The sequence below is a fragment of the Asanoa iriomotensis genome, from assembly GCF_016862515.1.
GTDB lineage: Bacteria > Actinomycetota > Actinomycetes > Mycobacteriales > Micromonosporaceae > Asanoa > Asanoa iriomotensis.
In genome coordinates this window covers 1-56,306 of the sequence record NZ_BONC01000015.1, presented here as the reverse complement: position 1 = coordinate 56,306, position 56,306 = coordinate 1, and the positions used below count along the sequence as shown (strand labels likewise).

55 protein-coding genes are annotated in these 56,306 nt (G+C 71.7%); 26 read left to right on the top strand and 29 right to left on the bottom strand.

Annotated features, from left to right (window positions below; genetic code table 11):
• Genes Air01nite_RS13125 through Air01nite_RS13100 form a run of 6 tightly spaced genes read left to right on the top strand, consistent with a single transcriptional unit; the run spans position 1 to position 5,549 of the window.
• A complete protein-coding gene (locus Air01nite_RS13125; RefSeq protein WP_239090684.1) occupies positions 1 to 693 on the top strand; it encodes a DUF1684 domain-containing protein in 693 nt (230 codons plus the stop codon).
• A gap of 37 nt (positions 694 to 730) precedes the next feature.
• A complete protein-coding gene (locus Air01nite_RS13120; RefSeq protein WP_203702353.1) occupies positions 731 to 2,242 on the top strand; it encodes an ABC transporter substrate-binding protein in 1,512 nt (503 codons plus the stop codon).
• Complete coding sequence (locus Air01nite_RS13115) at positions 2,239 to 3,198, top strand: ABC transporter permease (protein ID WP_203702351.1); 960 nt, start codon at positions 2,239 to 2,241, stop codon at positions 3,196 to 3,198. Before Air01nite_RS13120 ends, Air01nite_RS13115 begins: the two co-directional genes overlap by 4 nt.
• Positions 3,195 to 4,007: an ABC transporter permease gene (locus tag Air01nite_RS13110; protein WP_203702349.1), complete on the top strand. Its 813-nt coding sequence runs from the start codon at positions 3,195 to 3,197 to the stop codon at positions 4,005 to 4,007. The genes Air01nite_RS13115 and Air01nite_RS13110 overlap by 4 nt, the downstream gene beginning before the upstream one ends.
• On the top strand, positions 4,004 to 4,825 hold the full coding sequence (locus Air01nite_RS13105; RefSeq protein ID WP_203702347.1) for an ATP-binding cassette domain-containing protein: 822 nt from the start codon (positions 4,004 to 4,006) through the stop codon (positions 4,823 to 4,825). Before Air01nite_RS13110 ends, Air01nite_RS13105 begins: the two co-directional genes overlap by 4 nt.
• Positions 4,806 to 5,549, top strand: a complete 744-nt coding sequence (locus tag Air01nite_RS13100; protein ID WP_203702345.1) for an ABC transporter ATP-binding protein — start codon at positions 4,806 to 4,808, stop codon at positions 5,547 to 5,549. Before Air01nite_RS13105 ends, Air01nite_RS13100 begins: the two co-directional genes overlap by 20 nt.
• A 139-nt stretch (positions 5,550 to 5,688) precedes the next feature.
• Here the strand turns inward: Air01nite_RS13100 and Air01nite_RS13095 are convergent, their stop codons facing one another.
• The 3 genes from Air01nite_RS13095 to Air01nite_RS13085 form a co-directional block, all read right to left on the bottom strand.
• A complete protein-coding gene (locus Air01nite_RS13095; protein ID WP_203702343.1) occupies positions 5,689 to 6,936 on the bottom strand; it encodes a hypothetical protein in 1,248 nt (415 codons plus the stop codon).
• A gap of 386 nt (positions 6,937 to 7,322) precedes the next feature.
• Positions 7,323 to 8,063: a metallophosphoesterase gene (locus tag Air01nite_RS13090; RefSeq protein ID WP_203702341.1), complete on the bottom strand. Its 741-nt coding sequence runs from the start codon at positions 8,061 to 8,063 to the stop codon at positions 7,323 to 7,325.
• A 59-nt stretch (positions 8,064 to 8,122) separates the two neighbouring features.
• On the bottom strand, positions 8,123 to 9,571 hold the full coding sequence (locus Air01nite_RS13085) for a glycosyltransferase family 39 protein (protein WP_203702339.1): 1,449 nt from the start codon (positions 9,569 to 9,571) through the stop codon (positions 8,123 to 8,125).
• Between the two features lie 78 nt (positions 9,572 to 9,649).
• Here Air01nite_RS13085 and Air01nite_RS13080 point away from each other — a divergent pair, with 78 nt between their 5' ends.
• The gene (locus Air01nite_RS13080) at positions 9,650 to 11,086 is read left to right on the top strand and encodes a serine/threonine-protein kinase (RefSeq protein ID WP_203702337.1); all 1,437 of its coding nucleotides are present in this window, start codon (positions 9,650 to 9,652) and stop codon (positions 11,084 to 11,086) included.
• A 297-nt stretch (positions 11,087 to 11,383) separates the two neighbouring features.
• Here Air01nite_RS13080 and Air01nite_RS13075 read toward each other — a convergent pair whose 3' ends face one another.
• The 5 genes from Air01nite_RS13075 to Air01nite_RS13055 all read right to left on the bottom strand — a co-directional run bounded on the left by Air01nite_RS13075 (position 11,384) and on the right by Air01nite_RS13055 (position 17,053).
• Positions 11,384 to 12,895, bottom strand: coding sequence for a hypothetical protein (locus Air01nite_RS13075; RefSeq protein ID WP_203702335.1), 1,512 nt, complete (start codon positions 12,893 to 12,895; stop codon positions 11,384 to 11,386).
• Positions 12,896 to 12,958: 63 nt separating this feature from the next.
• Positions 12,959 to 14,515 carry a hypothetical protein gene (locus tag Air01nite_RS13070; protein WP_203702334.1) on the bottom strand — a complete coding sequence of 519 codons (1,557 nt, stop codon included), beginning with the start codon at positions 14,513 to 14,515 and terminating at the stop codon, positions 12,959 to 12,961.
• A gap of 100 nt (positions 14,516 to 14,615) precedes the next feature.
• Positions 14,616 to 15,641, bottom strand: a complete 1,026-nt coding sequence (locus Air01nite_RS13065) for a D-2-hydroxyacid dehydrogenase (RefSeq protein ID WP_239090683.1) — start codon at positions 15,639 to 15,641, stop codon at positions 14,616 to 14,618.
• Positions 15,642 to 15,708: 67 nt separating this feature from the next.
• Positions 15,709 to 16,557 (bottom strand): hypothetical protein, encoded by an 849-nt coding sequence (locus tag Air01nite_RS13060; protein ID WP_203702333.1) that lies wholly within the window; start codon positions 16,555 to 16,557, stop codon positions 15,709 to 15,711.
• Complete coding sequence (locus tag Air01nite_RS13055; protein ID WP_203702332.1) at positions 16,550 to 17,053, bottom strand: sigma-70 family RNA polymerase sigma factor; 504 nt, start codon at positions 17,051 to 17,053, stop codon at positions 16,550 to 16,552. The genes Air01nite_RS13060 and Air01nite_RS13055 overlap by 8 nt, the downstream gene beginning before the upstream one ends.
• Positions 17,054 to 17,137: 84 nt before the next feature.
• On the opposite strand from Air01nite_RS13055, the gene Air01nite_RS13050 reads away from it, so the two are divergent.
• The 3 genes from Air01nite_RS13050 (at position 17,138) to Air01nite_RS13040 (ending at position 19,146) form a co-directional block, all read left to right on the top strand.
• The gene (locus tag Air01nite_RS13050; RefSeq protein WP_203702331.1) at positions 17,138 to 18,301 is read left to right on the top strand and encodes a monooxygenase; all 1,164 of its coding nucleotides are present in this window, start codon (positions 17,138 to 17,140) and stop codon (positions 18,299 to 18,301) included.
• 37 nt (positions 18,302 to 18,338) lie between these two features.
• Positions 18,339 to 18,779, top strand: coding sequence for a nitroreductase family deazaflavin-dependent oxidoreductase (locus Air01nite_RS13045; RefSeq protein ID WP_203702330.1), 441 nt, complete (start codon positions 18,339 to 18,341; stop codon positions 18,777 to 18,779).
• A 64-nt stretch (positions 18,780 to 18,843) separates the two neighbouring features.
• Positions 18,844 to 19,146, top strand: a complete 303-nt coding sequence (locus Air01nite_RS13040; protein ID WP_203702329.1) for a hypothetical protein — start codon at positions 18,844 to 18,846, stop codon at positions 19,144 to 19,146.
• 43 nt (positions 19,147 to 19,189) lie between these two features.
• On the opposite strand, the gene Air01nite_RS13035 is transcribed toward Air01nite_RS13040, so the two are convergent.
• Positions 19,190 to 20,647: a long-chain-fatty-acid--CoA ligase gene (locus Air01nite_RS13035; RefSeq protein ID WP_203702328.1), complete on the bottom strand. Its 1,458-nt coding sequence runs from the start codon at positions 20,645 to 20,647 to the stop codon at positions 19,190 to 19,192.
• 157 nt (positions 20,648 to 20,804) lie between these two features.
• Between Air01nite_RS13035 and Air01nite_RS13030 the strand changes: the two genes are divergently transcribed.
• Genes Air01nite_RS13030 through Air01nite_RS13015 form a run of 4 tightly spaced genes read left to right on the top strand, consistent with a single transcriptional unit; the run spans position 20,805 to position 24,362 of the window.
• The gene (locus tag Air01nite_RS13030) at positions 20,805 to 21,359 is read left to right on the top strand and encodes an RNA polymerase sigma factor (RefSeq protein WP_239090682.1); all 555 of its coding nucleotides are present in this window, start codon (positions 20,805 to 20,807) and stop codon (positions 21,357 to 21,359) included.
• Positions 21,356 to 21,883 (top strand): hypothetical protein, encoded by a 528-nt coding sequence (locus Air01nite_RS13025; protein ID WP_203702325.1) that lies wholly within the window; start codon positions 21,356 to 21,358, stop codon positions 21,881 to 21,883. Before Air01nite_RS13030 ends, Air01nite_RS13025 begins: the two co-directional genes overlap by 4 nt.
• Entirely contained in the window at positions 21,880 to 22,260 is a 381-nt protein-coding gene (locus Air01nite_RS13020) for a hypothetical protein (RefSeq protein ID WP_203702323.1), read from the top strand. Before Air01nite_RS13025 ends, Air01nite_RS13020 begins: the two co-directional genes overlap by 4 nt.
• Positions 22,260 to 24,362, top strand: coding sequence for a bifunctional polysaccharide deacetylase/glycosyltransferase family 2 protein (locus tag Air01nite_RS13015; RefSeq protein ID WP_203702321.1), 2,103 nt, complete (start codon positions 22,260 to 22,262; stop codon positions 24,360 to 24,362). Before Air01nite_RS13020 ends, Air01nite_RS13015 begins: the two co-directional genes overlap by 1 nt.
• Here Air01nite_RS13015 and Air01nite_RS13010 read toward each other — a convergent pair.
• Entirely contained in the window at positions 24,340 to 25,308 is a 969-nt protein-coding gene (locus tag Air01nite_RS13010) for a phosphotransferase (RefSeq protein WP_239090681.1), read from the bottom strand. The two genes, Air01nite_RS13015 and Air01nite_RS13010, sit on opposite strands and share 23 nt — an antisense overlap.
• 43 nt (positions 25,309 to 25,351) lie before the next feature.
• Positions 25,352 to 25,951 carry an iron transporter gene (locus tag Air01nite_RS13005; protein WP_203702320.1) on the bottom strand — a complete coding sequence of 200 codons (600 nt, stop codon included), beginning with the start codon at positions 25,949 to 25,951 and terminating at the stop codon, positions 25,352 to 25,354.
• A 71-nt stretch (positions 25,952 to 26,022) separates the two neighbouring features.
• On the opposite strand from Air01nite_RS13005, the gene Air01nite_RS13000 reads away from it, so the two are divergent.
• Positions 26,023 to 26,661, top strand: a complete 639-nt coding sequence (locus Air01nite_RS13000) for an NADPH-dependent F420 reductase (protein WP_203702318.1) — start codon at positions 26,023 to 26,025, stop codon at positions 26,659 to 26,661.
• Positions 26,662 to 26,683: 22 nt separating this feature from the next.
• Here the strand turns inward: Air01nite_RS13000 and Air01nite_RS12995 are convergent, their stop codons facing one another.
• Complete coding sequence (locus tag Air01nite_RS12995) at positions 26,684 to 28,051, bottom strand: glycosyl hydrolase family 18 protein (protein WP_203702316.1); 1,368 nt, start codon at positions 28,049 to 28,051, stop codon at positions 26,684 to 26,686.
• A gap of 166 nt (positions 28,052 to 28,217) precedes the next feature.
• On the opposite strand from Air01nite_RS12995, the gene Air01nite_RS12990 reads away from it, so the two are divergent.
• Together Air01nite_RS12990 and Air01nite_RS12985 are read left to right on the top strand one after the other, a co-directional pair.
• Positions 28,218 to 29,207, top strand: a complete 990-nt coding sequence (locus Air01nite_RS12990; protein ID WP_203702314.1) for an NADPH:quinone reductase — start codon at positions 28,218 to 28,220, stop codon at positions 29,205 to 29,207.
• Positions 29,208 to 29,220: 13 nt separating this feature from the next.
• Positions 29,221 to 30,423: a DNA polymerase domain-containing protein gene (locus tag Air01nite_RS12985; protein ID WP_203702312.1), complete on the top strand. Its 1,203-nt coding sequence runs from the start codon at positions 29,221 to 29,223 to the stop codon at positions 30,421 to 30,423.
• Here Air01nite_RS12985 and Air01nite_RS12980 read toward each other — a convergent pair.
• The 3 genes from Air01nite_RS12980 to Air01nite_RS12970 are packed head-to-tail and all read right to left on the bottom strand — an operon-like array spanning position 30,412 to position 33,036.
• Positions 30,412 to 31,143, bottom strand: coding sequence for an enoyl-CoA hydratase/isomerase family protein (locus Air01nite_RS12980; protein ID WP_203702310.1), 732 nt, complete (start codon positions 31,141 to 31,143; stop codon positions 30,412 to 30,414). The two genes, Air01nite_RS12985 and Air01nite_RS12980, sit on opposite strands and share 12 nt — an antisense overlap.
• A 7-nt stretch (positions 31,144 to 31,150) precedes the next feature.
• Positions 31,151 to 31,771: a hypothetical protein gene (locus Air01nite_RS12975; RefSeq protein ID WP_203702308.1), complete on the bottom strand. Its 621-nt coding sequence runs from the start codon at positions 31,769 to 31,771 to the stop codon at positions 31,151 to 31,153.
• Entirely contained in the window at positions 31,768 to 33,036 is a 1,269-nt protein-coding gene (locus tag Air01nite_RS12970; RefSeq protein WP_203702306.1) for a GTPase domain-containing protein, read from the bottom strand. The genes Air01nite_RS12975 and Air01nite_RS12970 overlap by 4 nt, the downstream gene beginning before the upstream one ends.
• 270 nt (positions 33,037 to 33,306) lie before the next feature.
• Between Air01nite_RS12970 and Air01nite_RS12965 the strand changes: the two genes are divergently transcribed.
• Both Air01nite_RS12965 and Air01nite_RS12960 read left to right on the top strand, forming a co-directional pair.
• Positions 33,307 to 36,087: an AfsR/SARP family transcriptional regulator gene (locus tag Air01nite_RS12965; protein ID WP_203702304.1), complete on the top strand. Its 2,781-nt coding sequence runs from the start codon at positions 33,307 to 33,309 to the stop codon at positions 36,085 to 36,087.
• A 42-nt stretch (positions 36,088 to 36,129) separates the two neighbouring features.
• A complete protein-coding gene (locus tag Air01nite_RS12960) occupies positions 36,130 to 36,522 on the top strand; it encodes a PPC domain-containing DNA-binding protein (protein ID WP_203702302.1) in 393 nt (130 codons plus the stop codon).
• Here Air01nite_RS12960 and Air01nite_RS12955 read toward each other — a convergent pair.
• The 6 genes from Air01nite_RS12955 to arfB all read right to left on the bottom strand — a co-directional run bounded on the left by Air01nite_RS12955 (position 36,514) and on the right by arfB (position 41,836).
• Complete coding sequence (locus Air01nite_RS12955; RefSeq protein ID WP_203702300.1) at positions 36,514 to 36,942, bottom strand: S26 family signal peptidase; 429 nt, start codon at positions 36,940 to 36,942, stop codon at positions 36,514 to 36,516. The two genes, Air01nite_RS12960 and Air01nite_RS12955, sit on opposite strands and share 9 nt — an antisense overlap.
• Positions 36,939 to 38,684: an ABC transporter ATP-binding protein gene (locus tag Air01nite_RS12950; protein ID WP_239090680.1), complete on the bottom strand. Its 1,746-nt coding sequence runs from the start codon at positions 38,682 to 38,684 to the stop codon at positions 36,939 to 36,941. Before Air01nite_RS12950 ends, Air01nite_RS12955 begins: the two co-directional genes overlap by 4 nt.
• 111 nt (positions 38,685 to 38,795) lie before the next feature.
• Positions 38,796 to 39,326: a TlpA family protein disulfide reductase gene (locus tag Air01nite_RS12945; protein ID WP_203702299.1), complete on the bottom strand. Its 531-nt coding sequence runs from the start codon at positions 39,324 to 39,326 to the stop codon at positions 38,796 to 38,798.
• A gap of 2 nt (positions 39,327 to 39,328) precedes the next feature.
• Positions 39,329 to 39,937: a MauE/DoxX family redox-associated membrane protein gene (locus Air01nite_RS12940; RefSeq protein ID WP_203702297.1), complete on the bottom strand. Its 609-nt coding sequence runs from the start codon at positions 39,935 to 39,937 to the stop codon at positions 39,329 to 39,331.
• 398 nt (positions 39,938 to 40,335) lie between these two features.
• Entirely contained in the window at positions 40,336 to 41,385 is a 1,050-nt protein-coding gene (locus tag Air01nite_RS12935; RefSeq protein WP_203702296.1) for an ROK family protein, read from the bottom strand.
• Between the two features lie 25 nt (positions 41,386 to 41,410).
• Positions 41,411 to 41,836 carry an alternative ribosome rescue aminoacyl-tRNA hydrolase ArfB gene (arfB, locus tag Air01nite_RS12930; RefSeq protein ID WP_203702294.1) on the bottom strand — a complete coding sequence of 142 codons (426 nt, stop codon included), beginning with the start codon at positions 41,834 to 41,836 and terminating at the stop codon, positions 41,411 to 41,413.
• Between the two features lie 53 nt (positions 41,837 to 41,889).
• Between arfB and Air01nite_RS12925 the strand changes: the two genes are divergently transcribed.
• Complete coding sequence (locus Air01nite_RS12925) at positions 41,890 to 42,360, top strand: MarR family winged helix-turn-helix transcriptional regulator (RefSeq protein ID WP_203702293.1); 471 nt, start codon at positions 41,890 to 41,892, stop codon at positions 42,358 to 42,360.
• Positions 42,357 to 43,601: an MFS transporter gene (locus tag Air01nite_RS12920; RefSeq protein ID WP_203702291.1), complete on the top strand. Its 1,245-nt coding sequence runs from the start codon at positions 42,357 to 42,359 to the stop codon at positions 43,599 to 43,601. The genes Air01nite_RS12925 and Air01nite_RS12920 overlap by 4 nt, the downstream gene beginning before the upstream one ends.
• Here Air01nite_RS12920 and Air01nite_RS12915 read toward each other — a convergent pair.
• On the bottom strand, positions 43,537 to 44,574 hold the full coding sequence (locus Air01nite_RS12915) for a Kae1-like domain-containing protein (RefSeq protein ID WP_203702290.1): 1,038 nt from the start codon (positions 44,572 to 44,574) through the stop codon (positions 43,537 to 43,539). The two genes, Air01nite_RS12920 and Air01nite_RS12915, sit on opposite strands and share 65 nt — an antisense overlap.
• Positions 44,575 to 44,687: 113 nt before the next feature.
• Between Air01nite_RS12915 and Air01nite_RS12910 the strand changes: the two genes are divergently transcribed.
• Positions 44,688 to 45,941 (top strand): M48 family metallopeptidase, encoded by a 1,254-nt coding sequence (locus tag Air01nite_RS12910; RefSeq protein WP_203702289.1) that lies wholly within the window; start codon positions 44,688 to 44,690, stop codon positions 45,939 to 45,941.
• Between the two features lie 2 nt (positions 45,942 to 45,943).
• Here Air01nite_RS12910 and Air01nite_RS12905 read toward each other — a convergent pair whose 3' ends face one another.
• The 6 genes from Air01nite_RS12905 to Air01nite_RS12880 all read right to left on the bottom strand — a co-directional run bounded on the left by Air01nite_RS12905 (position 45,944) and on the right by Air01nite_RS12880 (position 49,203).
• Positions 45,944 to 46,150 (bottom strand): hypothetical protein, encoded by a 207-nt coding sequence (locus Air01nite_RS12905; RefSeq protein ID WP_203702287.1) that lies wholly within the window; start codon positions 46,148 to 46,150, stop codon positions 45,944 to 45,946.
• 63 nt (positions 46,151 to 46,213) lie between these two features.
• Entirely contained in the window at positions 46,214 to 47,392 is a 1,179-nt protein-coding gene (locus Air01nite_RS12900) for an RNA polymerase sigma factor (protein ID WP_203702285.1), read from the bottom strand.
• On the bottom strand, positions 47,389 to 47,799 hold the full coding sequence (locus tag Air01nite_RS12895; RefSeq protein ID WP_203702284.1) for a YciI family protein: 411 nt from the start codon (positions 47,797 to 47,799) through the stop codon (positions 47,389 to 47,391). The genes Air01nite_RS12900 and Air01nite_RS12895 overlap by 4 nt, the downstream gene beginning before the upstream one ends.
• A gap of 53 nt (positions 47,800 to 47,852) precedes the next feature.
• The gene (locus Air01nite_RS12890; protein ID WP_239090679.1) at positions 47,853 to 48,641 is read right to left on the bottom strand and encodes a class I SAM-dependent methyltransferase; all 789 of its coding nucleotides are present in this window, start codon (positions 48,639 to 48,641) and stop codon (positions 47,853 to 47,855) included.
• A 64-nt stretch (positions 48,642 to 48,705) separates the two neighbouring features.
• Positions 48,706 to 48,978, bottom strand: a complete 273-nt coding sequence (locus Air01nite_RS12885) for a hypothetical protein (protein ID WP_203702282.1) — start codon at positions 48,976 to 48,978, stop codon at positions 48,706 to 48,708.
• Between the two features lie 9 nt (positions 48,979 to 48,987).
• Positions 48,988 to 49,203 (bottom strand): hypothetical protein, encoded by a 216-nt coding sequence (locus Air01nite_RS12880; protein WP_203702281.1) that lies wholly within the window; start codon positions 49,201 to 49,203, stop codon positions 48,988 to 48,990.
• 518 nt (positions 49,204 to 49,721) lie between these two features.
• Here Air01nite_RS12880 and Air01nite_RS12870 point away from each other — a divergent pair.
• A complete protein-coding gene (locus Air01nite_RS12870) occupies positions 49,722 to 50,600 on the top strand; it encodes a helix-turn-helix domain-containing protein (RefSeq protein ID WP_203702280.1) in 879 nt (292 codons plus the stop codon).
• A gap of 45 nt (positions 50,601 to 50,645) precedes the next feature.
• Positions 50,646 to 50,903 (top strand): hypothetical protein, encoded by a 258-nt coding sequence (locus Air01nite_RS12865; RefSeq protein ID WP_239090678.1) that lies wholly within the window; start codon positions 50,646 to 50,648, stop codon positions 50,901 to 50,903.
• A 19-nt stretch (positions 50,904 to 50,922) separates the two neighbouring features.
• Here the strand turns inward: Air01nite_RS12865 and Air01nite_RS12860 are convergent, their stop codons facing one another.
• Complete coding sequence (locus Air01nite_RS12860; protein ID WP_203702278.1) at positions 50,923 to 54,342, bottom strand: 3-keto-alpha-glucoside-1,2-lyase-like domain-containing protein; 3,420 nt, start codon at positions 54,340 to 54,342, stop codon at positions 50,923 to 50,925.
• Positions 54,343 to 54,569: 227 nt separating this feature from the next.
• Between Air01nite_RS12860 and Air01nite_RS12855 the strand changes: the two genes are divergently transcribed.
• Both Air01nite_RS12855 and Air01nite_RS12850 read left to right on the top strand, forming a co-directional pair.
• Positions 54,570 to 55,391 carry a S1 family peptidase gene (locus Air01nite_RS12855; protein WP_203702276.1) on the top strand — a complete coding sequence of 274 codons (822 nt, stop codon included), beginning with the start codon at positions 54,570 to 54,572 and terminating at the stop codon, positions 55,389 to 55,391.
• Positions 55,392 to 55,437: 46 nt separating this feature from the next.
• Positions 55,438 to 56,292, top strand: a complete 855-nt coding sequence (locus Air01nite_RS12850) for an SDR family oxidoreductase (protein WP_203702275.1) — start codon at positions 55,438 to 55,440, stop codon at positions 56,290 to 56,292.
• Positions 56,293 to 56,306 lie beyond the last annotated feature (14 nt).

Genomic DNA, 56,306 nt, shown 5'->3' with positions numbered 1-56,306 from the left:
GTGCCCACGCTCCACGCCCCCACCGCGGCGGTCGACCGCGCCCGTGCCGGCTGGCCGGCGTGGCGCGACGCCCGGATCGCGCGGGTCACCGGGCCCGAGGGCAACCTCGCGCTCGTCGAGACCATCTGGGGCGCCCGCGTCGAGGACCACCCCGGCAGCGTGCCGATCCAGCGGCGCGACCTGGTCACCGGCGGGGTCGAGCACGGTGTGCGGCGCTTCGACGCCGACTCGCCGGCCAACCGGCACTTCGCGGGCATCGACGCCTACCCGTTCGACCCGGCCTGGGTCGTCGAGGCGCGGTTCGTGCCCCAGGATCTGCCGCGACAGGTCGCGTTCGAGCACCTGCGTGACAACGGCCTGACCCGGGACCTCGCCGTGCCCGGCGACATCCTCTTCACGCTCGACGGCGTCGACTACGCCCTCGACGCGTTCGACGACGACGGGACGCTGCTGCTGGTCTTCGGCGACGAGACCAACGGCGTCACCTCGTACGGCGCGGGCCGGTTCCTGATCGTGCCGCGCGCTCCCGGCGCCGACCGGGTCGTGCTCGACTTCAACCAGGCCTACGTGCCGCCGTGCGGTTTCTCCGGGCAATACAACTGTCCCATGCCGCCGCGGCAGAACCGCTTCCGCCGGCCGGTCACCGCCGGCGAGAAGCTGCCACTTTTCCGCGGCGGCTTCCAGGCGCACTGAACCCCCCATTTCTTTTTTGCATGCCGGAGACAAACACGTGAAGAAGCAACGAATCGCGCTGCTCGGCGCCGCCCTCGCGACCGCTGTGGCCTTGGCGGCCTGCGGCTCGGCCGGCGGTGGCGCCGCCACTGCCGGCGCGTCCGCCGACCCCAATGCCGTCGTCCAGGTCGGCTCCCTCTACGAACCGCAGAACCTCGACAACACCGCCGGCGGCGGTCAGGGCATCACCGAGGCGTTCAACGGCAACGTCTACGAAGGGCTGTTCCGGCTGACCGACGACGGCAAGGTCGAGCCGCTGCTGGCCGCCGCGCACACGGTCAGCCCCGACGGCCTCGTGTATACGTTCACCCTTCGCGATGGTGTGACCTTTCACTCGGGGAAGCAACTCACCTCCGCCGACGTGAAATACAGCATCGAGAAGGTGCTCGCTCCCGACTCCAAGTCGGCGCGCAAGAGCAGCTTCCCGGAGATCAAGCAGATCGCCACGCCGGACCCGAAGACCGTCACGATCACCCTGGCCACCCGGTCGATCTCGTTCGTCTACAACCTGAGCTACGTCTGGATCGTCAACGACCAGGCCGGCAACCTGCAGGCCAAGGAGGACGGCACCGGCCCCTACAAGCTCGACAGCTGGAAGCGCGGCTCGTCACTGTCGCTGACGAAGAGCCCCTCCTACTGGGGCACGCCGGCCACCAACGGCGGCGTGGTGTTCCACTATTTCACTGACGGCAGTGCCCTCGACAACGCACTGCTGACCAACGCCGTCGACGTCGTCACCAGCGAGCAGAACCCGGACGCGCTGGCACAGTTCACCGACAACCCGGCCTACAAGGTCAACGACGGGAAGTCGACCACCAAGCTGCTCCTCGCGTTCAACGACCGGGTCGCGCCGTTCAACGACGTGAAGGTGCGCAAGGCGGTCAGCGCCGCCATCGACGACAAGAAGCTGCTGCAGTCGATCTGGGGCGACCACGGCACGCTGATCGGCTCGATGGTGCCGCCGAGCGACCCGTGGCACACCGACCTGACCGGCGTCAACGCGTACAACGTGGACGAAGCCCGGAAGCTGTTGGCCGACGCCGGGCACGCCGGCGGGTTCTCGTTCACATTGGACACGCCCAACTACGACCCGCACCCCACCGTCGCGGCGTTCGTCAAGTCGGAGCTGGCCAAGGTCGGCATCACGGTCAACATCAACGTGATCACGCCCGACCAGTGGTACACGAAGGTCTACCAGAACAAGGACTTCACGGCGACGCTGCAGGAGCACGTCAACGACCGCGACGTCGTCTGGTACGGCGACCCGTCCTTCTACTGGGGTTACGACAACCCGCAGGTCACCGACTGGATCAAGCAGGCCGAGCAGGCGTCCTCGGAGGCCGACCAGACCGAGCTGCTCAAGAAGGCCGACCGCCAGATCGCCGAGGACGCCGCGAGCGACTGGCTCTACCTCTACCCGCAGATCGTGGTCGCGTCGACAAAGCTGTCCGGCTACCCGGTCAACGGGCTCAACTCGCAGTTCTTCGCATACGGCATCAGCAAGGGATGACCCGCTATCTGGTGCGGCGGGCGGCGCTGCTGGTCGGCACGCTCTTCCTGGCCAGCATCGTGCTGTTCGTGCTGCTGCGGCTGTTGCCCGGCGACCCGGCCAACGCGCTGCTGTCCGTCGGCGCGACGCCCGACCAGGTCGCCGCCGCCCGCCACCAGATCGGCACCGACCGGCCGCTGCCGGCACAGTTCGGGCACTGGCTGTCCCAGCTCGCCACCCTCCACTTCGGCACGTCGTTCGTCAGCTCGCTGCCGGTCGGCCCGGAGATCGTCAGCCGCCTGGCGGTCACGGTGCCGCTGACGCTGGCCGCGTTCGTGCTCGCGGTGGTGGTGGCGGTGCCGGTCGGGTTCGTCGCCGCGCACCGGTCACACACCTGGTACGGCGGGCTCGTCGGGGTCGTGTCGCAGCTCGGCATCGCCGTACCCGCGTTCTGGCTGGGTCTGCTATTGGTCTGGCTGTTCGCGCTGCGGCTGCGTGTCCTCCCGGCCGGCGGGTTCCCCCCGGCCGGGTGGTCCGCCTTCGGTGACGCTCTCACCGCCCTGGTGCTCCCGGTGGTCACCGTCGCTGTCGTGATGGCCGCGTCGCTGATCCGGTACGTGCGGTCGGCGACCCTCGACGTGCTGGGCAGCGACCACATCCGGACCGCGCGGGCGCTCGGCTCGTCGTTCGTGGGCGCGATGTGGCGGCACGGCGTACGCAACGCGGCCGTGCCGGTGGTCTCGGTGCTCGGCATCGAACTGGCCACCACGTTCCTGGGCGCGGTGGTCATCGAGAGCGTGTTCGCGCTGCCCGGGCTCGGCAGCCTGCTGGTCCGCGGCATCGCGCAGCACGACTACCCGGTGATCCAGGGTGTGCTGTTCGTCAGCACGTTCGCGGTGCTGGTCGTCGGCTTCCTGGCGGACGTGGCGCAGCGGCTGATCGACCCACGCCTGCGCGGCGCGGTGGCCCGGCGATGAGACGCCGAGCCTTCCTCGTCACGGGCATCGTGCTGGTGGCCGTCGTGCTGGCGGTCGCGCTGCTGTCGCTGTTCTGGACGCCGTTCCCGGCCGCGGACACCACGGGCGGCCGGCTCGAAGGCCCCGGCGCCCACCACCTCCTCGGCACCGACAAGCTCGGCCGCGACCTGCTCACCAGGCTGATGATCGGCGCCCGGATCGCGGTCGCCGTGGGCGCCGGCGCGGTGGCACTCGGCGCGCTGCTGGGCGGCGCGGCCGGATTGCTCGCCGCGTTCGCCAACCGCTGGCTCGACGACTCACTCGCGGCGTTGCTGGACATCCTGATCGCCTTCCCCACGCTGCTCCTGGCGATGCTGGTGGTAGCGGCCCGCGGCGCGTCCCTGGCGTCGGCGATCGTGGCGATCGGCCTCGCGATGTCGGCGATCGTCGCCCGACTTACCCGCGTGCTGGCCAAGCGCGTGCTGGCGATGGACTACGTGACCGCGGCCCGGACGTCCGGTGTGAGCTGGCCCCGGATCGTGTGGGCGCACGTGCTGCCGAACATCTGGCCGACGCTGGCCGTGAACCTCGCGCTCCAGTTCGGCCTGGCGGTGCTGGCCGAGGCCAGCCTGTCGTACCTGGGTCTCGGCCCACCGCCACCCAACGCGTCCTGGGGCCGGCTGCTCCAGGAGGCGCAGTCGACGGTCCTGACGGCACCGGTGGGCGCGATCGCCCCCGGCGTGCTGCTGGTGGTGCTGGTGGTCGGCGTGAACCTGCTCGCCGACGGCCTGCGCGACGTCGCCGACCCGACCCGGCGGAGGCACCGATGAGTCTGCTGTCGGTTTCGGATCTCAGCATTCTGTTGAAATCCGGTGAAGGTCAGCCCATTGTCGACCGCATCTCTTTCGCCCTGGAACCAGGTCAACGGTTAGGCCTCATCGGCGAGTCCGGGTCGGGGAAGTCGCTGACGACACTGGCCGTCACCGGGCTGCTGCCGCCGGGCCTGCGGGCCACGGGCAGCGTGCTGCTGGACGGAACCCAGGTCATCGGAGCCCGGGACCGGACGCTCGACCGGGTACGCGGCCACGCCGCCGCCGTCGTCTTCCAAGAGCCGTCGACCGCGCTCGACCCGCTGATGCGCCTGGGCAAACAGATCGCCGAACCGCTGCGCCGCCACCGCGGACTGCGCGGCGCGGCCCTGCGATCGGCGGTGGCCGCGGCCCTGGACGAGGTGGCCCTGCCGACCCGGGTCGCAGGCGCCTACCCGCACGAGGTCTCCGGCGGCCAACGGCAACGCGCGGCGATCGCGATGGCCCTGGCCTGCCGCCCGAAGCTGCTGATCGCCGACGAACCGACGACGGCCTTGGACGTCACGGTCCAGGCGGAAGTGCTCGCCCTGCTGGACCGCCTGGCAGCGGCCCACGACATGGCCCTGCTCTTCGTCAGCCACGACCTGGCGGTGATCGGCAAGGTCACGGACGAGGTGCTGGTCCTGTCCCAAGGCCGCGCCGTCCGCACCGGCCCGCTGGCTGAGGTCCTGTCCAACCCGGGCGACGACTACACCCGTTCCCTGGTGGCCAGCGCGCGCCGCCTCGACGCCGCCCTCGACCTGACTCCGGAGGTGTCAGATGATTCTCGAGGCGCGTGACGTCGGGTTCCGGTATGCCGACGGCGCTCCCGTACTCAGCGGCGTCTCGTTCGGGGTGACTCCTGGGCGGAGTGTGGCGCTGGTGGGTGAGTCGGCGGCCGGGAAGACCACGCTGCTGCGCCTGCTGCTCGGGCTGCGCCGCCCGACCTCGGGCGTCGTGCTCTTCCAGGGTCAGCCGCTGCCGACCGGTCATCGGGCCGCCCGGCCGTTCCGGCGGCACGTGCAGACGGTGTTCCAGGACCCGTACTCCTCCTTGGACCCTCGGCAGAAGGTTTCGCGGATCGTCGCGGAGCCGTTGCGGGCGTTGGGTTTCACCGACCACGGGTCGCGGGTGGCGGCGGCTCTGGACGCGGTCGGCCTGCCGGCGGACACCGCGGACCGCTATCCGCACGAGTTCTCCGGCGGTCAGCGCCAGCGGATCGCGATCGCCCGCGCCATCGCCGTGGAGCCGACGGTGCTGCTCGCAGACGAGCCGGTGAGCGCTCTGGACGTGACCACCAAGGTCCGTGTCATCGACCTGTTGGCTGAGCTGCGCGCGACCCGCGGCCTGACCCTGGTCATGGTCTCCCACGACCTGGCCGCGGTGGCCAGCCTCTGCGACGACACGGTCGTGCTCGAACGCGGGCGTGTGGTGGAGCAGGGTCCGACGAGCGAGGTGCTCGGCGGTCCGCGGGATCCGTACACCCAGCGGCTGATCGCGAGCATTCCCCGCCTACCTCGATAGGCCCGCGGCCGAACACACCCGTCTCGGCGTCGGCGCCGCTCTCCTCCTTGCGACTGCCGGCACGTCGCCTAGAGCATCCTAGGACAAACGACCCTGGCTGTTGCGGGTTCGGCTTCCTGGGCCGCCGCCTCGCGCTCTGTCAGGCGGGTTTGCGGTGCATGCGGTAGTGGAGGACTAGGAACGGTAGGCCGAAGACGCTGAAGGCGTGGTCCGCGACCAGGTCTCCGTCCGCGGTGACGAAGACATCGAGCCGCTCCGCGAAACCGTGCACGCTCAATGCCGTCAGCCGTCGGGTCTCCGCGTCGACGTACGTCAGGTAGTGGCCGGGCTGGTCGCCCTGTCCGCGGCTGGTCAACGTCAGCCCGCCGTCGGGACGGGTCCGAGGTTCCAGCGTCGCCGTGAAACTCGCTTGGGGCAGCGGGAAGCCGACGCTCACGTACCCGCTGTCCTTGTGTCGATAGGTGGTGTAGATGCCGACGTAGATCGGCTCGTCGGTGTCGGCGAACGACCGGATCCAACCCCGGACGCTGACCGTCGCGTCCTCCCGGCGCGTGATGGTGTCGATCCGGCTCAGGATGCCGCGCTGGGTCTCGCGCTGGTTCATCGGCACGTTCGCCTGGCCGAGCGGCCGCGCCACCACCGTGCGGTAGAGCAGGTAGCCCGGACGCACCCACAGTCGCCACTGCGGCACGATGTCGAGCGCGAAGCGGGTCGTGTGCTCGTAGAACTCCCGCACCCGCGGATCCACCCCACCTGGAGCGAACGCGGGGCCGGCCAGGTCGTCGAGGCTGGCGACGATACCGATGTCGGGGGTGGCGGGGTGGTAGTCGCCGCCCACGACCGCCGCCAACTCGCGCACGTAGCCGGTGCCGACGTAGCGGCTGCGGGCCTCGAGCGGCACGACGAACGGCAGGTCCGCCGGATCGACGTCCTCCGCGAGCAGGCTCACCTGGGCGTCGCGGAAGATCAAAGCGGAGGTGGTACGGAAGACGACCACCGTCACGGCGGCGACCACCGCGGCCGGCACATCGCCCCAGAGCGCACCCAGCGCCCAACCGACCCCGGCGCCGAGCAGCGGCCCGAGCACGACCTTGTGTGGCCGGATGCCCAACAGCCCGACGAGCGCCCCGGCGAGAACACCGACGACGACGGGGCCGAGCCCGGTCAGCCGGCCCACCACCCAGCCGAGCGGGGCGACGAGCGCGGCGCTCATGACGATGCGGGACCAGAGCGCCGGAATCTCGCCGGGCTTCTGAAGGGTCCGCGCGACCACGTCGGCGGCCGCGAGCACCGCGGCGCCGGCCACCCCGCCGATGACGATCGCGGTGGTGCCCCAACCAGCCGTCAGCGCCACGCCGGCGAGCGCACCGATCGCACCGGCGAACACGGCCGATCCGCGCCGGTCCGGGCCCTTTCGCCTACCCTCGGTTTCCACGCCTAAGGTCTACATCACGCCGGGACCACGCCAGCGGTCACCTCGCCTGCCAGCCGGGGTCGTGGTGACGCGTCAGCAGTGGCAGCGCTACGCGGCAACCATCCCGAACGCCCCCGGACATCCTGTGCCGCCTGCGGGTCACGCCTCAGACGCAGGCCGACCGGATCACTCGCCGTGGCGTCCTCGATGCCGTCGACGGCGGAACCAACGACGACATGGTGGCCGGACTCCCTGGGCCCTGCCGCCCACTTGACAGCGGTCCGACCAGGGGAAGCGTCCGGACAATTCGAGGATCTACTACGAGGCCCTCGGGCCGCACGGCTGAGAACCCCGAGACACTAGGTTGGGACGACCCGGTAGTGGGTGGCGAGGCGGCGGTCCTCGTCGAGGACGTGGTAGGCCAACATCGGCGGCAGGTCCTCGTCGATCGGCGCCGCGGCGGGCTCGAACGGCAGCCTGATCGTCGACACCACGCCGGGCGCGACCAGCAATGGCCGGCCCGCGAAGATGCTGGCGGCAGGCGTATGGGCGTGGCCGCAGAGGAGGGCCACCACGTTGGGGTGTGCGCCGACCACCTCGGCCAGCCGCTCCGTGGCGAACTGCCGGATGCGGTCGACGTAGGGCACGCCCAGCACGGTCGGCGGGTGGTGGAAGCAGACGAAAGCCGGCAGGTCCGCGGCGGCCGTCAGCTCCGCGTCGAGCCAGTCGAGGGTCTCCGCGGCGAGCACACCGTCGTGGCGGCCCGGGATGCTCGAGTCGCACATCGCGAACAGCGCCCCGCCGATGCGGTGGGCGCGGTTGATCGGCGTGTCGCTCGGCGGCTCGTCCAGCATCACCTTGCGGTACGCACCGCGGGCGTCATGGTTGCCCGGGCACAGCAACACCGGAGCGGGCAACGCGAGCAGCTCACGGGCCAGCGCGTACTCCGCCTCCGTGCCGTGGTCCGCGATGTCTCCCGTCACCAGCACCACGTCCGGCGGCGTCCGCAGCCCGCCGAGCTCGCGAACGACCTGTTCGACGCGACGCCGGCTGCGCTCCCCGTCGTCGACGTGGATGTCGCTCAGGTGCGCAATGATCATGCTGCCAACGTACGGACCTCGGCGCGCCCGGTGGAGGACCAAAACCTCACGCGTGGCCCTCAGGAGAAGTGCTGCAGCCTCGGCCACAGGGACGACCACGAGGCGATCGGGTCGCGGCAGACGCGTACATCGTTGTCCTGTTCCTCGTTCGGGATGTCCACCCCGTTGTCGAGGTCCCGCGCGACCTGGCACGACCCGAACAGCGCGCCCAGCGGGTCACCGTAGCCGACCGCGATCACCACCACAGTGGAGTCCGGCGGCCGGGCGCGATACCACAGCTCGTTGTGTCCACTATAGACAGCGGGAAGTCCGACCCCGAAGCGGGACAGCGCGCCCGCCTCACCGTAGTTGGCCGTCAGGATCACCGTGTGCTCCTGGTCCGACGGGGGCAGCGCCGCGTAGACGGAGGTGATCTGGTCCACGTACACCGGCCAGCCGATCTGATCGCTCGTGCCCTGGTTGATGTCCGCGATCGGTGTGCGCGCCAGCACCGCGACCGGCAGCAGCGGCAGCGCGAACACCGCCGACACGGCCACGTTGGCGGCGACGCCCGCGCCGACCAACAGTCGAGGCCAGCGCACCGCCACCGGGCAGCCCGCCGCGAACAGCGCCAGCACCAGACCCAGCGTGTAGTAAGGCTGGCCGCCGGTGACGAGCACCAGGACACAGAGGACCGGGTACGCCACAGCCAGCGCCCGCAACCCGCGCAGCCGCCACAGCCGGACCAGGCCGGCGACCCAGACCGGCACGAAGAACATCCCGATCGCCGCCAGTTGGAGGGGCGCGAACAGCACCCGGGAATCCGCGCCCTTGTCCTCGCGGATCGCCTCCGCCATCTTCAGCTGCGGCCAGTCATGGGCGATCTGGTAGACGATGTTCGGCGCGCCGACGACGACCGCCACCGCGACACCAGCCCAGAGCCACCGCGAGACCAGCACCTCGCGCGGGCCGACCACCGCCAGGGCGATGCCGATCGCCACCAGTGTCAGCACCACCAGGTGTTTGTTGTAGAGCCCGATGCCCACCCCGAGCCCCGCCGCCAGCCACCAGCGCGGGTCGCCGCGCAGCGCCCGCACCACGAACAGCAGCACCGCCGCCACGACCACCAGGTCGACCGTCGCCGTCAACAGCACGTGGCCGAAGACCAACGGGAAGGTGCCCGCCGCGCCGAGCGCCGCCAACACCTGCGCACCGGTGCGGCCGCCGAGCTCGCGGGCGAGCAGCGCCGTCAGGATCGCGGTCGCGACGACCGCCAGCGAGCCCGGGACGCGCAGCGCCCACAGGTGGTCGCCGAAGACCGCGGTCGTCAGCCGGGCGAGCAGCGGCGTCAGCGGCGGCTGGTCGACGTAGCCCCAGGCCGGATGCTCGCCGAGGAGCCGGAAGTACAGCTCGTCCCGGTGGTAGCCATAGGCGTTGCTCGTGGCCGCGACCAGCACGCCGAGCAGCACCGCGACCCCACCGACCGGACCCCATGCGACGGGTGGCCGGCCCTCCCCCGTGTCGTCCACGTGCACGACGCTAGCGGTCCGGCGGCCCCGGCGGGATCCCCCACCAATCCGACCCCGCGGCGGCACCGAACCACAGCTGTGACCGCCGAAACCGTACTCGCCGACCGGTACGTCCTCGAAGACGTCATCGGCACCGGCGGCATGGGGCGCGTCTGGCGCGGACACGACCGGATCCTCGGCCGTCCGGTCGCGGTCAAGGAGATCCTGTCGCCGGCATGGCTGCCGACCGCCACGGCCGAGGACCGCTGGCGGGCGACGCTGCGTGAGGCACAGGCGGCGTCCCGGCTGCGGCACCCCAACGTGGTCGCCGTCCTCGACGTGATCCGCACGGACAGACCATGGATCATCATGGAGTACGTTCCGGCCAGGTCGCTGCACGACGTGCTCGTGGAACGCGGACCGTTCGACCCGGCCGAGACCGCCCGGCTGGGCCTGGAGATCCTCGCCGCCCTCGACGCCGCACACCGGGCCGGCGTGATCCACCGGGACGTCAAGCCACAGAACATCCTGCTGGCCGATGACGGCCGCGTGGTACTCACCGACTTCGGCCTGGCAGTCGTCGCCGAGGGCGGCGTCACGGTCCCGGACCAGGTCCTGGGCTCGCCGGACTTCGTGGCCCCGGAGGCCGCGCGGCGCGGCCTGTCCACGATGGAATGCGACCTGTGGTCGCTGGGCGCCACCTTGTACGCACTCGTCGAAGGCGTCGGCCCGTTCCACCGCTCCACAGTGGTCGCCACCCTGACGGCCCTGGCGGTCGGCCCACCCGACCCGACGAAGCGCGCCGGCCCGCTGGCCCCGGCGATCCTGCGGCTGCTGGAGCGCGACCCGGCGATCCGGGCCCGGTCCGACGAGACCCGCCGGCTGCTGGCGGCCGTGGCGGAGGGCGAGATCCCGCGCCGAAACCGCCGCCACTGGCGGGCCGTCGTGGTGGGCGCGGCGGCGTTGACGCTCGCCTCGGCCGGCACCGCCGCCGCGGTCGCCCTGCCGTCGAGCCCGCCGGCCCCGCCACCCTCCGCCCACGCCTGCCTCGACGCGAAGCCCGACCCAGCCGCGACCGCACCCGACGCGGAGACCGGGGCGTTCGCGCTGCCGCAGGGCTGGCGGTGGCACACGGACGAAGTGGGCTTCACGGTGGCGGTGCCGGTCGGCTGGTCCCGCTTCGCCGCCGGCGACGCGGTCTGCTTCCGCGCCCCCCGGGGCACGGCGACCCTGGCGGTCGACCCGGCGATACGCCCGACCGCGGACCCGGCCGATCTGTGGCGCGGACAGGAGTCCGCGGCCGGCGCCCTACCGGGCTACGCCCGGCTGCGGATCGGCCCGGTCCGCGCGGCGGAGGGCGGCGCCGACTGGGAGTTCACCTGGAACGCCGCCCAGCCGAGACACGCCCGCCGCATCACGGTCACAACCGAACCAGGCCGTGCCTACGCACTGTCGTGGTTCACCGACGACACGAACTGGCCCACCGACGCGCCACGCTTCCGCCTGGTAGCCAGCAGCTACCGCGGCCCGTCCTGACGAACCGACAAATCCCGCAGTCGGGGAAAGGTCAGACGATAAACCTGGTTCACCAGCGACACGGACTAACCCACGGACCTCCGGCGTCGTAGCCAGCGGCTACCGCCGACCGGACGGAGGGCGACTCCGCGGTCCAGAAGGGTCAGACCACGAACCTGTTTCACCAACGACCGAGCTGGCCAACCGACGAACCCGCGCACGCGCCTTCTGGCCAGCAGCTACCGCCGCCACTGTCGTCTGGCCGGAACGACGGAACCCGCCGGCTGGGTGGTCGGCGGGTTCCGTGGTTCGAGAACGTCAGGCGACGAAGCGCGTTCGGCGGCGGCGGAACAGGATGAAGCCGGTCGCGCCCGCGGCGATCAGGAGGGCGCCGACGCTGCCGATCACCGTTGCCACCGGGCCCGTGACCGGCAGGCCACCACCGCCGCCGCCACCGCCAGGTGCCGGGCCCAGGACGATCTCGGCCGAGTCGTTGGCCGGGTTCGAGTCGCCGGCGACCTTGACCGTGATCATGCCCTTCGCGCCCGGGACCACGCGTTCGATTCGGAGCAGGAACGAGTAGAAGACCGTGTCGCCCGGGTTTACGTCGCCGAAGACCAGGCAGCCGTACTCGCGTGCGCCGCCGCGGCCGAAGGCCTCCGGCGCCGGTGGCCACGGGTCGCCCGACGAGTACGGCGCGCACTCCGTCGACGCCCCGCCGACGACGCCCTCCGGGAAGACGATCCGCACGATCGGCTCGTCCTGCTGGGGCTGCTGCTCCAGGATGGCCGGTCCGAGGTTGCGGAAGGCCGGGTCGAACGCGATGCCCTCGGGGTCGATGGTGTCCTGGGGGATGGTGCCGCCCGTGGCGGCGAGGTCGACCGGCTGGTTTCCGCCGACCGTGATGTCGACGGACGACGAGTTGTCGCTGATGTCCGTGTCGGTCTGCGGCGCCCGGCGGGCGTTGGCCGTCTCTTCGAGGCGCACCGCAGCTCCGGCGCCGGGCGTGGCCGGTACGCCGCCGCCGATCCAGGAGTCCTTGATCAGGTCCCAGTCTGCCTCGGTGTACCACGTCGAGGCCACGTGGAACACGGCGCCGGTGCGGGCGAGCCGGTCGACCGCGTACGGAAGCTCGTCGGACAGCGCGTAGTTCCGGCCCGCCTCGAGCGGCTGCGAGAACGCGCACACGACGAAATAGTCGCCGTAGTTGACGCAGTTGCCGAAGTCGCCGCGGTAGCGCGTGCGGGACGACAACGGCGAGAGGACGAGGACCGAACCCTCCACCGTGGACCCGCCGACGTTGGACACCGGCTGGTTGGCCGTGGCGACGCCGCCGGGGTCGGCGGTCACCGCGACCGGCGGACCGGCGGCGAGGTTGCTCGCCTGCGCGATCGTGACGACCGAGTTGCCCGACACCGTGGTGCCATCGTTCGAAGCGGTCAACGCGATCGTGCCCGTGCTGCCAAGCGCCGCGCCCGGGTGGCCGTACACCTGGTAGCGGAGCGTCTCGAAGTAGGTGTTCTCGTTCGCCTGGACCACGCAGCGGATCATCGTGCCCCGCGGCACGTCGCAGTCCCAGCCGGAACCGCTCACGTCGACGTCCGCGACGTCGAGCGCGGTGGAGTCGATCACCACCGAGATCTCGCCGGTCACGCCCGTCTGGCCGCGGACGCGCAGCTCGCCTCCGGCGCTGAAATCCGGCGCGACGAGCAGGTCGGCCGTGTCGATCTCGATGCCCGGCGCGGCGTGGGCGGGAAGGGCGGTCGCGGCGACGAACGCGCCGGCGGCCGCGAGACCGGCGAGCAACCGGCGGGCGGTGGTCATCGACATGGGTGTCCTCCGTGAAGAGATCATGGACCCCGCCGGCCGGCGGGGTCCATGATCTGGATTGGCTCAGGCGACGAAGCGCGTCCGGCGGCGTCGGACCAGCACGAAGGCCGCGCCGGCGCCCACGAGCAGCACGCCCGCGCCGGCGATCAGCGTCGCCTGCGGGCCGGTGACGGGCAGGCCGCCGCCGTCGCCGCCACCGCTGCCGCCGCCGTCACCGGTGCTGTTGAGCACGATCTCGGCGGTGTCGTTCGCGGCGTTCGGGTCACCGTCGATCTTGGCGGTGATCGTGCCGACCGCGTTCTCGACCACCTGGTCGATCTTCAGCTTGAACTCGAACTCGTACGGGTTCCCCGGGAACACGTCCCAGACCAGGCAGCCGTACTCGCGCGCGCCCGCCTTGCCCCACGCGTCCTCGTCGGCGGGCCAGGTGCCGCCCTCGGTGAAGGGGGCGCAGTCCCACGGCGCCTCGACCACGGTCGCACCCTCGGGCACGGTGATCCGCACGGCCGGCTTCGTCGGCATCTCCTCCGGGGACTCCAGATAGGCCGGGCCGAGGTTGTCGATGCCCGGCTTCACCGTGACGGTCGCGCCGACGGCGCCGGAAGCGGTGGCGCCGACCGCGGCCATGTCGACGTGGTTGTCGCCGCCCACCGTGATCTTGACCTGCTGGAAGCTGTCGTAAGGGGTGACGTCGGTCTGCGGCGCGCGCCGGGCGTTGGCCACCTCTTCGAGGCGCAGCCGCTCACCCGTGCCCTGCTGGGGCTCACCACCGGCGTTCTCGATCCAGGACTTCTCGACCAGCTTCCAGTCGCCCTCGACCCACCAGTCCGTGTACGTGGTGTAGACCGCGCCGGTGCGGGCGAGCTTGTCGATGGAGTACGGGATGTCCTCGGAGAGGCGGTAGTTCTTCCCCGGCTCCAGCGGCTCGTCGAACTCGCAGACGGCGAAGGCGAACTCGTAGTTCGTGCAGTTCGAGAAGTTGCCCGCGTAGGCGGTGCGGTAGTCGGGCGAGATGACGAGCCGCGCACCTTCCACCGTGGACTTGCCGACGTTGGAGACGGGGGCGTTGGCCTTGGCGAGGCCGCCCGGTTCGCCGGTGGCGTTCAGCGTCGGCGGCTCACCGTTCTCGTCGAGCCCGCCGGTGGAGAGGTCGCTCGCCTCGGCGATGGTGACGGCCGACTTCGCGGTCGCCGTGGCGCCGTCGACCTCGACGGCGAAGCTGATGCTGCCTTCGGTGCCGACCTCCGCGTCCGCCTTGCCCGCGACGGTGTAGTAGAAGCCCACGCCGAACGTCTCGTCCTGGCCGACCGGCCGGTCGCAGCGCGTCACCGTGGCGGACTCGGGCGAGCAGAGCCAGTCGGAGCCGCTGACCGACCAGTCGATGCTCGCACCGTTGAGGTCCGACGTGTCGACCGTGAGGGAGACCGGGCCTTCCAACTCGTCATCGGTGCCCAGCCACACGTTCGAGCTGATGAAGGCGTCCGGCGCCACGAGCGCGTCGTACGCGCTCAGTTGCAGGTTGGGGGCTGCCTGGGCGGCGGCGGGAAGCGCGCTCGCGGCGACGAACGCACCGGCGACCGCGAGACCGGCGAGCAGCCGGCGGGCAGTCTTCATCGACATGGGGTTCCTTATGAAGGGGTTAAGAAACTCTGTGATCAAACCGGCAGACCATAGATGATCGTGCGGACGGCCCGCCACCCCACATGGCAAATCGGGGCGTTCAGTAACCAAGCTCCCGCGAGTACACGTTTCGCAGCTCGCGCCCGTCGAGGTAGCGGCGCAGGTTGTCGCAGAACAGGTCCGTGATCGCGGTGTTCTCGGTGTCCACCGTGGACGCCGAGTGCGGCGAGACCAGCACGTTGTCCAGGTCCCACAACGGCGAGTCCGCCGGCAGCGGCTCTGTCTCGAAGACGTCGAGCGCCGCGCCCGCGAGCGCGCCGCCGCGCAACCGTTCGATCAGCGCGGGCTCGTCGACGACCGGTCCCCGGCCGACGTTGACGACGATCGCCTCGGGTTTGAGCAGAGCGAGCCGGGCCGCCGAGATCAGGCCCTGCGTCGCGGGCGTCAACGGCGTGCAGACCACCAACACGTCGGTACGCGGCAGCAGCTCGTCGAGGTCGTCGGTGGAGTACAGACCCGTAGCGGCGCCGATGTAGTACGCACGCCCCGGCCGCCCCACCGCCAGCACCCGGCAACCCAGCGCCGCGAAGCTGGTCACCACCTGCCGCCCGATCCCGCCCAGCCCGACCACTGTGACGGTCCGCCCGGCCAGTCGCGCGGTCGTGAAGCGTTCCCACTGGTGCGCGCGTTGCCGAGAACGCAGCTCCGGCACGCCCTTGACGAAATGCAGCGCGCCCAGGACCGCGAACTCCGCCAGCGGCACCGCGTGGATGCCGGCCGCCGTGGTGAACGTGATGTCCGTGCGGTCGAGGCCGGCGCCGCGCACGAAACCGCCGATCCCCGCGCTGGTCGCCTGCACCCACCGCAGCCCGGGCGCCCGGGACGGCAGCTCGGCCGGCGCCTGCCAGTCGAAACCGAGCGACACGTCCGCGGCCGCCAACGCCTTGGCCCAGCGGTCCTGTTGCTCCGGGCTGAGCGGCCGCGGCGACCCGGTGTGGTCCGCGACGTAGCGCGGGACGGGCAGCAGGTCCGGCTCGTAGCTGACGTCGACCCGCGGATCGACGGCGGCGATCCGGTCAACCAGCTCAGGTTCGAAGTATGAGGCGATCAGGACGCGTACGGACACGGGGCACAGCTTGCCAAAGATGAAGGAGGCCCGCGTCGCCGACGCGGGCCCCCGTCGCTTGCGCCGGTCAGCGCCACTCGTCGAGCGCGTCGACCGCGAGCTGACCGAACAGGCGAACCTCCGCCGGCTTGGCCTGCCCACCCTCCCAGGCACGGTCACGGAGCACCGTCACGGTGTCGCCGACCCGTACGACCAGAATCTGGTTGGTGTTCGGGAAGGGATCCGCATCCGGGTTGTAGCGGCCCTGGAAGTTGACGGCCACGTGCACGGCCTCGTCGCCGTACGCGGGCGGTTCGAGAACCTCCAGCTCGTACGTCGTCGAGCCGACCGTGAACGTCGCACAGTCGTCGATCTCCGCGCGCAACCGGTCCATCGCGGCCGCCGCACCGCCGGGCCGGTGGGCGGCGACCACCTGCTCGATCGTGCCGATCGGCGTGTAGCCCTGGTCGGCCGTGCCCGGCTTGAAATGCGCCGTGTGGAGGCCGCGGCGGGCCGTGACGTTCTCGTCGTCGGCGAACGGGTCCGTGCAGAACCGCGTGAGGTCGTCCTCCTCGATCGGCTGGCGGGACCAGCCGTTGCCGCGACGGTCCGCGGGCAGGTCGAAGAACGCCCGGTCCGGGACCGACGTGACCGGCTTCTCCCCCACAGGAGACGTCGGCGTCGTCGTGGGCACCGGCGTAGGCGTGGGCGTCGCCGGGACCGTCGGCGTCGGGTCGACCGGGCCTGGCTGCGACGCCGGCACCGTCACCACGCCCACACCCACCGCCGCGGCCGCCACGGCCGCCGCACCGGCGGTGAACGCACCCCGCCGCCGGGCCCGCAGGTCCGCCGCCCGGCGCACCTCGGCCGCTCCGGACAGTCCCCTGCCGTCGACATCCATGGCCAGTTCGGTGAACCAGCTCTCCAGTTCAGGCATCGCGCACCCCCATGTCCATCTCGGCGCCGGCCAACTGCGCCGCCAGGCGTTCCCGCCCGCGGGACAGCCACGACTTCACCGTGTTGACCGCCGCTCCGGTCTCCTCCGCGATCTGCTCGACCGACCGGTCGCAGAGGTAGTGCAGGGCCAGCGCCCTGCGGTGGTTGGCGGGCAGCCGCCGCAGTGCCGCCACGAGCAGGACCGTGTTCTCGCTCGGTGGTGGCGCGTTCGGCGGCGGACCGGTGCGCCGCAACGCACCCGCCAGGCCGCCGAGCCGCCGCCAGCGGTCGGTCGCGAGCCGGTTCACCACCAGTCGCACCCACGCCTCCGGTGCCGGATGCCCGGACACCGTCTCCCACCGCCGCCAGGCACGGGCGTACGCCTCCTGCACGGCGTCCTGCGCCTCGGCATGATCACCGACCACCGCGAACGCGTACCGCAGCGTCCTTGTCGCGGTGGTCCGGTAGAACTCGTCGAAACTTGGTGCATCGCGCACCGGCTGCTCCCTTCGCCCCGGGTACGCATCTCTTACGTGGCACGGGCGAGCGTGGTTGCACCCGAGCGGGATACATTGCGATGCATGTTCCGGCGTTTGTCGCTCGTCGCCGTGCTGACCGTCGGTGCGTTGGGGCTCGCGGCCTGCGGTGCGCCCGAGCCTACGTCGCCGAAACCGGCGACCGCGGAAACGCCCACGGCGCACGCCGGTCACGGCGCGACCAGCCCACCGCCGGCCGGGCCGCTGCGGGCCGGGGAGCGGTTCGTCGACGCCGGCCTCGACCGCCCCTACACGCCGGATCCGCCCGGTGACGACTTCGACGAATACCGCTGCTTCGTGGTCGACCCCAAGCTGACCGCGCGCGCGTTCCTGACCGGCAGCCAGTTCCGGCCGCAGAACGCCGCGATCGTGCACCACGCGATCTTCTTCCGGATCGCGCCTGAGGACGCCGACCGGGTACGCGCACACGACGCGGCCACCGACGGCGACGGCTGGCGGTGCTTCGGCGACGCCGGCATCGGCAACGACCCGTCCTGGGTGGCGAGCTGGGCCCCGGGCGGCGGGGAGAGCAGCTACCCCGCGGGCCTCGGTTTCGAGCTGCGCCCGGGCAGCCTGCTGGTCATGCAGATCCACTACAGCCTGCTGGCCACCGGCGGGGCGCCGGCCGGCTCCGACCGCTCCGGCATCCGGCTGCGGCTGGCCGGCGGCGACCTGACGCCGCTGCGCACCACGCTGCTGCCCGCGCCGGTCGAGCTGCCGTGCGCGGCAGGCGAGCGGGGCGAGCTGTGCGACCGGGACCGCGCGGTCGCCGACGTCGTGCGCCGGTTCGGTGCCCGGGCGGGCGACATGGTGGCCGGGCTCGCCCGGTTCTGCGGTGCGCCCGCGCCGGGCCCGACCCAGTCCTGCACCCGCCGGGTGAGCAGGCCCGCCACCGTGTACGGCGTCGGCGGGCACATGCACCTGCTGGGCCGGTCGATCAAGGTCGAGCTCAACCCCGGCACACCGGGCGCCCGCACGCTGCTCGACGTCCCGGCGTTCGACTTCGACGACCAGGCCGTCCGCCCGGTCGGCGCGGGCGTCACCGTGCGCCCCGGCGACACGTACCGCGTGACCTGCACACACGACGCCGGGCTGCGCGGGCAGCTGCCGGCGCTGCGCACGCTGCCGCCCCGCTACGTGGTCTGGGGCGAGGGCACCGCCGACGAGATGTGCCTGGCCGTCGTGGTCGAAGCGGCGCAGCCGAGATAGCTTCGCATCACCCCCATAGCAAAGCTAAGGAGACACCGTGCCCCTCAGCGGTGAGTACGCCCCCAGCCCGACCGCCTGGGCCCGCAAGCAGGCCGATCTGTTCGACGCCACGGACGGTGCCGAAGCGAATACGATGCGTGGCCGACCGATCATCCTGCTGACCTCGGTCGGCGCGAAGTCCGGCAAGATCCGCAAGACCCCGCTGATGCGGGTGGAGCACGACGGCGAGTACGCGGTCGTCGCCTCGCAGGGCGGCGCACCCACGAACCCGTTCTGGTACCACAACCTGGTCGCCAACCCGCACGTCGTGCTGCAGGACGGCGCGGTGCGCCAGGACTACACGGCCCGCGAGGTCAGCGGCGAGGAGCGCGCGGTCTGGTGGAAGCGGGCCACCGCGACCTGGCCGGACTACGACTCGTACCAGACGAAAACCGACCGGATCATCCCGGTTTTCGTCTTGACGCCGAAAGACGCCTGAACCACGGCGTTCGTCGATCCGTGCCCGCGGCTAAGAGCACGTTCCCCGCGGGAAGGAGTGATCGATGAAGCTGATCCGGGGCCGTCATGCCGGTGCGGGCCTGTCCGTCGTGGCCGGCGCGATCGCCATGGTCGCGCTGGCCGCGTCACCGGCGGCGGCGAGCCCGGTCTTCTGCGGCGCGAGCCGCGGGCTGACCGCACAGACCGCGATCGACGGCGCGCTGGACGACGCCCGCAACTCGGCACAGTCCATGGGCTACTACGGCGAGTGCACGCTCGTCGAACCGCCCGCCGTCTTCGAGACCTGGACCGACCCGTACTTCGGCCATCTGTTCCGCGCCTCGGTGCAGGTCACCTGCCTACTCTGACAGGACGCGAAGGGCGACCGCTCCGGTCGCCCTTCGCGCTGTCCTAGAGCCGGTCGCGCAGCTCGCGTTTGAGGAGCTTGCCCGTCGCGCTCTTGGGCAGCACGTCGAGGACCCGGACCTCGCGCGGGCACTTGTAGTCGGCCAGGTGTTCCCGGCAGTACGCGATCAGCTCCGCCGGGTCCACGTCCGCGCGCAGCGCGACCACCGCCACGATCTCCTCGCCCAGGCGCTCGTCCGGCCGGCCGACCACCGCAGCCTCGGCGACGGCCGGGTGGCCGTACAGGACCTCCTCGACCTCGCGCGGATAGACGTTGAAGCCGCCGCGGATGATCAGGTCCTTGATCCGGTCGACGACGTAGAGGAAGCCGTCCGCGTCCCGGTGGCCGAGGTCGCCCGTGTGCAGCCAGCCGTCCTGGATCGCCGCCGCGGTGGCCGCCGGGTCGGCGTGGTAGCCCTTCATCACCACGTGGCCGCGGACCAGCAGCTCGCCGACCTCACCGACCGGCACCTCGCCGCCGTCGGGTGCCGCGACGCGCACGTCGACGCCCCAGATCGGGCGGCCGATCGAGCGGATCCGGCGGTCGTCGACGCTCGGGTTCATCGTCGCTGTGCTGCCGGTCTCGGACAGGCCGTAACCCTCCAGCACCGTGATGCCGAACTTCTCCTCGACGCCCTTGAGCACCGCCTCCGGCATCGACGCGCCGCCGCACGAGCCGATCCGCAGCGCGGACAGGTCCCGGCCACCGGTGTCGGCGTGGAGCAGCGCGTGGTACATCGTCGGCACGCCGGCCAGCACGCTGACGCGGTGGTCGTGCAGGGCGTCGAGGACCAGCTCGACGTCGAACCTCGGGACGGCCACGAGCGTGCCGCCCAGCCGGATCGCCACGTTGACGACGCTTGACAGCCCGTACACGTGGAAGAACGGCAACACCGCGAGCGAGACGTCGTCGGGGCGCGTGTCGAACCGGTCGCCGGACAGCGAGCAGTTCAGGTAGAGCTGGAAGTGGCTGAGCTCGGCGCCCTTCGGCCGGCCGGTCGTGCCGCTGGTGTAGATGATGACCGCCGTGTCGTCGGCGTTCGTGCTCGCCGCCCATGGCAGCGGTGCCGGCGCGCCCAGATAGTCGGGGCGGTCCGGGTTGAGCACGGGCACGCCGGCGCCTTCGACGGCCGCCGCGGACAGGTCGCCGGCGACCACCGCGCGAGCGCCGCTGTCGGCCAGGATGTGCGCCGCCTCGGCCGCCTTGAGCAGCGGGTTCATCGGCACCGCGACCAGGCCCGCCTTGAGGATGCCGAAGTAGCACTCGAGGAACTCGACCCGGTTGGGCAGCATCAACGCGACCCGGTCGCCGGGAGACGCGTGCCGCAGCAGACCGGCGGCGGCCCGGTCGGCGGCGGCGTCGAGGTCGGCGTAGCTGACCCTGCGGTCGCCGAGGATGACGGCGGTCTTGGCCGGGTCGCGGCGGGCCGACTCGCGCAGGATCACGCTGAGGTTGAAGGACATGCCGGCCTCCCAACGGTCTGCCTCGATTCTGCCGCCGCCCCGGTGCCACGTCGAGATCGGCCGATGCGTGGCCGATCCGTCACATTCCGCAGCGTGTGACACGCGGCCAGGCGGTGGCGCTCTCCTACCCGTGAAGCTGGACCTGTCGGAGCCTGCGGTGAGCGCGGGCCCCGCCGACCTCTCCGACGCCGTCATCGCCGCGCAGGCGGGCGACGAGGCTGCCTTCCGTGAGCTGTTCCGCGCGGTCCAGCCGGCCCTGCTGCGCTACCTGCGCGGCCTGATCGGCGATGACGCCGAGGACGTGGCCTCCGAGACCTGGCTGCAGGTCTGCCGCGACCTGCCGCGGTTCAGCGGCGACTACGCGAACTTCCGTGCCTGGGCCGTGACCATCGCCCGGCACCGTGCGCTCGACCACGCCCGCAAGCTGCGCCGGCGACCGAGCGTGCCGGTGCCCGTCGAGGCGCTGATGGACCTGGCCAGCGGCGCCGACACCGCGCACGAGGCGGCCGACGCGGTGGCCACCGGCGCCGCGGTCGCGCTCATCGCCACGCTGCCGGCGCAACAGGCCGAAGCCGTGCTGCTGCGGGTCGTGATGGGACTCGACGCGGAGACGGTCGGCCGGATCCTCGGCAAGCGGCCCGGCGCGGTGCGCACCGCCGCCTACCGGGGCCTGCGGCGGCTGTCCGCACTCATGCCCGAGGAGTCGGAATGACCACCGGGCGGTGGCCGGACCGCGCCGCCGCCGAGGCCCTCCTCGACGGCGGGCACGGCGGCACCCCGCTCGGTCGGGTGCTGACGGCCGCCCGCGGGCCGGCGGGCCCGCACGAGTTCGTCGGCGAGCCCGAGGCCACCGCGGCGTTCCGGGCCTCCGACCGGACCACCGGGCCGGTGCGGGCGCGCCGCACACTGTCGCGGCTGCTCGCGATCAAGGTCGCCATCGCCGGCGCGCTGCTGACCGGGTCCGGCCTCGCGGTCGCCAGCGCGACCGGCACGCTGCCCATCCCGGACCGCGAGGAGCCGCGGCCGGCGCCGGCGGTCCCGGCCCGGCCACCGGCCCCGGCCGGCGAGCACACCACGCGTACGCCCGGTCCGCCTCCGTCCGCGTCGCCGAGCAGGAAGCCCAAGGGGCCCAACGAGCACGCGCGGTCCCCGCACCCCCGGCGCAACACCGAACAGCCCACGCCGGGCAGGAAGTCACCCAACCCGGCCAACACGCCCAACGGTCAGCGGCAATGAGCGCGGACGTCTTCGTCGACCGGACCGGCCGCCGCCGGCGCCTCCTCGGCTGGGTCGCGGTCACCTCGGCCGCGCTCCTCCTCGGCGCCCTCGGACTGCTCGCCGCCGGCCTGGTCGCCGGGTCGCCACTGCCGTTGACCGGCTGGACCGTCGGGAACGGCGGCGCGACGCCCGAGCCCGAATCCGCCGTGATCGGCCCGGCGCCACCCGCCCCGGCGGCGCCCACCACGAAACCGGGCGCCGAACCGACCAGCGGGTCGCGGTCGGCGACCGCACCGAACGCGACACCCAACCCCACCGACCGTCCCGGCAAGGGTGTCGGCCGGGACAACCGCCCGACGGAAAGACCCGACCACCCGCAGCCCAAGAGCAGCTGATGCCCGCCGGACACCGGCCGCGCCACGTCGCGCGGCGTGATCCCCGTGCGCACTGGGTGCTGTTCGCGCTCGGTCTCGTGGTCCTGCTCGCCGGGCTCGCCTTCCACGGCTACGCCCAGGGCGGTGGCGGCGGGTCGGGCCGGCCCGGCGCGTCCGCGCCCGCGGCGGCGCCGCTGTCCGGGCCGTTCGTCAGGGCCGACCCGCGCGGCCTCGCGACCCGTTCCCTGCCCGCCCGGACCGTCGCGCTCACCTTCGACGACGGCCCGGACCCGACCTGGACGCCGCAGGTGCTGGACGTGCTGCGTCGCCACGACGTGCCCGCCACGTTCTTCGTGGTCGGCTCCAAGGTCAACGCCGATCCGGCCCTGACCCGGCGGATCGTGGCCGAGGGCCACGACGTGGCCTCACACACCTTCACCCACGCGGATCTCAGCGCCGCCGCGACCTGGCGCCGGCACCTGGAGCTGAGCCTGACCCGCACCGCCATCGCGGGTGCGACCGGCCTGCAGGCGCCGCTGTTCCGGCCGCCGTTCTCGTCCGGCCCCGGCGACGTGACGGCCGCCGACCTGTCCGCCCTGCGCGACGCCACCGACCAGGGGCAGATCGCGGTCCTCGCGGACCTCGACACCAACGACTGGCGCCGGCCCGGCGTGGACGCCATCGCGCGGGCGGCGATGCCGGCCGGCGGGGCGGGCGCGGTGATCCTGCTGCACGACGGCGGCGGCGACCGGTCGCAGACGGTCGCGGCCCTCGACCGGTTGATACCCGACCTGCAGCGCCAGGGATACCGGTTCACCACCGTGTCGGCGGCACTCGGCGTGCCGGCGCCGTCGGCCTCGAACGGCGACCGGCTCTCCGGCATCGCGCTGCGCTGGTTCCAGTCGCTCGGCGCGGGCCTGTCCACGCTCATGACCTGGCTGCTGGCGGTGGCGCTGGTGCTCGGCGCCGGCCGGCTCGCGTTCCAGGTCGGCTGCGCGTGGTGGCACGCCCGGCGCCGGCGCCCGCCCAGCCGCGGCGTCTGGGCGCCGGTGTCGGTCATCGTGCCCGCGTTCAACGAGGCCGCCAACATCCGGGCGACCGTGCTGTCGCTGGTCGGCGGAGACCATCCGTCGGTCGAGGTGATCGTCGTGGACGACGGATCGAGCGACGGGACCGCCGACATCGTCGAGCGGCTCGGCCTGCCGGGCGTGCGGGTGGTGCGGCAACGCAACGCCGGCAAACCCGCGGCGCTCAACACCGGCATCGCGTACGCCCGATCGGACCTGCTCGTCCTCGTCGACGGCGACACCGTCTTCGAACGCGAGACCATCCACCGCCTGGTGCAGCCGTTCGCGGACCCGCGCGTCGGCGCGGTGTCCGGCAACGCCAAGGTGGCCAACCGGGGCCGGCTGCTCGGCCGGTGGCAGCACCTCGAGTACGTGATCGGCTTCAACCTCGACCGCCGGATGTACGCGGTGCTGCGCTGCATGCCGACCATCCCGGGCGCGGTCGGCGCGTTCCGCCGGGCGGCGCTGCTGAGCGCGGGCGGCGTGCCGGGCGACACCCTGGCCGAGGACACGGACCTGACGATGGCCGTGCACCGCGCCGGCTGGGAGGTCGCGTACGCCGAACGGGCGATCGCCTGGACCGAGGCGCCGGAGACGTTGAGCCAGCTGTGGCGGCAGCGCTACCGCTGGGGCTACGGCACGATGCAGGCGATGTGGAAGCACCGGTCCGCCGGCGGCCGGCTCGGCCGGCGCGCGCTGCCGTACCTCGCCGTCTTCCAGGTCCTGCTGCCGCTGGCCGCGCCCGCGGTCGACGTCTTCGCCGTCTACGGCCTGTTCTTCCTGCCGGCCTCCCAGCTCGCCGCCGGCTGGCTGCTGCTCCTGCTGCTCCAGGCGGCGACCGCGGCGTACGCCCTGCGCCTGGACGGCGAGTCACTGCGACCGCTGTGGAGCCTGCCGTTCCAGCAGATCGTCTACCGCCAGATCATGTACCTGGTCGTGGTCCAGGCCGCGGTCACGGCCCTGCTCGGCAGCCGCCTGCGCTGGCACCGGATGACCCGCACGGGCGCCGCCGCGGCGCTGGTCGGCGAACCGGTCACACGACGTCCGGTTCCGTGAGCTCCGCGAGCCATTCGGCGGGGGCCGTGCGGATGTCGTCGTCGAGCGGCAGGGCCGAGCGGTGCAGCGCACGCCGCCACGACAGGGCCCGGCTGACGCGGGTCACCCGGCACGCCAGGGTCGCGGACCGCCGCAAGGCCGCCGGGTCGCCCGGCCAGCCCGACAGGTAGGCGTCGCGCAGGCGGAGCAGTTCCGGGGCGCCCGGCTTGAGGTCGAAGGCGTAGCCCGCCGACGAGAGGGTGACCAGCAGCGTTCCGAACGGGTGCGCCACGCTCGCGTCGCCCCAGTCGAAGAACCGGCCGCCGGCGAAGACGTTGCCGTCGTGCAGGTCGTCGTGCTGCAGCGAGGCGGCCAACCCATCCGCGGCCAGCTCCGCGCACCACGACGCGAACTCTGGCGCGACCGCGCCGACCGCCGCCAGCCGCGACTCGCCGAGGTCGGCCCGGACCGCCGGGTCGTCGAGCAGGGACGTGAGCAGGCCGGGCAGCGCCGCCGGCCGCTGGTCGGGGACGCCGAGCGCGACCATCTCGTCGGCCCGCGCCGACAATGACCGCTGCAGGTCGGCGTATGACTCCAGGAGACCCTCCCACGCGGAAAGGGTCGGCGAGGACTCCCGCAGGATCGGGCCCGCGTCGGCGGTCAGCAGCCAGCCCCGCTCGGCGTCGACCGCGACCGGCACCAGCACCGCCGACGGCGCCCACCCGGACAGCGCGGACGCGAGTGCCGCCTCGTAGCGGCAGCCGAACGTGTTGGCCTTGAACCAGTAGACGCCCTGCGCGGTCGGCACCCGCAGGCTCACCGACCACGGCCGTACCCGCGTCTGGTCGATGGGGCCTGTCACCGGCGAGCCGACCCGCTCGACGATCCAGGCCTCGGCGCCGGCCCGCCACACCGGGTCGTGCCAGTCGTTGCCGTCTATTGTGGATTCGCTCGACACCTCGCGCACGTGCGCCACCCTAGACGGCGCGCGCCGGACGCCGAAACGGATTTCAGCTCGCCGTCGGGGCGTCCGCACCGCGCGGCGAACCCTCCGGGCTCTCCTTGCGGCCGTTGGCGAACGCCACCCGGTCGAACCGCACGTCGACCCGCGACGAATACCGCTTGCCGTTGACCGGGTCGTGCCGCATGAACGTCGGCGCCGCGATCCGCACCGTCACGTCGAACGGGCCCTCGTCGGGCACCTTCGCGTTGCCGCCGTAGTGGTAGAGGAACGGGTGCCAGAGGAACGGCAGCTCGACGTTGGTCAGGATCGGCTTGCCGTCGCGCTCCACGTCGACGTGCACCCGCAGCCCCGGCACGAACCGGCCGTCGCCCGCGTCGGCGACCGCGACCTCCAGGTGCACGTTCGCGTCCGGCGCCGCCTCGCGCCACAGCAGCACGCCGTCGTCGAGCATGTACATGCCCTCCGCGTTCTCGTTGACGAACGCCACCAGGTAGTCGCCGGCCCGGGCGGTCGCGGCGCCGTCCTCGTCGGCCATCGCGCCGATCGCGTGCCCGTACGAGTCCCCTTGTTCCCGGGCGACCCGCAGTTCCTCGCGCGTGGCCTCGTTGCTCTCTTCCATCGGCGGGTAGGTCGGTTCCGTCGTCATGTCCGCGGCATACCCCCGGATGGCGTGGATAACCCCGGAAGATCACGCTCGCCGGGTATCTTCCAGAGGATATGGACATCGGAATCATCGGTGCCGGGCACTTCGGGGGCGCGCTGGCCCGCCGGCTCGGCGCCCTCGGTCACACCGTGGTCGTCGCCAACTCGCGCGGCCCGGAGACCCTCGACAAGCTCGAGCGGGAGCCCGGGGTCCTGGCCGGCACGGTCGAGCAGGCGGCCGACCACGCGCTGGTGATCCTCGCGATCCCGACCCACGCCGTCCGTGACCTGCCGCGGGACGCGTTCGCCGGCCGGATCGTCGTCGACACCGACAACTACTACCCCCAGCGCGACGGCCGGATCGCCGAGATCGAGCGCGGCGCCGCGTCGGCCCGGTGGACCGCCGACCACCTGCCCGGCGCGCGGGTCGTCAAGGCGCTCAACACCATCAACTTCCAGCGGCTCGCCGAGGCCGGCGTGCCGGCCGGCACACCCGGCCGGATCGCGGTGCCGGTCGCGGGCGACGACGCCGAGGCCAAGCGGGTCGTCGGCGACCTGATCGAGGCGCTGGGCTTCGACCCGATCGACGGCGGCTCGCTCGACCAGAGCTGGCGCCAGGAACCCGGCACCCCGGTCTACAACGCGAACCTCGACGCCGCCGCCGCCCGGGAGGCGATCGCCACGGCCCGGCACCCGGAGAGGGACCCCTACTAGGAGCCCCTCCCGGGGGTGGCCGCTAGGGCAGGACCCAGCGCTGGTTGGCGCCGCCGAAGCAGTCCCAGATCTGGAGCCGGGTGCCGTCGGCGCTGTTGTTGTCGCGCACGTCGAGGCACTTGTTGGACTGCGGGTTCCGCAGCGTCTGGTTGGACTGCGCCTGCCAGACCTGGGCGCCGGAGCCGTTGCAGTCCCACAGCTGCACGTTGGCACCGTTGGCGGTCGACCCGCTGGCGACGTCCATGCACTTGCCGAGCGCCCGGATCGTGCCGTCGGTGCCCACCGTCCACGTCTGGGCGTTGGTGCCGTTGCACGTGTAGAGCTGCACGGCGGTGCCGTTGGCGGTGTTGGCCGCCGCGACGTCGACGCACTTGCCGGCCAGACCCGTGATCCGCCCGGTGCGGCCGGTCGGCGGCGGGTTGCTGCCGCCGGTCGCGACCGTGTAGATCGCGCTGACCAGCGAGTTGGCGTTGTTCGGGTCCTGGGACAGCTCCCAGTTCATGATCCCGCCGGCGTTGGCCATCGCCCACTGCGTCTTGGCGCGCACGGTCGGCAGGCCGTTGTAGCACTGCTGGACACCGCTGATCGTGGCGCAGTCCTGGTTCGCGTACGCCGGGTTCTGCGCGATGATCTGGTTGTACGGAATCCCGCCGGGCCGGCTGTAGAACGGCACACCGACGACCGCCTTGCTCGCCGGCAGCCCGCGCGCCTTCCACCCGTTGATGTTGTCGATCGTCCAGTTGTAGTTGGCGTGGGGCGAGCCGCCGTCGTACGTCATGATGTTGAGGAAGTCGACGTAGCCGAACACGGCCGGCTGCACGCCGCCCGCGGTGGTGCCACCGGAGACCACGGCGGCGGTGAGCAGCTTGCCGCGGCTGTGCATGGCGGTCGACAGCTGCGACATCAGCGCGGTGAAGTTGTTGCCGCTCGTGCCCGGGTCAGGGTATTCCCAGTCGATGTCGACGCCGTCCAGGTTGTACTGGTTGACCAGGTTGACGACGTTGTTGACGAAGGTGTTGCGGGCGGTCGCGTTGCCGGCCATCTGCTCGAAGGCCGAGTCGTTGCCGTCGTTCCAGCCGCCGATGGCGATCAGCACCTTGGTGTTGGCGGCGTGGCCGAGGCTGACGATCTGCTGCAGCTTGCTCGGGTTGTCCACGGCGGTCAGGCCGCCGCTGCCCGTCGGCAGCACGAACGCGTAGTTGACGTGGGTGAGCTTGCTGTACTGGATCGCGGTGGCGCTGCCGGCCCACGAGGGCATGTAGCCGACGCTCTTGAAGCCGTTGGGCAGCACGGCAGCCTGGGCGGGCGCCGGCGCGGCCAGCACGGCGAGCGTGCCGGCGGCGACCGCGGTCGCGGTGGCGAGCGCGGCCGCGGCGAGTCTTCTGATCATGTGAGGCCTTTCGAGGGCGCGTTTGTTCGTGGAGTGGTGCGGAGGTACGCGCGTCTGCGGCGGGAGGTGGGGTGGTCCCGCCGATGGGCCTCGAGGTGGCCAAAAGCTTAGGAAACTTTACTATTCAAGTCAATGGATGTCTGACGCCCTCGTTAAGCTGTCGACCATGCGCGCTGCCGTTTACCGAGAGCCGGGTCCTGCCGCCGATGTGCTGCGGATAGAGGAGATCGAGACGCCGAGCCCCGGTCCGGGCGAAGTGCGGGTGCGCGTCGCGTACTCCGGCGTCAACCCGACCGACTGGAAAGCGCGCTCCGGCATGGTGCCGCAACCCCGCGCGAGCCACTTCCAGGTGCCCAACCAGGACGGCGCCGGCGTGATCGACGAGGTCGGTCCCGGCGTCGACCCCGCCCGCATCGGCGAGCGGGTGTGGCTCTACATGGCCGCCTACCGCCGGCCGTGGGGCTCGGCCGCGCAATACACCGTGATCCCCTCGGACCAGGCGGTCCCGCTGCCCGCCAACGCGTCGACGGCCCTCGGCGCGACCCTGGGCGTGCCGGCGGTGACCGCGCACCGCTGCCTGTTCGCCGACGGCCCGGTCGAGGGCCGCACGGTGCTGGTCGCGGGCGGCGCCGGCGCGGTCGGCCGCTACGCGATCCAGCTCGCGCTGGCCGACGGCGCCACCGTGATCAGCACGGTCTCCGGCGAGGCCAAGGCCGCCCTGGCCCGCGAGGCCGGCGCCCGGCACGTGGTCACCTACACCGCACCCGGCGCGGCCGACGAGATCCGCGCGCTCGCACCCGACGGCGTCGACCGGATCATCGAGGTGGCGCTGGCCAGCAACCTCGACCTCGACCTGGCGGTCGCCGCCCCGCACGCGACGATCGCCTGCTACGCCGCCGAGCCGCGCCCGGCCGAGCTGACGGTGCGCGAGCTGATGAACCGCAACCTGCTGCTGCGTTTCGTGCTGCTCTACACGATGCCCGACGAGGCGTTCCCGCAGGCCGCCGTCGACATCACCGCCGCACTCGCCGCCGGCCTGCTCACTGCCCCGCCGACGACCGTCTTCCCCTTCGCGGAAGCCGCCGCGGCACACGACGCCGTCGAGGCCGGCGCGGTCGGCAAGGTCCTGATCGCCGTCGACCCCGACATCTCCTGACTAGGGTGGGCATGTGGCGTCTGAAGTGCTGGAGGTCGCCGGCCGCGAGGTGACGGTCACCAACCCCGACCGGGTGGTGTTCCCCGAGGCCGGTCACACCAAGCTCGACCTGGTCCGCTACTACCTGACCGTGGCCGAGGGCGCGCTGCGCGGCGTCGGCGGGCGGCCGATGGTGCTCAAACGCTTCGTCAAGGGCCTCGGCGAGGAGGCCATCTGGCAGAAGCGGGCCCCGGCCAAGCGACCCGACTGGATCGAGGTCGCCGAGCTGCAGTACCGCTCCGGCACCTCCGCCGCGGAGACCGTCGTCCGCGACGCCGCCGGGCTCGCCTGGGTGGTCAACCTCGGGTGCATAGACCTCAACCCGCATCCGGTACGCGCGGAGGACCTCGACCATCCCGACGAGCTGCGCGTCGACCTCGACCCGATGCCCGGCGTCGAGTGGGGCCAGATCGTCGACGTGGCGCTGGTCGCCCGCGAGGTGCTCGAGGAGCACGGGCTGACCGCCTGGCCGAAGACCTCCGGGTCGCGCGGCTTCCACATCTACGCCCGGATCGACCCGCTGTGGAGCTACCGCGACGTGCGGCTGGCCGCGGAGACCGTGGCCCGCGAGGTCGAGATCCGGGTGCCCGACCTGGCCACCGCCCGCTGGTGGAAGGAGGAGCGCGAAGGCGTCTTCGTCGACTTCAACCAGAACGCCAAGGACCGCACGGTCGCCTCGGCCTACTCGGTGCGCCCGCTGCCCGACGCCCGCGTCTCCACTCCCCTGACCTGGGACGAGGTCCCCGACTGCCGGCCCGCCGACTTCACCCTGAGCACGGTCCTCGACCGGTGGGCGCTGCGCGGCGACGCGTGGGCCGGCATCGAGTCCGCGGGCGGCTCGCTGGAGCCGCTGCTCGACCTGGCCCGCCGGCTCGGCCCCGCGGAGAAGCCGCCCAAGGGCGAGGGGCGCCGCCAGCAGACCATGCCGCTGATCGAGATCGCCCGGTCGAAGACCAAGGACGAGTCGCTGGCGGCGCTCGACCGGTGGAAGCAGCGGCACGCCGCGATCGTCGGCTACCTGCAGCCGGCCGACGTGCTGGTCGACGGCATGCGCGGGCGCAGCTCGATCTGGTACCGGATCCGGGTCAACCTCCAGCACGTCCCCGAGGCGGAGCGCCCGGAGCAGGAGCCCCTCGAGGTCGACTACAACCCCTGGGCCCGCGGCTCAGGCTCGTGAGGCCAGGCCTTCCAGGTAGGCCTGGATGGCGGCCCGCACCGGCGGGCTGTTCCAGGCCGCGATGATCTCGTCGACGGAGCCGTCACCCATCAGGCGGCGCGCGTCGGCGCGCAGGGCCCGCTTGGTCATCGTGAAGCTGGCGGCCGGGATGGCCGCGAACGCCTCGGCCCGCTTCGTCGCGGCGTCCAGCAGCTCCGCCGGGCCGACCACCTCGTCGACCAGCCCGACCGCGGCCGCCTCGGCCGGTTTCAGCGTGCGGCCGGTGAGCACGAGCGACGCGGTGCGCGGGCCCAGGACGAACCGGATCGCCTCCAGCGCCGCACCCGGGAACGGCACCCCGACCAGCAGCTCCGTCACGCCGATCGTGCCGGCCGACATGAAGCGGTAGTCGCAGCCCGCCGCGATCACGCACCCGCCGGCGATCGCGTGGCCGTTCACCGCGGCCACCACCGGGCGCGGGTGGTCGAACACCGCCTGGAACACACCGCCGAGAGCGAGCAGGAACTCCCGGGTGTACGCCTCGCCGCCCTCGATCAGCCGCTTGAGGTCGACGCCCGCGGAGAACGCCCGACCCTCGCCGGTGAGCACCAGCGCGGGCGCGGTTTCCAGGCCGGCGAGGACGGTCGTCAGCTCCCGCAGCGTCTCGAGGTCGAGCACGTTGACCGGACCGTTCGCGATCGTGACGACCGGGACGGCGCCGCGTTCGTCGACGCTGATCACGCCGCGATCATCGCACCGTCGTCCGGGCGGGGTCCAGTGTGGGCGGTGGGCAGGTCGCCTTCGCGTCGACCCTGGCGGTCAGGCACGGTCCCGGGTCGGCGCCCGGGCGCAGGAAGAACCACCCGATCAGGGCGACGACCACGACGACCGCGAGCGCCGCGAGCCCGGCCCGGAACAGGCGCGGGTCCCGCCGCCCGGCCGCGTCGGACCCGCCTGCCCAGTGGACCGGGACCGGCCGCGACGGCAGCGCGCGGAACGCCTCCTCGCCGGCCAGGAACTCGCGGTAGGCGGCGAGCGCCGGGCCGCGGGCGTGGTCCAGGTCGGCCTCGGCCGGCGGGTTCGTCGTCGTGCCGGTGCGGGCCAGGCCGTACATCATCAGCAGTGGCCTGCCCTGCTCGTCCCGCAGCGGGGATCCGTCCCCGTTGGTCAGGGGGTGGGTGCGGTAGGCGACGGTGAGCCGGGTGCCGCCGGCCGTCGTCACCGCCCGCACCCGGGCCGGGCCGCCGACCGGGCCTGGGCTGAGCGACTCGACCAGCACGCCGTACTCCGTGGCGATGATGTCCGGAGCCAGGACCGTGCTGTAGTCGCGGCGCCGCCCGGCGGCGACCGCGACCGGCCAGCCGTTCACGGCGTGCCGCCGAGGCGGGAGCTGGCCAGCCGGCCCTCCAGCACGTCGACGCGGCTGCGGAACTCCCGGACCACCTTGCGCTGCGCGAGCTGGAACTCCTCGATGTGCGCCTCGGCCTCGTCCAGCAGCCGCGCCACGTGCGCGTCGTGGCTGGCCGCCGCCTGGTCCTGACGGCGGATCAGGTCGGCGGCGGCCAGCCCGACCAGCGAGGAGTAGAGCGGGTTCAGCGCGCCGATCACCCGGTTGCCGGACCGGATCAGGGTGGCGCCGAGCTCCGCGAACGCCTCGCCGGGCGACCGCCGGGTCTGCCGGCGCAACCGGCTGAACTCGGCGGCCAGCTTGGCCTGGTCGAGCCGCAGCATGATCTGCTCGAACACGTCCGGCACGACGGCGGCGAGCGGCACGTCCACATTGGTGGGCTCGAGCAGCCCGTCGGGCAGCTTGGTCATCGCGCCCGTCTCGTCCAGCTCGGCGAACGCCGGCCCGACCGCGGAGACCGGCACGATTCGCACCACCCGCCGCGCGCTGTGCTCCTGCACCAGGTCGCGGAAGCCCTGGTTCGTCATCAACAGCTTGCGTACGGTCCGCAGCCGGCCGTCCTCGTCGGCGTCGACGTCCCGCAGCAGGTCCCACTTGGTGATCACGAAGGTGACCGGCTTCTCGACCACCAGCATCCGGCTGATCATCGCGGTCAGCGCGTGCTGAAGGCCCATCTGACCCTCGCGCCGGCCGTCGAGCCACTGCCGCACCCGGTGCCCGTCGATGACCGCGATCAGCGCGTCGGCGCCCTCGATCCGGTCGTCGAGGTCCTTCCACAAGGTCGAGCCGGGCTCGGGCGGCTGGGTGAGCAGGGTGCCGGCGTAGTCGAGGTAGCGCAGCTTGAGCACGGTGTGCAGGGCGCCGGAACCGCCACGCGTACGCACGTCGAAGGTGAACTCGCGGGTGTCGGCGGTCACCGTGCCGGCCGGCCAGTCGCGGCCGGGGTCCTCGACCTCGGTGAACCACTGGTTGAGCAGCGCCACCTGCTCCCGGGGCGCGGAGAGGAAGTAGCCGCGCCCGCCCCAGGTCTGCATCTGGTGATACATGCTGGCCAGCAGCAGCGTCTTGCCCGATCCGCGCGGGCCGAGGGTGACGACCCGGAAGGTGGGCACACCGTCGTCACCGCGCGGCGGTGGCGGCGCGGGCCGGGCCGCCCGGCGGCGCCGCACCAGCAGGACGACCGCCACGACGACGAGGGCGAGCAGTGCCAGGGTGAAGACATCCATACCCTGCGGAGGGCACGCATCCCTGCGGTGATACCTAGGCCGAGAGCAGCCCGAATCGCAGACGCCGCCGGTGACGGGGGTCCCAGATCCGCCGAAGACATCGGCCCACGACAATCGAGCGTTTCGAATAACACGGCGGCGATAGGGGGATTTCCCCGTATCCGCTCTGACGGGGACTCGGCCATGGTGATCTCGCCGCAGGGAAGAGCCGGACCGGAGCCTGGCGACGACGGGAGCGAGGATCACATGGACATTCGACTATTAGGACCGGTGCAGGCGTACGTGCACGGCCGACCGATCCCGCTCGGACCTCGTAAGCAGCGATTTGTTCTCGCGGTCTTGGCATTGGAGGCCAACCAGGTCGTTTCGGTCGATCGCCTCGTGGAGCTGATGTGGCCGCAATCGCCGCCGCGCACGGCGGTCCATGCGGTGCGCGTGTGCGCGTCTCGCCTTCGCTCGGTCCTCGCCGGTGCCGAGTTGGTGCGCTCGGGAGGCGGCTACATGCTGCACACCGACCCGCTATCCATCGACGCTCACCGGTTTCGAGCACTCACGGAACAGGCCCGCGAGGTCGAGGACGACCTCGACCGTGTTGACATCCTCAATCGCGCGCTGGCCCTATGGATCGGACCTGCGCTGGCCGGCGCGGCACCACCGGATCAGTGCGAGCGGCTCTGTCGAGGACTTGACGAGGGCCGGCTCGTCGCCATCGAGGATCGCGCGGACGCTCGGCTGCGCCTGGGCCACCATCGCGACGTACTCGACGAGTTGACCAGCCTGGTCGCCGCACATCCGACCCGAGAACGGCTGGTCGGGCAGCTTGTCCTGGCGCTCTACCGGTCCGGCCGCCCGGGCGACGCGTTGCGGATCTATCGCGAGGCGCGCCAACACCTGGCCGACGACCTGGGCCTGGATCCCAGCGCCGAACTCCAGCGAATCGAGATCGCGATCCTGCGTGGCGAAGCCGATCTCGAAGTCGCCGAGCCGCGAGCGCTGCCATCGCCCGCGGACGGACGAGGCTTTCCACAGCAGGCGTCGGCGCCCGCCCTCCTGCCTCCGGCGGTCGCCGGGTTCACCGGCCGCGAGAGGTATCTCGCCACACTGGACCGTCTCCTCGCCGAATCCGAGTCGCCGGCCGTTCCGATCGCGGCGATCAGCGGCCCGGCGGGCGTGGGCAAGACGTCACTGGCGATTCACTGGGCGCACCGGGTCGGGGACCGATTTCCGGGCGGCCAGCTCTACGTCAACCTGCTCGGCTTCGACGACCATCCCCCGATGGCGCCGGCCGAGGCGATCCGGATCTTCCTAGCCGCACTCAGCGTCAGCCCGACCAGAATCCCAGCCAGTCAGCAGGCACAGATCGACCTCTACCGCAGCCTTCTCGGCGGCACCAGGACCCTGGTCGTGCTGGACAACGCGAGCAGTGCCGAGCAGGCACGACCGTTGTTGCCCGGAGCGCCGGGCTGCGTCGCGGTGGTGACCAGCCGTAACGATCTCGCTGGCCTGGTCGCCGTGGAGGGTGCGCGGGCGATGACCCTCGACGTTCTCACGCCCGAGGAGGGGCGATTGCTGCTGACGCGACGGCTCGGTGCGGCCCGGGTGGCGGCCGACCCCGCGGCGGTCGAGGCCATGACCGAGATCTCGGCCCGCCTGCCGCTCGCCCTCGCCATCATCGCCGCCCAGGCCGCGATGCGCCCGGACTTCGCGCTGACGACGCTGGTCGCGGATCTGCGAGGTCGCGGCAACGGCCTCGACCCGTTCGAGCTCGGTGACCGGTCCGCCGACATCCGTACCGTGTTCTCCTGGTCCTACCGCAGACTCAGCGACGGCGCCGCCCGGCTGTTCCGGCTGTTGGGCGTCCACCCCGGACCGGATGCGAGCACGCCGGCGCTGGCGAGTCTGTTGGGAGTCGAACCAGCCGAGACCGCTGAACTCGTACGCGAGCTGACCCGGGCGCACCTCCTTTTGGAGCATGTGCCGGGTCGGTACACGTGTCACGACCTGTTACACGCGTACTCCATCGAACTCGTTGGTCGCCTCGATTCCGAGCCCGACCGGCAGGCGGCCCGCGGTCGCCTGCTCGATCACTACCTGCACGGCGCCGTAGCCGCTGCCGACGTCCTCGACCGCTATCGCGACTCGTTCGATCTCCCGGAACCGTCCCCCGCGGCGGTGTTGCCTCGCCCGGTGGACCACGATGACGCGTTGGGGTGGCTCGGCAGCGAGTACCGGGCCCTGCTCGCCGCGATCCGTGGCGCCGCGGCCACCGGGTTCGATACGCATGCCTGGCAGATCGCCGGCGCGCTCGCGGGGTATTTCGAGCGTCGCGGTCACTGGCAGGACTGGGCGGAGACCCAGCAGGTGGCGCACTCGTCCGCGCGACGTCTCAACGACCCGTACCCGCTCGCGCTTACCCACCGGTGGCTGGGGCGGGTCAACGAATGGCTTCGCGAATACGACGCCGCGCAGGACCACTTCCATGCCGCGCTGGTGCTCTTCACCGACCTCACGGACAACCGCGGGCAGGCACGGACCCACCACAGCCTCGGCCGCATCGCCGAACTCCAGGGCCGACCGGCAGACGCACTGCGGCTGACGGCACGAGGACTCGAGCTGTTTCGGCTCGCAGGCGACCGGCCGGGCCAGGCCAAGGCGCTCAACGGGGTCGGCTGGTACCACGCCCTGCTCGGTGACTATCGCGAGGCGCTGCGTTCGTGCACCGAGGCATTGGCGGTGCTCCAGGACGTCGGCGATCGCCGGCTCGAGGCGAACACCCGGGACAGCCTCGGATACATCCATCATCGCCTCGGAGATCACAAACGAGCCATCGCCAGCTATCGGGGAGCGATCGCCTTGTTTCAGATGCTGGGTGACCGGTTCCACGAGGCCGAGGCATCGGTCCATCTCGGCGATGCCTATCAGGCAGCCGGCGAGGTCGGTCCCGCGTGCGAGGCATGGCGTCGAGCGGTGGCGGTCTTCGACGATCTCGGGCACGCCAACGCGGCGAAGGTCAAAGCCAGGTTGGCTCAAGCGCCTGTGAGCGTGCGATGACCAAGCTATGAACGCGCGGCGTTAGCGTCTGCGCGCATGAGAGTGATTCCGCTCCGTCTCGACCCGGGAACCGATCTCAAACAGGCGCTGCAGTCCACCGTACGGCGCGAGAGGCTGTCCGCGGCTTGGGTGATGAGCTGCGTCGGCAGTCTGCGTCAGATCACGCTGCGGCTCGCCGATATCCATACGGCACTGGACGAATACGAGATCATCTCCGCCGCCGGCACCCTGTCCGCCACGGGAATGCATGTCCACCTGGCCGTGGCCGATCCGTCGGGCACGATCCTCGGTGGACACCTGCTCGGTGGATGCGTGGTCTCGCCGAACGGCACGGTCGAGGTCGTCCTCGGCGCCGACGACGATTGGCGGTTCACGCGCTCGAGTCACCCGGAGACCGGGTGGGATGAGCTGACCATCGAACGAACATCAGCGTAGGCGTCGAGTCACCACCCCGAACACGTTCTTCAAGCGGAAATAGCCGAGATCGCGCGAATCTATGCTTTGGCTCGGGTTGTCACCGAGGAGGACGAGCATGCCCCGCGGCACAACCCGCATGCCTTCGGCAGGTACGTCATCCGGGACGGGTTCGCCCGGCAGCGCGGCGACCCGCTTGACCACATGACGGATCGGGTTCGCGCCGGGGCGCGTGGCGTCCGCGACCAGGGACACCATCACCACGTCGCCCCGGCGCAGGGTCGAGGCGCGCACCCGCCGGACCAGGACCCGGTCGCCGTCGGACAGTGCCGGTGCCATGCTCGACCCGTTGATGGTCGCGATTCGCAGCCGGTTGGTCACCCACCAGAGAACGCAGCCCGCGAACACCGCCACCGCCCACAGGATGCCGAGCCAGGTCACGTCAGCGCCTCTTCCCGGGATTCCGCCGCCTGCTCCCGGTATCCCGCGGCCTGGCGCTCGAACAGACCCGCGTACCGCCCGGACAGGGCCAACAGGCCGTCGTGGCGACCTTCCTCGACCACGACGCCGCCCTCGAGCACGACGATGCGGTCCGCATCACGCAAGGCGGAGAGTCGGTGCGAGATAAGAATGCTGGTCCGGCCGTCTCGGTGCCGCCTCAGCGTCTCGTGGACCTCGTACTCGGCCTCGGCGTCGAGCCCGGAGTTCGGCTCGTCGCAGATCAACAGGTCGCACTGGGCCCGCACCATCGCCCGGGCCAGCGCGACCCGCTGCCATTGACCACCCGAGAGCACCACCCCCGCGCTCGGGTCGTTCTCGTCGGTGTAGATGCGGCTCAACTCCGTGTCGTACCTGTGCGGGAGGGCAGCGAGCACATCGTGTACGCCCGCGGTGCGGGCCGCGGATTCGATACGCCGCAGGTCGCCGAGTGCCGAGACGTCGCCGAGGCCGATGTTGTCCGCCGCGGAGAGGTCGTAGCTGGCGAAATCCTGGAACACCGCGCCGATGCGGCTACGCAGCGTCGGCGGATCGAGATCCCTGATATCGACCCCGTCCCAAAGAATGCTGCCCCGCACCGGGTCGTAGAAGCGGCACAAGAGCTTGACCAAAGTGGACTTTCCAGCACCGTTGCGGCCGACCAGCGCGACCGTGGTGCCACTTGGAATCGTGAAGCTCACGCCGCGCAGGATCCACGGGTGCTCGTCGGAGTAGCGGAACCAGACGTCGCGTACCTCAATGCCCTGCCGCAGTGGCGCGGCGACCAGAGCCGGGCGCCGGACGGGCATTTCCGGGTCCGACCCGACCACGTCCAGGTGATGTCGGAACAGGAGCAGATGCTGGTGCGTCGAAGCCACCTGGATCACCAGGGCGCTGAGGGCCGCCTGCACGCCGGCCACGGACACCACGAACATCGACACATCCCCGATGGTCATGTGCCCCGACCAGGCGGCCGACACGGCCCAGAACAGGCCCCCGCCGGCGACCGCCGCCCCGACCAAACCCAACAGGCCCTGGCTGCGCAACTCGCGCCGATCCACCGCGCGCACGGTCGTGTCCGCGCTCCGCCGCTCCGCGAGCATCCGCTGCCGCAGCACCGCGCCGGTGCCGAAGAGCCGGATCTCCTTCGCGGCCTCCACCGTGGACAGCAGCGACTGATAGAAGAACTCCAGGCGCTCCGGCCGACCGATCGCCCACATCGCGGCCGCCCGGCGCCGTGAGATCGCGAGCTGCGCGAGAAGGGCCGGCACCGCCGCGGCGACCACGACACCGCTCATGACCGGATTGAGCACCGCCAGCGCGCCGAAAAAGCCGGCCACCGCCAGCGCGCTGCCGGCGATGCCCACGATGCCGTCGAGCACTCCGTTGGGGCTGCCGGCTCCGGCCCGTTGCGCCAGCCGAAGCCGATCGACGAAGGCCGGATCCTCGAACGGCGCCAGCCCGACGAACCGCTCCACCGAGGTGAACAACTCGTCGCGGGCGAGAATGCCCACCCGCCGACCCTGCTCCGCTCTGACGTAGCGGGCCACGTGCGGAGCGACAGCGCTCACCAGTCCGGCCAGACAAAGGCCCAGCGTGTGACCGAGCAGCGCCGTCCGATCGCCGCCACCGGCAACCAATCGGTCGAGCACCACCTTCGTCAGCCACGCGGCGGTGACCGGTGCGACCGCCATGACCACGCTCACCAGGACCAGGGCGACAACCAAGAAGGGCGCGGCGCGCCAGGCGAGGGCGAGAGCTCCAACCGCCGTCGATCGTCGCCACCGGGCGCTCCCCTTCACGCGCGACCCCTGCCCTTACCAGGCCACCGCGACCGGAAGGGTTGCGGGATCTGTGCCAGCACCCACCACCTCGCCGGACGCGTCGACCAGGGCAAAAGCGGGGAAGCCGCGTACGCCGAACGCCTGCGCCAGGACGCCGTTGGGCGGCTCGACGACGACCGTCGCGACTTCGGTCAGCCGGCCGACGATCTCCCGCGTACCGTCGCTGTCGTCGTCGCCTTGGCCGACCACGACGGCGAGCACGCGCTCGGCCGGCATGAGGCGGGCCCGCGTGACGAACAACGGCAGCCGCTCATGACACGGCCCGCACGTGGGGGAAAAGAACCCGACCAGCGTGAGCCCGACCAGCAGATCGCGCCGGACGCTCGCCCCGTCGATCGCCACGGCCGCGTACTCATCGACCGCGGAACCGACAGGACTGATCACCTCGGGTCCACCCACCAGCTCCAACATCGCGCTGTGGTCCCGTAGCCGGCGGACCACGCCAACGGTAAGCAACAGATTCGCCAAGCAGAACAGACCGAGTACGGCGACCGCGACGGCCATGTTCACCTCCAACCCTTTCGTTCGGACGGCACCGCCATCGACGACGATCGTGTGCCGGGGCGAAACAGGCTCGTCAGCTCGTGCAGGCTCATCACGACGATGGCCAGCGCGACCCCGATCACGACATCCACGACCACGTCGGCTCCGGCTCTCGGCGTCGCGACGCTGTTGACCGATCCTGTGAGCAGCCCAATCGCAGCGATCGCGACCAGCACCGCATTGCGCCCCACCTGCCACATTCCGGCCGGTGTCTCCGCGCGGCCAAAGCACCCGCATCCGGCGCGTACGCCGCGGCGAACGGCAAGCCACAACGCGGCGGTGAAGGCGAGCAGCAAAACCACAGCGAGTGTGTAACCCGCGCCGACCGACCAGCGCGGCAACGTCGGCACCACGACCGGCGCGAGCAGCAGGACGGCCACGGCGAGCTCACCGGACAGCGTGCCGAGCGTGACCGCACGGTGCGCCCACACCAACGCTGCCCGGTTATGGATGCGAAGCGCGAGCACCTGCTCGGCGAACCGCCGAAACGCGGTCCCGTCGCGCAGCTTGGCCACGGCCGAGACGGCGAAGACCGTGCCCAGCAAGGCCTGCCCGGCCAGGGCGATAACCATGTGGCTCCCTAGGAAGACCCGTTGGGCAGTATCGACGAACCCTCGGAGTAGTCGCCTGGGCGGCGAGTGCCGGGCCAGACACCGTCTGGCCCGGCCATGCCGAACTTACGAACACGGCTCGCAGTAGAGCCTGCCACCAACCTTGCAGCACTCCCTTGTCCCGGACGAGCCATCCGGCAACCTGCAGGGCCCGGTATTGCACCAGCAGGCCGACGCGTCGGTCTTAGGGACAAACAGGCTGAGCAGCCGGTCGCCGAGATTCTCCAACGTCTTCATTTCACCCCACTCTCGTCGCATCGTCGTTCAGGCCGATGTCTGGACTGACGGCGACGGTAGAGGGCAACGATCACAGTCGATTCATCGTTTTCTTACACCGCCGGTGGGCGGCCTGCCATCGTCTATGTGGTGCCGCGCGGCACCGACTGGCGGGCGGCGAGGGCGGCGCCGCGGGCGCCGGCCATGTCGAGGTCCGGCACGAGGGCGAACGTCGCCACCTGGCGCTGCTCGTCGCGCAGGCTCGTGTGGCGCACGACCTGGTCGAGGAACCACTGCCCGAACTCCGCGCCCGCCTGGACCACGCCGCCGCCGACGAAGTACGCGTCGGGGTCGGTGAAGTTGGCGGCGATCGTGAACAGCCGGCCGATCGCGGTCGCCTGCTGCTCGAAGATCGTGCGCGCCAGCGGGTCGCCGGCCTCGCCCAGCCCGCGGACCAGCTTGGCCGCCGTGGCCAGCGACGGCTCCGCGGCCAGCGGGTGCTCGGGATGCCTGGCCAGCCAGTACGGCAGCAGGTTGCGCTCGATGCCGGTCAGCGAGGCCACGCTCTCCGCGTCGCCTTCGAAGCCGCAGTTGCAGCTCGGCAGCGCCTGGCCGTCGCCCAGCAGACCCTGCATCGGAATGTGCACGTGCCCCAGCTCACCGGCCATGCCGGCGGCGCCGGAGACGATCCGGCCGGCCTCGATCACGCCGCCGCCGAGCCCGGTGCCGACGATCGCCGAGACCGACGACCGGCTGTTGCCCGCGAGTCCGAAGTGGACGTGGTGCGCGTAGAGGGCGGCGGCGTTGCCGTCGTTGTTGTAGACGACCGGCAGCCCCAGCCGCTCCTCGAGCGCGCCCCGGACGTCGAAGCCGCGCCAGGCGGGGTCGACGAAGTTGGTCGAGCCCTTGGCGGAGATGACGCCGGTGGCGCTGGCCGGGCCCGGGGTGTCCAGCCCGACGGACCGCACCGCCGCGCGGGGGACGCCGGTCTGGTCGAGCACGTTGTCGAACGCCTCGGCGAGCGCCTGGACCGCGACGACCGGGCCTTCCTTGACCCGGCTCGGGCTCTCCAGCAGCCCGTCGACCAGAAAGTCGCCGGCCGAGTCGAGCACGGTCGCGTTGTTGGCATTGCCGCCGTTGTCGAGGCCGACGACCACCCACCGGTCACCTTCGACCGCCCGTACGCTGTTCATCTGCCGATCGTTGCACGGGCGGCGATCAACTGCCGTCCTCCGGTCGCCTCAGGCGTTTGGTCTCTCCGCGTCTTTTCTTGGCAGCGATCCGGCGTTCCTTGGCGGCTCGTGACGGTCGGGTCGCGCGGCGTGGCGGGGGTGGCGGCTCGATCGCGCCGGCGACCAGAGCGGCCAGCCTGGCCAGCGCCGCCTCGCGGTTGCGGAGCTGGGCCCGGTGCTCGGAGGCGGCGACCGTGAGCACGCCCCCGACCAGGCGGTTCGCCAGCCGTTCTCGGGCCCGGTCCTTCAGCACCGGCCCGAGCGCGGTGGTCGCGTCGAGGTCCCAGCTCAGCTCGACGCGCGAGTCGGCGGTGTTGACGCCCTGACCGCCGGGGCCGGAGGAGCGGGAGAACCGCCAGTGAAGCTCGGCCTCGGGGATCTCCACGCCGGGGCGGACGGTCAGGGGTGCCATGCCGTCAGGATAGACTTGACAGCACTTATATAAGTGCTGTTACATCGTACGCCGTGGCAGATCTTCTCGACAGCAGTCACTGGGGGCCGGTCTGGGCGCTCCTGCACGGCCTGGATCGCGACATCGCGGCCCTCTACGACGAGGCCGGCATCGGCGACGTGCGCACCCGGTTCGTCGGGCCGATGATCCAGCTCTCCCGGCACGAGCCGATGACCATCCAGCAGCTCGCCGGCCGGATCTCGGTCACCCACTCGGCCATGAGCCAGACCGTCGCCGCGATGCGGCGGGCCGGGCTGGTCGAGGACGCGGACAACGTCGACGGCCGCACCCGGCGGATCAAGCTCTCCGGCCGCGGCCGCGAGCTGGTGCCGTTCCTGGTCGCCGAGTGGCGGGCCACCGAGACCACGGTCCGTGAGCTGGACGCGGAGCTGCCGTACCCGCTGACCGCCGTCGTCGAGGACATCAGGCGCGCGCTGGAGCGCCGCTCGTTCGCCGACCGGCTGCGCGCCAACCTCACCCTGTGAAGGGCGCCCTGGTCGACCTGCGCCCGCTGCGCGAGCACGCCACGTTCCGCCGGCTGTGGCTGGGCAGCACGCTGTCCGGCTTCGGCGGTCAGTTCGGCGGCTTCGCGGTCGTCTTCTCCGTCTGGGACCGCACGCACAACCCGGCGCTGGTCGGCCTGCTGGGCCTGACCACCGCGCTGCCGCTGGTCGCGGTGGCGCTGCTGGGCAGCGCGTTCGTCGACCACGTCGACCGGCGGCGCCTGGCCACCGGTGCGACCTGGGGCCTGGTCGCGACCAGCCTGCTGATGGCGGTCACCGCGGCCACTGCCTCGCCGGTCGGCGTGCTGTTCGCGCTGGCCGCCGCACACTCCGGGCTGTCGGCGCTGGCCTACCCGGCCCTGCGCGCGTACACGCCGGTCCTGCTGCCACCCGACCGGCTGGCCGCCGGGCTGGCCCTCAACCACCTCTCGTTCCAGCTCGCGATGCTGCTCGGCCCGGCCGCGGCCGGCGTGCTCACCGCGTACGCCGGCGCCCCGATCTGCTTCGTGGTCGACGCGGCCTCGTTCGGCGCGGCCCTAATCGGGATCGCCGGGCTCCCCCGGGTGACCGGCACGTCGTCGGGCGGCGCCGGCCCGCGCGCGGTGGCCGAGGGCATCCGGTTCGCGGTGCGCACACGCCCGGTGGCGGGCGCCCTGCTCGCCGACCTGTGCGCCACGCTGCTGGCGATGCCGGTGGCCCTGTTCCCGGTTGTCAACCAGGAGAAGTTCAGCGGCTCGCCGGCGAGCCTGGGCTTGTTCCTGACCGCGATCGGCGTCGGCGGTGCGCTCGCGTCCGTCCTGTCCGGACTATCGACCCGCCGCACGCGCCCGGGCGTCGTGCTGCTGGCCGGCGGCGCGGTCTGGGGAGGCGCGCTGGCCTTGGCAGGCGTGGTCGACACGCTGCCCGCGGTGCTCGGCTGCCTCGCGCTGGCGGGCGCCGCGGACACCTGGGCGGTGGTGGCCCGGGGAACGGTCGTGCAGACGTCCACACCGGACGCCTACCTCGGCCGGGTAGCCGCCCTCGAACACGTCGTCGGCGTAGCGGGCCCGGAGCTGGGCAACCTGCGGGCGGGCCTGGTCGCGTCGGTCATGACGGGCAGCGCCGCACTGGCCGTCGGCGGCGTGACCTGCCTTGTGGGCACCGCGTTGCTGGCGGGGTTCAGCCGGCCGCTGCGCACAGCAACCGTCCCAACGCCATCGGCGGCCGGCCAGCCAGCACCGTGAGATCCGGCAGGTTTCCCTGTGCTTCCACGGTCAGTGCCGGGTCGTCGAACACGTCGCCGGCCAGGACGACGACGTCGAGGCCGGTCTCGCGCGCACACCGGCGCGCCTGATCGGCCACCAGGGCGACGAGCGTCGCCCGCACTCGGGCGTCGATCGCCTGGGCGGGCACTCCGGCGCGCACGTCCGCGACCACCGCACGAACCAGCGCACCAGGATCGAGACCCCGCATCGGGTACGGCTCGCCGCCAGCCGCCCGCCCACCGGCCAACCCGTGCAGGCCGGCGATCGCACCGGGCACCGCCGCAACCGGCCCGCGCACATCGTGGCCCGCGCCGGGCGGAGCGGTGACCCGGCCGTGCAGGGCGGCGATCGTGGTCAGTAGCAGGCCGACGCTGGTTGTGGTGGCGCAGCCGAAGCCTGAGTCGAGTTGGCCGGCCAGGATCCGGCGTTCGCGGGTCGAGCAGGCGCGGACCGGAGCCAGGTCGAGGTCCCACGGCAAGCCGGCGTGGCGGAGGTGGGCCAGGGCGATCCGATGTGGCCGGTCCGTGCCGACGCACCGCACGTACCCGAGGTGGGCGACCCGCCGGAATCCCTTGTAGCCCGCGACGAGCACCTCGCCACCCCAGGTGGCGCCGTCCGGGCCGTAGCCGCCGCCGTCGAACGCGAAACCGATCACCTGCTCGTCGGGTCCGAGGCCGTGTGCGGCCATCGTCGCGGCGACCAGCGCGTGGTGCCGGGCCACCGCCCGCACCGGCAGGCCGGCGCGCGCCGCCCACAGGTGCGCGGGGTCACCCGGGCGCAGGTCCACGGCGGCCAGCTCCGGTGCGACACCCGCCGCCGCGGCCAGTCCGGCGAGGGCCTCGTCCGGGTGCGCGAACGACCCGAGCCACGCAAGCCGGCCGGCGCCGAGCGCCGACGACCGCGCGCCCACCGCGAGCGTCGGTGCCACCTCCCACGGCAACGCGACCACCACACCGGGATTCTCGTTATCCCGGCCAGATGGTGTATCCCTTATCAACGCTTATCGTTACACCGGCGAACGATCAGTCGATTGACCGATGATCAACTGCGCCCCAGAATTCGCCGGTGACCGATACCTGTCCCACCTGCGTCGTGCCGCTGGCCGTCGAGGAGGACCAGCCGCCCTGGTGCCCGCGCTGCGAGTTCAACCTCGACAAGCTCGCGCCGATCGAGAACGCGACCTGGTTCTACCGGACGATCCGGGCACGCGACCATCGCGCCGGATTCCGGGCGGACAAGCTGCTGGCCACCGGCACGCCGGTGCGGCCCGGCCGCGACCGCGCCTTCATGCTGCTGGTGGCGATCTCCGCGGTGCTGCTCGCGGTGCCCGCGGCGGCGCTGCTGGCCGGCATCTGGTTGCTGATCGCCGGGCCGGTCCTACTCGGCCTCGTGCTGCTCCTCGTGGCGTACCTGGTGCGCCCACGACTCGGGCGGGTCAAGAAGATCCTCAAACCGCTCTACCGGCTCGACGCCGAACGCGCGCCCGCGCTGCACGCCCTCGTCGAACGCGTCGCGGCCGCGACCGGCGCGCCACACCCCGACGTCATCGCCGTAGACCCGGGCCTGTGGGGCGCGTGGACGACCGTCGTCGGCATCCGGCAGCGCCGCATCCTGACGCTGGGCATCCCCTTGGTGGCCAGCGTCGAGCGGGCCGAGCTGGTCGCGTTGCTCGGCCACGAGCTCGGCCACTTCGCGAACCGGGACTCCCGCCGCGCGATGGTGACGATGCCGGCACGGGTCACCTTCGGCCACATCGCGAGCGGCCTGCGGCCCGACCGGGTGTCCGGTGTGGAGCGTGAGCTGCTCGGCCTGTACCTCATCGTCTACGAGCTGTGGCGGCTGATCAGCGGCCTGCTGTCCTGGCTGTCGTTCGCCGTGCACGCCGCGATCCACCTGGCGGCGGCACGCGACGACCGGCGGGCCGAGCAGCAGGCTGACCTGCTCGCCGTGCGGGCCGCCGGACGGGCCGCAACGCTGGGCCTGTTCGACGCGATCGCCGCGTTCCCCTTGTTCCGCGGCGCGATCACCGGCATCGCCCGCAAGGGCTACGCGATGGCCGAGTGGCGGCAGCGGGTCGCACAGAACCGGGCCCGCAACGACGACCGGACCGCCGTGCTGCGCCAGCTCACCATGCGCACGGAGGCGTCCCTGTTCAGCAGCCACGCCGCCACGGGACGCCGGCACCAGTTCGTCTCGACGCTGCCGGACACGCCGCCGGCCGTCACCGTCAGCGACGACGAGTGGGCGAGGATCGTCCGCGAGTTGGCCCCGTACGCGGAAACGCTGCGCAACGAACTCGCCGAACAGTACGAGATGTGACCTCAGATCGGCTCGGCGACCACGTCCGCGGCGCGGGCGGTGATCCGGGTGCCGTCGGTCAGGATGACGTCGACCAGCCCGGCCTCGTCGGCGGCGCTGACTCCGAACACCGGCGCACCGACGAACTCGGCACCGGACTCGGGTGACCGGCGGTTGCGGGGTGGGCGGTAGACCCAGCGGACCTCGCTCGCCGCGTTGTTCGTGTTCACGCGCACCGCCCCCGTTCACCGCCCTGGCGCCGAGCCTCCATTTTGCGGGGATTCCGGGTCGGGTCACGCACCGCCGCGCCGGGCCAACCGAGCTGCCCGCAGGGTGAGATAGCGCTGCTCCGCCGGGCTCGTCGCGCGGGCGGCCGCGGCCCGGTAATGGTCCACCGCCCGGACCGCGTCACCGGCCAACTCGTGCAGATGGGCGCGCACCGCGTGGAGCCGCTGGTGGTCCGGCAGCACCAGGTCGAGCGGGGCGAGCATGGCCAGGCCCTCCGCGGGGCCCGAGACCATCGCGGCAGCCACCGCGTGGTTGAGCGTGACCACCGGACTGCCGGTCATCCGTTCCAGGACGCCGTACAACGCCCGGATCTGCGGCCAGTCGGTCTCCGCGGCGCGACCGGCCCGGTCGTGCAGGGCGGCGATGGCGGCCTCGATCTGGTACTCCCCCACCGCGCCGCGTCGGAAGGCGTCGTCGACCAGCCCGGTGCCCTCCTTGATCAGCAGGTGGTCCCAGCGGGAGCGGTCCTGTTCGTCCAGGGGCACGAGGTCGCCGCCGGCGGTCGTGCGGGCGGGCCGGCGGGCCTCGGTGAGCAGCATCAGCGCGAGCAGCCCGGCGCTCTCCGGATCGTCCGGCCGCAGCCGGTGGACCATCCGCGTCAGCCGGATCGCCTCGGCGGACAGGTCCGCGTTGCGCAGATGACCGGCGTTGAAGATCAGATAGAGGACGCGCCGGGCCGCGGGCGTGACCTCGGCGCGGTCCGCGATGCCGACGTCCCGGACGGCCTGCTTGGCGCGGCTGATGCGGCGGGCCATCGTGGCCTCGGGCACGAGGAACGCGTCGGCGATCTCCGCGGTGCTCAGGCCGCCGACGGCGCGCAGGGTCAGCGCGATCGCCGACGCCTGCGGCAGTGCCGGATGACAACACATCAGGAGTACGGCCAACGAGTCGTCCCGGTCGGCGGGCGTGGGCGGTTCGGCCGGCTCGCGGGCCGCGACCAGCGCCTCCCGGCGGCGCCGGGCCTGGTCACCGCGGAGCTGGTCGACCAGCTTGCGCTCGCCGGCGCGGATCAGCCACGCGCGCGGGTTGTCCGGGACGCCGTCGGCGGGCCAGTGCAGCGCCGCGGCGAGCAGGGCCTCCTGCGTGGCATCCTCGGCGCCCGCGAAGTCTCCGCCGCGCCGGGTGAGCACGCCGACGACCTGCGGCGCGAGGCCGCGCAGCAGGTCGGTCAGCGCTGGTCTCATCCCACCAACAGGTCGAAGTCCGCGTCGGTCATGACCCGCCGCACGCCGATCGGTTGCCGCAACGGCCGCCCGCCCGGCCCGGGCACGGCCGAGATCTTCGCCGCGATCTCGATCGCCCGGGCCTCGGAGTCGACGTCGACGAGCTGGTAGCCGGCGAGCATCTCCTTGAACTCGGCGAACGGCCCGTCGGTGACCACCGGCGCGGTCCGCCCGTCGGCCCGCACGACCTTGGCCAGCTCGGGCCCGGTCAACGCCTCCTGCGTGACGAGCTCACCGGTGCCGAGCAGCTCCTCCCGGAGCGCGCCGTAGTAGTCCATGTGCGCCTTGACCTCGTCGGGCGTCCAGTCGGTCATGGGCTCGATCACGTCGCCGCCGTCGTAGTCGACGATCAGCAGGTACTTGGGCATGCGGTCCTCCTCGGGTCTCCCTTTCTGCCGGGGAGACGGAGCCGCCGCCCGGTTCAGGACACAACCCCGCGGACGGTCCAGGCACGGGCCGTGAGGCGGATCGTGCCGTCGGGTGCGACCGGCAGCCGGGAGCGGAGCAGGTCGCGCAGGCGGTTGCGGTCGCCGGGCTCGAGGTGGGCGACGAAGCCGGGCGCCGGGCCCTGACCGCCGAGGAACGGGGTCCAGAAGTCGTCGAAGCCCGTGAAGGTGGTCGGGATCGAGACCGCGTCGACGGTGACCCCGGTCAGGCCCGCGCCGGTCCACAGCGTCCGGAGCGGGTCGGGCCGGCAGACGGCGGCGAAGCGGCCCAGCTCGTCCGGCGCGGTCGGGTCGATGGTCGCGGCGGCGGTCCAGAAATACCGGAGCATCTCCATGCCGTCGGAGTAGTCCCACACGTAGGCGGCCACCGTGCCGCCCGGCGCCGTGACCCGGGCCATCTCCGCCACGGCGCGCGGCGGCTCTGCCACGAAGTTGAGCGCGAGGCCGCTGACCGCCACGTCGAACCCGTCGTCGGGCAGCGGGAGCGCGGCCGCGTCACCGACCCGGAACCGGGCCCGCGGGTCGCTGACCCGGTCGGCGGCGGCGGTCACGAACGCCGCCGAGCTGTCGACCCCGGTGACCTCGGTGGGCGCCGCGGCCGTGAGCACCGCGCCGCTCAACGCCCCGGTGCCGCACCCCACGTCGACCCAGCGCCGGCCCGCCGGCGGGGTCAACCAGCGCACGAACAGCGGCGCCACGCGCCGGCTCCACCGGCCCATGTAGGCGTCGTACGCGTCGCGCTGCGACCATCGGTCCCCCAACACGGGGGCAACAGTATCCGGCATTTGCCATCGAACACCCCGATCGAGTGAACGGATCTCGCATCCGTCACCCACCCGACTCTCGGCGACCCGCCCGGGCGTCCCGCGTGTGGGCGTAAGGAGCGTTCCGGTCGAGCGCGCCGATGAGCCGCAGCACCCGGCCGACCCGCAGGCGGCCACCGCCACCGGTGGCCGTGACCAACTCGACCAGCACCCTCCGCTCGCTGGGCGGCACGCAGGTCAGGATGATCACCAGCGGCAATACCGCTGCGGCCAGCTCCACCACCACGACGAGACCGACGAACGCTGCCACCGCGGCGATGAGCGCGATGTCCGTCATGGCGACTCCTCAGCTTCCACTCACGACGACGGCGATCACGACCACGAATGCGACCCCCGCCGCGAATGCCACGCCGACGACGGCGGCCAATGCCCGCACGATCGGCTCCACGGGCACCAGCGCCTGCCGTGCCGCTCGCAACGCCAGCAGCAGCACTGCCGCGGCAGCGACCAGATAGGCCTCCGGATAGTGGCTCAACGACCCCCATAGATCCGCAAGACTCACGATGATCACCTCACACCGTCGGGCCGAGCGTTGAGAATTCACTATCCATGATCGACATTCAAGGTCACATGCACATATTCACCAGGCGCGAATTCAACTGCTCAAAACGGGGCTAGAGTGCCATATGGCTGAGTGGTAGCGTCCATGTGGCGGCGTAGCGGACCGCCGTCTCCACACCAGCAAGCCCACATAGGACCTCGATCGGGCGAAACGGTCGGCGCGGACGATTGACTATCCGATGATCATGAATCAAGCTCCGCGGGTGAATATGCCCACGAACCAACTTGACCTCCGCCTCCTTTCCACCACCGGTTGCACGGGTGGAAGCTGCCCGACCATTTACGACAGCGGCCGAGGAACGATCATCGTGCAGGGTTATACGGTGCCGGCCGAAGGCTCGGGCGTCGCCGTCCCCGCGGGCGAGCAGCTCGTCGAGATCCCCGTAGACGTCCTGAGGAACGCCGTCCGCGCGATGGCGTGAACCACCATCGCGTCCACCACGCAGAAGGGAGCGCCCTGTGTCCCCTACGCACGGCGCTCACTTCGACCCGGACGACTCGTTGGGCCCGACGCTCGCCCGGTTGCGCCGCGCGAAGAACCTGACCGGCCGCGAGTTGGGCAAGCTCGTCGACATGAGCCAGCCGAAAATCTCCCGGCTGGAGAATGGCGTGGGCCTGCCCGACCCGGCCGACATCGAGCGCGTCGCGCGGGCCCTGGACGCTCCGGACGACCTGGTGCGCCAGCTCGTAGCTCTCGCCGAGCAGGCGCAGAACATGATGACCGACTGGCGCACCTCGACACTGTCGCTGCCGGGCCGGCAACACGACATCGGTGAGATCGAGAGCGGCGTCCGCGAACTGCGGGTCTTCCAACCGACGGTGATCCCGGGGCTGCTACAGACCAGCGAGTACGCGCGGGGGGTGCTGACCAGTTACCAGCGCGTCCTTTCACCGGCTCTCGACGCGGCCGCCAACGCGGCGGTGGCGGAAGCCGTCTCGGCGCGAATGGCGCGTCAGGAGATTCTCGCGGATCCGGCGCGGCGCTTCCATTTCCTGATCATGGAGGCCGTCCTGGAGAGCCGGGTCTGCGCCCCCGAATACATGCCGGCACAGATTCAACGTCTGCGAGAGGTGGCGAAGCAGGAGAACGTCACCGTCGGACTGCTTCCCACGGACTCCGACGTCACCACCCTCCCGATGAGCGGCTTCGTGCTGGCCGATGATGCCGTCGTCATCATCGACCTGCTCAACACCTCGATCTCGACGCGGGGCAAGTTGGATGCCGCGGCGTACCGGCAGGCCTTCGACGCACTCGCCAAAGCGGCGATCACCGAGATCGACCCGCTGCTCGACCGGCACATGGACCGTTTCCTGCGTGCGATGCGACAGACCCGGTAGTCGTCACACTTGTCCCGCCCGAGCCGCTGCTCTTACCGTCAGAACATGGATGAACACTCGAAGTCACATGTGCCCGAACCAGAGATCCGACATCCGCGGGAGGTGACGACGATCGCCACGTTGGCCTGCAACGGGGGAACGTGCCCGACGATCTACCGCGCCGTCGACGGCACCTACCTGGTCCAGGGCCCATCGGTGGACCCCGCCGCTTTCGGGATCGTCGTGCCGGCGGAGGAGTCCCTGGTGGCGGTGCCCGAGGCGTTGGTGGCACAACTGTTGGAGGTCGGGCGCCAGGCCGGCTGACCTGGCGCCCGATCGTCGGTTACATCGGTTCGATCCAGATGTTGCGGTAGCGGACCGGGTTCGTGTGGTCCTGGAGGCGGATCGGGCCCGGGGTGTTGGCCTCCGCCGCTCCCCCGCCCGTCGGGCCGTTGACGGCCACGTTGTTGTGCACCGTCACGCCGTTCCAGACCACGGTCATCCGGGCGTCCTCGGTCTTGGTCGTGCCGTTGAAGCGGGCCGCGCGGAACGTGACCTCGTAGGTCTGCCACGTCTCCGGTGCCGTCGCCGCGTTCACGTCCGCGGCCTTCTTCTGGTAGATCGCGGCCGCTTCGTCGTTGCCGAGCGACGTGTCGCCGAACGAGTCCAGCACCTGGAGCTCGTAGCGGTCCTGCTGGTAGACCCCGCTGTTGGCGCGGGCCTGGCCGGTCACTTCCGGGCCGTACAGCGGCAGCCAGAACTCGACGTGCAGCTTGTAGTCGCCGAAGCTCGCCCGGGTGCGGATGTCACCGCCGTTGACCTGCATGCCGCCGCCCGTGATCGTCCACGTCGGGTTGCGGCCGTCGGTGTGCTGCCAGTTCGCGGTCATCGACGCGGCGGTGCCGTCGAACAGCACCGTGCGGGTCGGGCCGGAGCCGGAGCCGTACACCTCGAACTCGTAGACCCGCGCCGCCGCGTTGCCGTCGCTGGTCGGAGTCGTGACGTTGAGGCGCACGTAGCGGGCCTGCACCGCGGCGAACGTGTGTGTCGTCGTCGCGGCGGTGTTCGCGGTCACGGTGGCCACTGTGGACCACGACGTGCCGTTCGTCGACACCTGCAGGTTGAAGTCCCGGGTGTTCCACGACGCGCTCTCGCCACCGGCGGCGGCGTGCTTGAGCACGACCCGGCTCACCGAGGTGGCCGCGCCCAGGTCGACCTGCATCCACTTGGCGGACCCGAGCGAGCACCACTTGTCGGTGTTGCCGCCCGACACGCTGCCGTTGACCGCCTTGGCCGGGCCCTCGTTCGCGTTGCAGGAACTGTCCGATGTGGTGGGCTTGTTCAGCGCCAGGTTGACCGACGCCGACGGGCCGCCGGTGAGCGTGATGTTGTCCAGGTTGACGTTGCCGATGTCACCGGCGTCGTAGCGGTACATGATGGTGTTGGTGCCGGCGTTCAACGTCACCGCGTCGGTCTTCACCGCCCACGTGTCCCAGTCGTTGGTGAACGGCAACGGCACCTGGCGCACCTTGGTCCCGTTGACGTACAACGACACCGTCTTGGTGCCCGTGCCGCCGTTGGGACCGTTGGCGTAGCGCAGGTTCACGTCGTAGGAGCCCGCGCTGGCCGCGGACACGGTGAACGTCGTGGAGGCGCCCTGGTTCCAGTAGCCCTCGACGAAGCCGGAACCGGTGTAGTTCAGGTGTCCGGTCGCGACGACGGCGCCGCCGGCCAGCGCGGCCGACTCGGCCTCCAGCACGCCCGGTTGCTGCGGGCCGCCCACGAGCGCGTTGAGGGTGTACCAGGCCTCCGTGCTCCACAGCTCCTGCCCGTTGGTCGCCGTGAACGGGCGCGGCGACCGCACGTACACGACGCGCCCCGCCTGCAGGCCGTTGACCTTCAGCGTCACCTTGCGGCCGTCGGCGGACGCGACCGCCGACGTGACCGACAGCGTCTGCTCGTCGACCTTGGGGCCGCCGTAGTTCTGCGTCGGCACGTACCGCCACTGCTTGACGGTGTACTTCGTGGCCAGTGAGGCGAGCGTCGCCGCCGAGATCGGTTGCGTGTACTCGAGCTCGAACCCGCCGGCGATCGCCCGCATGGCGAGGACGTCGAACACGTTGCCGCCGTTGGGCGTCAGCTTCTGCAGCCCGTACGTCAGCTTGCCCTCCTGGCCCCAGTTGCCGCCGGCGCCGAGGCCGCCGACGTAGATGGCGCCGTTCGGGCCGATCGACGTGCGCAGCACGCCCATCTCCAGGCCCTGGGTGTGCCGGAACAGCGCGCCCTGGTACTCGCCGTTGACCTTCTCCAGGAACGCCCGCTGCAGGCCGCCGTAGGTCACGTCACCGATCAGCATCTGCCCGGCGAACGTCCCTGACGGGATCATCACCGGCGTGCTCGGCGAGTTGGCGATCTCGTTCTGCGGCATCCACAGCACCGGCTGCGTGACCGGCTGGCTCTGGAACGGGCCGGGCGGGTTCATGTTGAGGTTGAAGAACCGGTCCTGCTTGATGTGCACGAGTTTCGACGACGGCAGCCAGTCACCCTGGTTGTCGGTGACGAAGATGCCGCCCTCCGGACCCCAACCGATGCCATCGGGGGTACGCAGGCCGCCCGCGACATAGTGGACGGCGCCCGTGTTCTTGTCGACCCGGATCGTCGTGCCGCGGTTGGGTGCCGGCTGCGGGTTCGTGGTCGCGCCGCCGTAGTTGATGGAGATGGACAGGTTCAGGTAGAAGTACGGCGCCTGGTAGAGCAGGCCGAAGGCGAACTCGTGGAAGTTGCCGCCCCACGGCCAGGTGGCCACCTGCCGGTAGTTGTCGGTCACCCAGTCACCGTTGGTGTCGTTGAGCTCGACGAGGCGATGCTTCTCCGACACGTAGAGCTTCCCGTCGACGTACTTGATGCCCATCGGCTCCCGCAGACCCTGCGCGATGCGCTGGTAGGTCACCTGGGACGGCGCGGTGGCGGTCTGCACATTGGACAGCAGGTAGACCTCGCCGAGCACGTTGTCCGTGCCGCCCCAGGTCGTGATCGCGAGCCGGCCGTCGGGCAGCCAGTCCATCGCGGACACCTGTGGCTGGAAGCCGGTGGGCCGCAGGTTGGTCAGCGTGTAGTTGGGGTTGACCGAGGTCAGCGGCAGCCCGTCGCCGGGTGCGTCCGTGCCGCCCTCGCATTCCTTGCGGCCGGGCGCGGTCACCCGCACCACGCCGGCGTCCGTGGACAGGACGCTGTTGGGCACCAGGACGAACGACGACGAGCCGGGCGTACGCCAGTCCAGGGTGATCTGCTGGTCGACGCTGCGCTCGAAGTGGTCGATCCGCAGCGAGTGGTAGCCCGTGGTGAGGGTGATCGTGCCCTCCTTGGGCGGCTGCGCGCTGTGCAGCCCGTCGTGGTCGATCACCACGGTGTTGTCGATCAGCAGCCGCGAACCGTCGTCGCTGGTCAGCCGGAACGTGTACGAGCCGGCGGTGGCGATGTTGATGTTGCCGATCACCTGGCTGACGAAGTTGTCGCTGAGCCCGCCGAAGTCGGCGGTCGTCGTCCAGTTGATCGTCGGCATCAGCTTGTCCACATTGGGCGTCTGGCCGGGCTTGAGGTCGCAGATCTCGTTGAGGGGCACCTGCACGTCGAAGACCCGCAGGGTGACACCGGGTTCCTGGGGCGGCACGGCGGCACTGGCGGCGGCCGGGGCGACGAGCAGGCCGCCGACCAGCAGGCCGGCGGCCGCGAACCAGGACAGGGGACGTAACCGTGTGCTCATTGTTCCTCCGGGACGGGAGAGGGACGGAGCGAGGATGTGACGGATCGACGCGCGTCAGCGCGTTGCGCACACGGTAGGGGTCTTCCAGGCCACCTGTCCATATCTAAACGTCGATGCGACAGAACTTCCGTCGAATAGAGCAGAAGTAGCACCGATGCCAACTAAAGGGTTGCCGACAGTCACTCCATTCAGGGATAGTCATCGATATCTACCCTCCGGAGGCCGTCATGCGCACAGCCCGGGTCATCGCCGCCGCCGTCGCGGCACTCGCCGTCCTGCTCCCCGCCACCGCCGCCGCGGCGGCACCGAGCCTCGCCCGCTTCGCCGGCCTCCCCGGCACGGCGTGGTGGACCGCCAATGGAAAGACCATGGTCGCGGTCGACGGTTCGGTCCACGCGGACGCGGTCGCGGGCCTGCGCGACGCGCTGCGCAACCGCGGGCAACTCGTCCGCGACGACGGCACGCTGCGCCGGCACATCGCCGGCGCCGACCCGTTCTACCAGGGCGGCGGGTTCGGCGGCCGGTGCCTGATCGGGTTCAACGCCCGCGCCGGCAGCACCTACTACTTCCTCACGTCGCGGCACTGCGTGGGCGCCGTCGCCAGCACCGTCTACGCGGACGCCGCCGCCACGGTCACGCTCGGTGTCGTCAGCGCGGTGACACCGAGCCGCGACACCGCGCTGATCCGCTACACCAACACCACGATCGTCAAGCCGAGCGCGGTCAACACGTATCCGGGCCTGCAACCGATCACCGCGTTCGGGATGGGCGCCGTCGGCTCGCGGGTCTACCGCAGCGGCCCGAACGGGCTGCGCGCCGGCTCGATCACCGCGGTGAACGTGACGGTCAACTACGCCGACGGCACGGTGACCGGGCTGATCCGCACGAACATCTGCAGCCAGCCCGGCGACAGCGGCGGCCCGCTCTTCGCCGGCACGACCGGCATCGGCATCACCTCGGGCGGCAGCGGCTCCTGCACCACCGGCGGGGTCAGCTACTACGCCTCGGCACAGGTGGCCGGCACGAGCTACGGCGTCGGACCTTACTGAGAGCTACCGTTGGGCTCAGGAACGACGTCCGTACGGGGGGAACGTCATGATCGTCGTTACCGGTGCGTCGGGTGAGCTGGGCCGGATGGTGATCGACGAGCTGTTGCTCCGGGTGCCCGCCGGGCAGGTGGTGGCCGCTGCGCGCAGCCCGGAGAAGCTCAACGACCTGGTCGACCGCGGCATCGACGTGCGGCCGGCCGACTACGACCGGCCGATGACGCTGCGGGACGCGTTCGACGGCGCCGACCGGGTGCTGCTGATCTCGGGGCCGGTGCCGGGCGCCCGGCTGCGCCAGCACCGGGCCGTGGTCGACGCCGCGCGGGCGACCGGGGCGTCGTTCATCGCGTACACCAGCGTGGCGCACGCCGACGACACGCCGATCCCGGTGCCCGACCACGAGCGGACCGAGCGCTACATCGCCGAGAGCGGGCTGCCGTACGGCTTCCTGCGCAACAACTGGTACAGCGAGGTCTACATCCCGGTCGCACGGCGGGCGGCGATGACCGGCGAGGTGCTCGGCGCGTCGGGTGCCGGTCGGATCGCCTCCGCGCCGCGCGCCGACTACGCCGCCGCGGCCGCCTCGGTGCTGGCCGGCGACGGTCACGACAACAGCGTCTACGAGCTGGCCGGCGACAGCGCGTTCACCAAGGCCGAGCTGGCCGATCTGGTCAGCGACCTGTCCGGCGAGCCGGTGACCTACCGGAACCTGACCACGGCCGACTACCGGGACGCCCTGGTCGCCCAGGACGTCCCGGAGCCCGACGCGGAGTTCACCGCGCGGGTGGACGAGGGCATCGCGGCCGGCGGGTTGGCCGACACCCCGGGCACGCTCGCCCGGCTGATCGGCCATCCCACCACCCCGTTGGCCGTGACGCTCGCACCCGCCGTACGCGGGATCTAGGGTCTGTCTCGAGG

Coding starts and splice junctions, on each gene's coding strand:
- Air01nite_RS12855 (WP_203702276.1), top strand. CDS start 54,570: ATGCGCACAGCCCGGGTCATCGCCGCCGCCGTCGCGGCACTCGCCGTC.
- Air01nite_RS13115 (WP_203702351.1), top strand. CDS start 2,239: ATGACCCGCTATCTGGTGCGGCGGGCGGCGCTGCTGGTCGGCACGCTC.
- Air01nite_RS13035 (WP_203702328.1), bottom strand. CDS start 20,647: ATGTCCTTCAACCTCAGCGTGATCCTGCGCGAGTCGGCCCGCCGCGAC.
- Air01nite_RS12945 (WP_203702299.1), bottom strand. CDS start 39,326: ATGGCCGTCGCGGTCGCCGTACTCGGTCTGTTCTGCTTGGCGAATCTG.
- Air01nite_RS12895 (WP_203702284.1), bottom strand. CDS start 47,799: ATGCCCAAGTACCTGCTGATCGTCGACTACGACGGCGGCGACGTGATC.
- Air01nite_RS13090 (WP_203702341.1), bottom strand. CDS start 8,063: ATGATCATTGCGCACCTGAGCGACATCCACGTCGACGACGGGGAGCGC.
- Air01nite_RS12990 (WP_203702314.1), top strand. CDS start 28,218: ATGCGCGCTGCCGTTTACCGAGAGCCGGGTCCTGCCGCCGATGTGCTG.
- Air01nite_RS12865 (WP_239090678.1), top strand. CDS start 50,646: ATGGATGAACACTCGAAGTCACATGTGCCCGAACCAGAGATCCGACAT.
- Air01nite_RS12940 (WP_203702297.1), bottom strand. CDS start 39,937: ATGGTTATCGCCCTGGCCGGGCAGGCCTTGCTGGGCACGGTCTTCGCC.
- Air01nite_RS13075 (WP_203702335.1), bottom strand. CDS start 12,895: ATGTCGATGACCACCGCCCGCCGGTTGCTCGCCGGTCTCGCGGCCGCC.
- Air01nite_RS13040 (WP_203702329.1), top strand. CDS start 18,844: ATGAAGCTGATCCGGGGCCGTCATGCCGGTGCGGGCCTGTCCGTCGTG.
- Air01nite_RS12935 (WP_203702296.1), bottom strand. CDS start 41,385: ATGAACAGCGTACGGGCGGTCGAAGGTGACCGGTGGGTGGTCGTCGGC.
- Air01nite_RS13070 (WP_203702334.1), bottom strand. CDS start 14,515: ATGTCGATGAAGACTGCCCGCCGGCTGCTCGCCGGTCTCGCGGTCGCC.
- Air01nite_RS13015 (WP_203702321.1), top strand. CDS start 22,260: ATGCCCGCCGGACACCGGCCGCGCCACGTCGCGCGGCGTGATCCCCGT.
- arfB (WP_203702294.1), bottom strand. CDS start 41,836: ATGGCACCCCTGACCGTCCGCCCCGGCGTGGAGATCCCCGAGGCCGAG.
- Air01nite_RS13025 (WP_203702325.1), top strand. CDS start 21,356: ATGACCACCGGGCGGTGGCCGGACCGCGCCGCCGCCGAGGCCCTCCTC.
- Air01nite_RS12850 (WP_203702275.1), top strand. CDS start 55,438: ATGATCGTCGTTACCGGTGCGTCGGGTGAGCTGGGCCGGATGGTGATC.
- Air01nite_RS13005 (WP_203702320.1), bottom strand. CDS start 25,951: ATGACGACGGAACCGACCTACCCGCCGATGGAAGAGAGCAACGAGGCC.
- Air01nite_RS13050 (WP_203702331.1), top strand. CDS start 17,138: ATGTTCCGGCGTTTGTCGCTCGTCGCCGTGCTGACCGTCGGTGCGTTG.
- Air01nite_RS12970 (WP_203702306.1), bottom strand. CDS start 33,036: ATGGATGTCTTCACCCTGGCACTGCTCGCCCTCGTCGTCGTGGCGGTC.
- Air01nite_RS12885 (WP_203702282.1), bottom strand. CDS start 48,978: ATGACGGACATCGCGCTCATCGCCGCGGTGGCAGCGTTCGTCGGTCTC.
- Air01nite_RS12900 (WP_203702285.1), bottom strand. CDS start 47,392: ATGAGACCAGCGCTGACCGACCTGCTGCGCGGCCTCGCGCCGCAGGTC.
- Air01nite_RS13020 (WP_203702323.1), top strand. CDS start 21,880: ATGAGCGCGGACGTCTTCGTCGACCGGACCGGCCGCCGCCGGCGCCTC.
- Air01nite_RS12860 (WP_203702278.1), bottom strand. CDS start 54,342: ATGAGCACACGGTTACGTCCCCTGTCCTGGTTCGCGGCCGCCGGCCTG.
- Air01nite_RS13105 (WP_203702347.1), top strand. CDS start 4,004: ATGAGTCTGCTGTCGGTTTCGGATCTCAGCATTCTGTTGAAATCCGGT.
- Air01nite_RS13110 (WP_203702349.1), top strand. CDS start 3,195: ATGAGACGCCGAGCCTTCCTCGTCACGGGCATCGTGCTGGTGGCCGTC.
- Air01nite_RS13060 (WP_203702333.1), bottom strand. CDS start 16,557: ATGCCTGAACTGGAGAGCTGGTTCACCGAACTGGCCATGGATGTCGAC.
- Air01nite_RS12995 (WP_203702316.1), bottom strand. CDS start 28,051: ATGATCAGAAGACTCGCCGCGGCCGCGCTCGCCACCGCGACCGCGGTC.
- Air01nite_RS13100 (WP_203702345.1), top strand. CDS start 4,806: ATGATTCTCGAGGCGCGTGACGTCGGGTTCCGGTATGCCGACGGCGCT.
- Air01nite_RS13000 (WP_203702318.1), top strand. CDS start 26,023: ATGGACATCGGAATCATCGGTGCCGGGCACTTCGGGGGCGCGCTGGCC.